This is a genomic window from Rhizobium sp. TAL182, from assembly GCF_002117725.1.
GTDB lineage: Bacteria > Pseudomonadota > Alphaproteobacteria > Rhizobiales > Rhizobiaceae > Rhizobium > Rhizobium esperanzae.
The window spans coordinates 2,309,063-2,366,733 of record NZ_CP021024.1; the positions used below are offsets into that span (position 1 = coordinate 2,309,063).

Here is a 57,671-nt window from a genome sequence, read left to right on the forward strand (position 1 = left end):
CCATGGCGGCGATCTGCCGGCGGCAGAAGGGGCAGTGCAGGCCGCGAAACAAGCCGACGAGCACCGGCTTCTGGCCGCGAAAATCATCGATGGCGATCTTGCCATGGCGGGTGATCGCATCCAGCACGACGTTGGGCGCGCGATCCCCAGGCTGTAATGGTTTATCGGCGTGGTTCTCCTGCATTGTTAGTTCCTCCCTTTATGTTCTTGAATCGTTTGGTCTAATTGATGCAGAGCGAGATACGAAGCCTTCAGTCGAGAAACGGCAAGACGACGAATGTGCCGGGGTCGAGCTTGTGGCGGATGCACACATCCTGCGCCAGCGCAAAATACCGTTCCGCTTCATCCATGTCGTCGTGTTCAAGGCTCAGTGTCGCCAAGCCATCATAACACGGAAAGAGCAGTTGCGGCTCGTCAATTTCCTTCGCAACCTCAAGGGCTTCCTCGTAATACTTACGAGCTAGCTTCGGCTGCCCATGACATTGATGTATCTGCCCGAGCACGATCAGCGGTACGGAGAGATGGTCGCGCTGATCGAGCGCCCGGTCGATTTCCACCGCCTTTTCGGCCGCCGGGACGCCTTCGGCTCCGCAGCGATCGGTGAAGGTGCAGCAGGAGACCGCGAGATTGGCGAGAAGACGCGCCTGGAAGCCGAGATCGCCGATACGGGTGGCGACCTCCAACCCGCGCCGGCAGATCCTGATGGCGTTGGCCGGATCGACGATCGTGTAGAGAACGCCGAGGTTGGAATAGGCGCGGCAGGCGGCGCTTTGCAGATCGGCCTTTTCGGCGACCGAAAGGCTGCGCTCCACTTCCTGCACGGCATCACGGCGGCGTCCGAGCCGCGCGAGCGCTGCACCCTTGGTGTTCAGTGCCTCTGCCATCGCCCGCGCTGCCTCCCGTCCAGCCTCCGTCGTTCCATCGATCGGCAGCGTTTGCAGGCATTGCAGCGCCTGTGTCGCCCATTCGGCAGCAGCAGCCTGGTCGCCGGTGCGGAAGGCGAGGTGGCCGCGTTCCTGCAGGAGATGGGCATGTTCGACCGGCGCATCGATCGGCGCGATCATCGCTTCGGCTTCGGCGCAATGGGCCTCCGCCTGATCGCGGCGCCCCGCATCGAGATGCAGGCGGCTGATCTTGCGCAAGATCCTCGCCACGGCGATCCGATCATCTTTCGCGCGATGGTTCGCAAGTGCTCGCTGATAATGGTTCAGGGCGGCCTCGCGCCGGCCGGCAGGACCACAGAGATCGCCAAGGCGCTCCAACAGTGCCGATTGCTCCGGCGTCGCCTCCGGCTCGTCGGCAAAGGCAGCAAGAGCCTGGCGGTAGAGACGCATGGCATCGTCATTGGCGTAAATCTTGCGCGCCATATCGCCCGCCGCCATAAGATAGCTGGCGCCCTTGGCCTTTTCGGTGGTCAGGCTGAAATGATGGCCGAGCTGAGCCAGATGCTCCGCCCGATCGGGCGCCACGCCATATTGACGTTCCAGCGCCCGGCCGATCCGTCGGTGAAGCTCCATGCGCCGTTGCAGCAGCAGATTGTGGTAGATGACATCGTGCATCAGCGTCTGGCTGAAGCGGTAGCCTGGCGCTATCTCGGCGTCCGGCCCGCGCAATTCCTCGATGATATTGGCATCGCAGAGATAATCCAGCGCCGCATCGATGCCGGCCGGGTCGGTCGCGACGGTGCGGAGCAGGGCGGTATCGAACTTCGGGCCGACGACCGCCGCCTCCTGCGCCAGACGCCTGATCTCCTGCGGCAGCCGGTCGACACGGGCAAGCAACAGGGCCTGTAGATTGACGGGTATATCGACATCCGTGTCTTCGGCCGCGACATGCCAGCGCTGGCCGTCATTGTGCAGCGTACCCATGTCGATCAGCCCGCGCAGGATTTCTTCGATGAACAGCGGATTGCCGCCGGCGCGATCGAGGATGCGCTTGCGCATCGGCGCCGGCAACTTGCCGTGACCCTCGCCAAAAAAGGCGGCAAGCAGCTTCTGCCCATCGGCAGCGAGGAGGGGACCGAGACGCTGGACGGTGACGCTGACGCGATTGGAGTCCAGCGGGTCCGTCTGCGACGTCGGCCGATAGATCGCAAGCAGCATCAGCCGGCTGCGCTCCAGTCGGTCCATCATGAAGCGCAGCACCTCCAGCGAGGCGGCATCCGCCCAGTGGAGATCCTCGATGACAAGAAGGAGAGGGCCTTGCGCCAGCCGGCGCTCGAAAACGGTGCGGACCGCATAGAAGATTTGCCGCCGCAATTGTTCCGGCTCGATGTGCCGGAGCGCGCCATCAGGATCGCCGAGGCCGAGAACATGCAGAAAGAGCGGCAAAAGCGCCTCGATGTCATCAGGCCTGAGATCGAGGGCACGGAACCCTGTTGTCAGCAGTTGCCGTGTCTTGTCGGGATCGTCGCGCTCGCCGATTCCGTAAGCGCTCCGCACGACCGCGGCGAGCGTGCCGTAGGATTGTTCGCCGAGGGGAGAGCAGCTGGCTTTGCGGATGGCAAGGCCGGGGAAACGGTCCGCATCGGCGGCGACGCCGACGAATTCGCTGGCCAGGCGCGATTTGCCGATGCCTGCTTCGCCGATCAGGCGGACGAGCTGCGCGGCCCCGCCACAGGCAAGATCGAGGCAGGTCAGCAGGCGCGACAATTCCGCGTCCCGTCCGACCATCGGCGCCTGAAGGCCGAAACTTTCGAGCCCGCGTGCCGTATGCGGCGCTTCCAGCAGCCCGCTCAGCCGATGCACGAGCACGTTTCCACTCTTGCCGCGCAATGCCTGCGCGCCGAGGCTGTCGAAGGCAAAGGCGTGGCGGGTTAGGCGATAGGTCAGCGGACCGACGAGAATATCGTTTTCGCCAGCCATGGATTGCAGCCGTTGCGCGGTGTTCACCGTGTCGCCGGTCACGGAATAGGATTTCGCACCGGCGGCGCCGAAACCGCCGGTGACGACAGGGCCGCTGTTGATGCCTATATGCAGACGCAGCGGCACGCCGGCGCGCGATTGCCAGCGTTTGCCGACTGTAGCGGCGCGGTCGATCATATCAAGTGCGGCGCCAAGCGCCCGCACCGGATCGTCCTCATGGGCGGCAGGCGCACCGAACAGTGCCAGAAGCGCATCGCCGACAAATTTGTCGACGAAGCCGCCATAGGCTTCCACCGCCCGGGTCATCTCTTCGAACAATTCGTTCTGCAGCGCCCGCATGACTTCAGGGTCGATCTGCTCGCTCAGCGTGGTGAAGCCGCAGAGATCGGCAAAGAGCACCGTCACCGGCCGCCGGTCGGCATCGCTGTCGGATTTCGTTGGCACCACCTCAATAATCGGCTTCGGCGCAGGCGAGGCTTTGCCTGAAATCGATGCGCCGCATTTGGGGCAGAAGGCAAAATCGGGCTGGCACGCATAACCGCAGGCGGCGCAAGAGAGAGGCTGCCTTGCGCCGCATCGCGGACAGAAAGCAAAACCGCTCTGAATATCGAAACCGCAGCCGGCGCAGTCCATCGCTGGCATCTCACGAACCCGGCATCCGACGGCTATATCAGCCGGAACCAACGGGCCTCAACAGAAGAGCAGCATGAACCTGTTGCCCCGTGCCCGCAAGCGTCAAACAGGCGGCAGAACAACGATCGCCGTTGAACGCCTGAGTTTCTTGAGATCCGCGTCGGAGGTCAAACGACGTCACCTCGTCCCTGCCAGAAACTGGCGGAACCGTTCCGATTTCGGATGGGTGAAAAGCTCGGTGGGCTCCCCTGTCTCTTCGACGACGCCCCGGTGAAGAAAAACCACTTTGCTCGACACGTCTCGCGCGAAGGCCATTTCATGGGTGACAACAAGCATGGTTCGACCTTCCTCAGCGAGCGAGCGCATCACTTTCAGCACTTCGCCGACGAGTTCGGGATCCAGCGCCGAGGTCGGTTCGTCAAACAGCATGACCCTCGGCCGCTGCGCGAGAGCGCGGGCGATCGCAGCCCGTTGCTGCTGCCCGCCAGACAAATGCGCCGGATAGAAATTTCGTTTTTCGGCGATGCCGACCCGTTCGAGCAGAGCTTCGGCCTCCGCGATACATTCCGCGCGGTTGCGCTTCTGCACGTGCACCGGTGCTTCGATCACATTTTCAAGAATGGTCATGTGCGACCAAAGATTGAAATTCTGAAACACCGTGCCGATGTGTTCGCGCATCCGATCGACTTGCCTGCGGTCAGCCGGCACCGTTCTGTGCCCCGATTTCTTTAGAGCGTACATCTCGCGGCCGATGCGAATTTCCCCGCTGTCGGGGATTTCGAGCATATTGAGGCATCTCAGCATCGTCGATTTGCCGGAGCCGGATGAGCCGAGGATGGAAATCACGTCCCCCTCATGCGCTTCAAGCGAAATTCCCTTCAGTACTTCCAGCGGGCCGAAGCATTTTCGGAGATCCTTGACCGAAACGGCAGCGCTTTTGTCCTTGTTGTCGCTGACCAAAACTGTTCCCCTGTCAGACATGCACACTCCCGTTTAAGATTGCAGCCGCATACGCATATGAGGCGAAAGCCAGAAATCGACCGCCATGAGCATCCGTGTGACGATGAAAATGATCGCGAGGTAGATCGCGCCGGCGACAATGAAGATCTCGAAAGCGCGGAAGCTGTCGGCGATCAGTTTTCCAGCCAGACCGGTGACTTCCATGATCGTGATGACAGACGCGAGCGCTGTTGCTTTGATCATCAGGATGATCTCATTGCCGTAAGCGGGCAGCGCATGCCTGATGGCGATCGGCAGGATGATCCGTCTGAACAAGAGAATGCCCGACATGCCGCAAGCGCGAGCCGCCTCGATCTCCTGAGCGGACACGGCCAGCAGTCCTCCGCGAAAAATTCCGCTGCAGTAGGCGGCAGTATTCAGAGTGAGGGCGAGCACCGCACACCAGTAGGGTTCGCGAAAGAACCCCCAGACGCCGAGGTCCTGCAGGCCGTGTCTGAATTGGCCGAGGCCATAATAGATCAGGAACATTTGGACGAGGAGCGGCGACCCTCTGAAGACAAAGACATAGGCGCGGGTTATGGTGCAGCCTATTTCACCGCCGGTCACGGCCAGGAGCGAGATCGCCAGCGCCAGCGCGCTGCCTGCCACGACGGACGTGACGGCAAGCTCAAGCGTCAGCGGCAAACCGGTCAGAAGCGTGAGAAACGTATCCCACATAAAGCCCAGATCCATCACAACGCTCTCCTTGTGCCCTGGATCGTTCGCGCTTCCATGCGTCTGAACAGGATTGATGAAAGCCAGGTGATGACGAGATAAAGAACGACCGCCGTCAGGTAGAACTCGAACGGCCGGCGCGTCGATCCGGCTGCGATCTGCGATTGGCGCAGCAGTTCGACGAGACCCGTGACGGAGATCAATGCCGATTCCTTCAGGACGAGCTGCCAGGTGTTTCCGAGGCCTGGAATAGCGTAGCGCAGGACGAGGGGGGCAACGATGCGCCTGAATTTGGGCCATGGCCGCATGCCGACGGCGCTGGCGGCTTCGATTTCGCCGCGTGCAACCGACCTGAAGGCGCCGCGAAATACCTCAGCCTGATAGGCCGCCGAAACCACGCCAAGCGCCAGGGTTCCGGTTAGAAATGCCGGCATTCCAATAAACCCTTGATAGCCGAACAGGCCGCCCAAGGATCCAAGGAATGCGCTGCCGCCGAAATAGAAAAGATAGATGACCAGAAGGTCGGGCACGCCGCGCAGAACGGTCGTGTAGCAATCCGCAAGCCACCGGATGGTCAGGTGGCGGGACAGCTGCATGAAGGTAATGACCGTCCCGATCAACGTTCCGGTCAGGAAGCCGCAGACGGACACACCGATGGTCATCGCGGCCGCAGTCAGTAGTAGCCAACCCCAACCCGTCTGCTCGAAGCCGACGAGAGCCAGGTAACTGTCGATAGGTGCCATGCGGGGACCCCTTGGTAAAAGATCGGGTTGCGCGTCAGTCGGCTGCGCGCCGATGCGCCCAGATGCGCTGGAGCTTCGACATGTTTTTGAGCGAGCTTTGCACATGCGCTCTTGCTGCTGCGGCCGCCGCCTCCCGGTCGCGTGCGCAGATGGCGTCTGCGACCGCCCGGTGTTCGTCGAGATCGGTGTGCTCCAGATCCACCCAGAGAACTTCGAGCCACAGGGCCAGGCGAAGCTGCTGATAAACTTGATCCGTCACCCTGACGAGGGCCTCGTTTCGGGTCGATTCCACGATGACGCGATGGATGTATAGTCCAAGGTCAAGGTTGCGGGCCGCGTCAGAGGGCGTCTTGTTCGTCGTATCCTTCAGTTCCACCATCTGGGCAATGACGTCACGCAGCCGATCGAGGTCTTCCTCGCTCGCTATCTCGCAGGCGAGTTGCGCGGCGCAAACGTCGAGCGCTTCGCGAACGACCAGCAGATTGCAGAACTTGGTGACGTCGAGGTCGGTCACCGTATAGCCGAAGTTCCGCTGACCGACGATAAGCCCTTCTTCTTCCAGCTTCATCAGCGCTTCGCGCAGCGGTGTTCGGCTGACGCCGAAGCGCTTGGCGAGCGTCACTTCCGACAGGCGCTCGGAGGGGCGAAGCTGGCCGGTGAGGATCAGATCCTTCAATTGCGAATAGGTGCTCTCACGCAACGATCCTCGCTGTTCTGTCTTGGTCGATGCCAATCGATTCCCCTTCCGTCTCTGGTCCATTCGCCCCTCGGTGAACGACACCATAACTTTTTCCCTCTTGCTCGATCAAGCGGAATACGATTATGTATACAATGTTGGCTACAACAAGCAATCGTCTTTTCGCCGGCGTTCAAAAGTCGCCCGCGATCTGGTCGCAACATCTGGAGGTCCGATGCCGGAGATTCTCAGTCTGGACGAACTGCGGGAGCGCTTTTCGAACGCTTCAGGCGGTGAGATGTTCGATCCGGAGTTTCGCAAGGTGGCCGACCTGGTCTTCGGCGAGGGCGATCGTCGCCAGGCGCCTTACTGCGGCGTCCCGACATTGCTGAAGGCCCCGTATCGTCCGGACGCCGCGCCCAGTTTTGCCGATATAGATATCGCGCTTTTCGGCATTCCGATGGATCTCGGGGTGACGAACCGGTCGGGCGCGCGGTTCGGGCCAAGAGCCGTACGCAACGTCGACCGCGTTGGCCCTTATGATCATGTCCTGCGGACCGTCCCGACTGCCCATGCCCGTGTTGCCGATGTCGGCGATGTCCCGTTCAAAAGCCGCTTCGATCTTCAGGCATCCCATGACGATATCGAGGAATTTGTCGGCGGCATGATAAAAGCGGGGGTCGTGCCGCTGGCCGTCGGCGGCGACCACTCGGTCGGCCTTCCCATCCTGAGGGCCGTTGGCAGGGATCGGCCTGTGGGGATGATCCACATCGACGCCCATTGCGATACGGGCGGTTCGTTCGAAGGATGCAAATTCCACCATGGCGGACCCTTTCGCCAGGCGGTTCTGGACGGTGTGCTTGATCCCAGGCGGACGATCCAGATCGGAATTCGTGGCAATTCCGAATATCTATGGGAATTCTCGTATGCGTCCGGCATGACCGTCATTCATGCGGAAGAGGTCGGTGATCTCGGCATCAGCGCCGTCATCGCCAAGGCGAGAGAGATCGTCGGGGCGGGGCCGACCTATGTCAGCTTCGACGTCGATTCTCTCGATCCCGCATTTGCGCCAGGCACGGGAACCCCCGAAGTCGGCGGCCTGACCTCGGCGCAGGCGCTTGGCATTCTGCGCGGTCTCATCGGCTTGAACATTGTCGGCGGCGACGTTGTCGAGATCGCTCCGCAATACGACCCGACGTCGAATACGGCGCAAATTGCCGCTCAGATTTTGTTCGAACTCCTCTGCCTTGCGGCCGAGGCAATCAAGGTTCGCGCGTCCTAGCAAACGGACGTCGCGGAGTCTGCAACCGCCTTGCTTGGGAAAAGGGCAGGGCGCACAAAAAAGGGGAATAAAAACATGCAAGTATCAAAGTTTTTGCTGACGTCCGCTCTGCTCGGCGTCATCTCGGCCGGCGCTGCCGCTGCGCAGACGAAACCAACCGAAATCACCATTGCGACCGAGGGCGCATACGAGCCCTGGAATTTTACCGGTCCCGACGGCAAGCTGGCAGGGTTCGAGATCGATCTCGCCAACGACCTTTGCGGGCGCATGAAGGTGAAATGCACCATCGTCGCGCAGGACTGGGATGGGCTCATTCCATCGCTCAATGCCAAGAAGTTCGACGCCATCATGGCCTCGATGATCGTGACCGAAAAGCGCCTTGCCGTCATCTCCTTCAGCAAGCCCTATGCTCCGACCGCGGCCGCTTTCATGGTCGAGAAAACCGGTCCTCTTGCAGATCTGCCGGGGACCGGGACGACGGTCGACCTCGCTGCGGACAAGGCGAAGGTCGAGCAGGAATTGCAGCCGCTTCGGGACGCTCTCAAAGGCAAGGCCGTGGGCGCCCAGGTGTCGACGGCGAACGCAGTCTTTCTCGACACCTATTTCAAGGGCGTTGTCGATCCAAGAGAATACAAGACCGTCGAGCAGCATGATCTCGACCTCCAGGCCGGTCGCATCGACGCCGTCGTCGCGCAGAAAACGTCGTTGACCGCAACGCTCGGCAAGGACGACTTCAAGGACTACAAGATCGCCGGCCCGACCTTCAAAGGCGGGGTCTCTGGACAGGGGATCGCGGCAGGTCTTCGCAAGGACGACACGGTGTTGAAGTCGATGTTCGACGCGGCCATCGAAGCGGCGGAAGCCGACGGCACGATCAACAAACTTGCTCAGAAATGGATCAAGACATCCCTTGATTGATTAAGCGGCAAAGCTCCCACGGCAGCAATTGGCAGCCGGCGCACCGAGTAGGTCGCGCCGGCTGACCGGCGCAGCTTTACCGCGCGTCGCCAATGAAATAGACCCACATTTGGAGAACCTCTGTGACCATCCTTCTCAACTCCGTCGAATCCCGCGACGCTGCGTTTGTTCTTCATCCCTATACGAACGCTTCGCAGCATCTGAAGGACGGCCCGCTGGTGATCACCAGGGGCGAGGGGATCCATATCGTCGACAGCGAAGGCAACAAATACATCGAAGGTCTTGGCGGGCTGTTCTGCGCGTCGCTGGGCTTCAGCGAACAACGTCTGGTAGACGCCGCGACTCGCCAGATGAAGGAATTGCCGTTCTATCACAGCTTCGGCGGCAAAACGCATGAGACGGCGGTCGAGCTTTCCGAACGGCTCATTCAGCTTTCACCGGTTCCCATGTCGAAAGTGTTCTTCGCCAATTCGGGTTCCGAGGCCAACGACACGGCCATGAAGCTTGTCTGGTACTATCACAATGCCATCGGCATGCCGGAAAAGAAGAAGATTATCTCGCGCATGCGGGCTTACCACGGCGTGACCATTGCTTCGGCCAGCCTCACCGGGTTGCCGAACAATCACCGCGATTTCGATCTGCCGATTGATCGGGTGCTGCATACCGATTGCCCGGAGTTTTATCGCTATGGCCGCCCGGGTGAAACGGAGGAAGAATTCGCGACGCGATGTGCCAACTCGCTTGAGCAGATGATCCTCGCCGAGGGACCGGAAACCATCGGCGCATTCTTCGCCGAGCCATTGATGGCATCCGGCGGCTGCATCGTTCCGCCGCCAACCTATTACGAGAAGATCCAGGCGATTCTCAAGAAATACGACGTGCTGCTGATCGCCGACGAAGTCATCTGCGGCTTTGGCAGGCTCGGCACGATGTTCGGTTCGGAAAGCTTCGGGATTAAGCCGGATATGATCGTCATGGCAAAGCAGCTTTCGGCAGCTTACCAGCCGATCTCCGCGCTGATGATCAATGAAAAGATCCATTCCGCTGTCGTTGCCGAGAGCGAGAAAATCGGAACATTCGGACATGGTTTCACCTATAGCGGCCATCCGGTCGCGACGGCCGTAGCCCTGGAAACCCTGAAAATCTACGAGGAACGTGACATCATTGGCCACGTCCGCACCATCGCCCCGGTGTTCCAGCGGCGGTTGAACGAGCTTGGCGACCATCCGCTCGTCGGCAACGCCCGCGGTCGTGGGCTCATCGGCACCCTTGAACTGGTTCGCAACAAGGAAACGAAAGAGCCGTTCAAGCCGACGGACGGCATTGCCATTCACGCAGGCAAGCAGGCCCAGGTCCATGGCGTCATCACGCGCGCCCTTGGCGACAACTTCTCGCTTTGCCCGCCGCTTATCATCACCGAGGCTGAGATCCACGAATTGTTCGATCGCTCCACGCGCGCATTGGATGATACCTATACATGGGCGAGGGCAACCGGCCTCTATTGAGCGAAGGAAGCGACGATATGCGAAATTTCGAATTGCCGGGAAGATCGATGGCCGTCGGCCGCAATGGCATGGCCGCGACATCACACCCGATGGCGACTTTGACCGCGATCGAGATCCTGAAAGCCGGCGGCAAGGCCATCGACGCCGCCGTCGGCGCCTGCGCCGTCCAATGTGTCGTGGAGGCTGGATCCACCGGCATAGGCGGCGATTGCTTTGCGCTGCTGGCGTCGAATGGAAATGATGATGTCGTTGCCTATAACGGCTCGGGACGCACGCCGGCGGCGGCACATTTTGCCTGGTTTCGGGAAAACGGCATCTCTTCGATCGAGCGGTCATCGCCGCATGCGGTGACCGTTCCTGGGGCGGTGGACGCCTGGACCCGCCTCGTTGCCGATCACGGCAGGATGCCGCTGTCGGAAATTCTTGCGCCGGCAATTGCACTGGCGCGCGACGGCTATGCGATCACGCCACGGGTTGCCGCCGACATTTCGAATCAACGTGACTTGCTGCTGCGCGATCCATCGACCCGTCGCCTTTTCCTGATCGATGATCAGGCTCCGCCGGTCGGATCGGTTCAATCTCAGCCGGAACTGGCGCAGACGCTGGAAACGATCGCAACGTCGGGCCGTGACGGCTTCTATCGCGGTCCAGTGGCAGCCGACATGGTGACCCGGCTGAATTCCCTTGGCGGCCTCCATACAGTTGAGGATTTTGCCTCAGCTGCCGGCGAATATGTGAAGCCGGTCAGCGCGAGATACCGCGGATGGACGGTGCATGAATGTCCGCCGAACGGGCAGGGCATTGTCGCTCTGATGATCCTGAAGATCCTGGAGCGGTTCGAACGCAAAGGCGACCCGCTTGGTGTGGACAATCTGCACATCGAAGTCGAGGCCACGCGGCTGGCTTATGCGGCTCGTGATCGATGGGTCGCCGACATGGCCGCCTCAAACGCTCCGGTCGACTTCCTGTTGTCCGATGAACTCGCCGACAGCCTTGCCGCCAGGATCGACCTGAACACCATCGCCGATGCCGGGGCCGTTATCGACGGCGTCGAGCATGCCGACACCGTCTACATTTCCGTTGTCGACAAGGATCGAAATGTCGCCAGCTTCATCAACTCGATCTTCCATTCCTACGGAAGCGGAGTGATGGCACCGAATTCCGGCGTCTTGTTCCACAATCGCGGCCAGAGCTTCAGTATGAAGCAGGGGCATCCGAACGCGATGGGGCCGCGCAAGAGGCCCATGCACACGATTATCCCGGGTCTGGTCACCCGCAATGGTAAAAGCGTTTTGTCCTTCGGCGTGATGGGTGGGCACTATCAGGCGATGGGCCATGCCCACTTCCTCTCCAAGCTGTTCGATTTCAATCTGGACATACAAAGTGCGATTGATCTGCCTCGGCTCTTTCCGCTGCCCGGCACCACATCAATCGAAACCGAAGCGCTTCTGCGAACCTCGATCGGGCGTGATCTTGAAGCTCGCGGCTTCAAGGTCGTCGCACCGAATTGGGCGATCGGCGGCGCCCAGGCGATCTGGATAGACGATCAAAACAACACGCTGCTGGGCGCCTCCGATCATCGAAAAGATGGTTGCGCGCTCGGTTACTAGAGGCGGTGGAGAGCTGAATGTCGGCATATCCGAATACCCAACTTTATATCAATGGCCGCTGGAGGCAGGGTTCAAACGACGATCTGACCGTCGTCAATCCGGCTTCGGGCGACGTCATCGGCCGTGTTTCCAATGCCGGCGCTGGTGATCTCGACGAAGCGCTTTCGGCCGCCGCCGCCGGGTTTGAGCAGTGGCGGCGCATAAGTGCGTTCGAGCGGGCAAAGCTGATGCATGCGGCGGCGGAGATCCTGCGGCAGCGCTCTGCGGCGATCTCTCGAATAATGACATTGGAACAAGGCAAACCGCTCGCCGAGTCCAAGGCAGAGGCAGCCGCGGCTGCCGACATCATAGACTGGTTTGCCGAGGAAGCCCGCCGTGCCTACGGCCGGCTGATCCCACCGCGAGCGGCCAATGTCAGGCAGATGGTGATCAAGGAGCCTATTGGCCCGGTGGCGGCCTTCAGCCCCTGGAATTTTCCGCTGAACCAGGCCGTGCGCAAAGTTTCGGCCGCCCTTGCGGCCGGCTGCTCGATCATATTGAAGGGGCCGGAGGAAACTCCGGCAAGCTGTGCTGAACTGGTTCGCGCCTTTGCCGAGGCGGGTCTGCCGGCGGGCGTTCTCAATCTCGTTTTCGGGATGCCGGCCGATATTTCAAATCACCTGATCCCGCACCCGATTATCCGGAAAATTTCCTTCACCGGATCGACCGTCGTCGGCAAGCAGCTTGCCTCCCTGGCCGGCGCCCACATGAAGCGGGTGACCATGGAACTCGGAGGCCATGCGCCGGCGATCGTGTTCGACGACGCCGATATCGATCTTGCGGTCAGACTGTTGGCCACTGCGAAGTTTCGAAATGCCGGGCAAATCTGCGTGGCGCCGACCCGGTTTCTCATACAGGAACCCGTCTTCGATAAATTCCTCGATGGCCTGGTAAAGGCGACCGAAGCGATTAAGGTCGGCGATGGATTGAGCGACGGCGTGACCATGGGACCGCTTGCCAACGCGAGGCGGGTAGGGGCCATGGAGGCGCTGACAGCCGACGCGGTGATGCACGGTGCGAAGATTGCGACCGGCGGCAAAAGGATCGGCAATCTCGGCAACTTCTTCCAGCCGACGGTTCTCACCGACGTTCCACAACATGCCCGCGTGCTCAGCGAAGAACCATTCGGCCCCTTGGCGATAGTGAGTGCATTTTCGGACTACAATTCTGCCATCGCGGAAGCCAACCGCCTGCCATACGGCCTGGCGGCCTATGCCTATACAACTTCGGCAAAGACCAGCGCAGCCCTTGCCCGCGATATCGAGAGCGGCATGCTGTCGATCAATCATCATGGGCTGGCGCTGCCGGAATTGCCTTTCGGAGGCATAAAAGACTCCGGCTACGGTTCGGAAGGCGGCTCTGAAGCAATGGAGAGTTACCTCAATACGAAGCTCGTCACCGAGGCGGCTTGAGCAGTCTATCGGCTTGCCTTTGCCGTTCCCGTGCCCTTCATCCGGCAAAATTCGATCAACTGATCCGAGGTCATGGGTCGGGCCAGGGCGTAACCCTGGAGCAAATGGCAACCGAGATCTTTCAGGATCTTCGCGTGCTCCATTGTCTCCACGCCCTCGGCAACGATGTCGATGTTCTGCGACCGGCCGATTTCGATGATGGAGGAGACCAGACGGCGTTGCGAGGGGGAGGCGATGATGGGCTTGATGATCTCTCGGTCGATCTTGAGCCGTCGCGGTTCAAATCGAAGCAGGCTGACGATACTGGCATGTTCCGTGCCGAAATCGTCGATCTCGATTTCAATGCCGAGCGCTTTGATTGCCGGAATGACCTCGTTGAGAGCAGGCTGAAGCTCGTCGAAGGAGATTGTCTCGAGCAGCTCGAAACATAGGCGACCCTTCGCTGCGGGAAGCGCGGACAGCTCCGCGAGCAGATTTGCCTGCGCCAGCCGGCGCGCTGAAATATTGACGGAGACCCGTGGAATTTGCATCCCCAAGCCGTCCCAGCGCGTCAGCTCGAACAGCGCCTTTTGCAGGATCAGCCTGTCCATGTCGCCGCTGCGCCCCAGTTTTTCCGCGGCATCCAGAAACGCGTTCGGGCCGAGCAGACCTTTTCGCGGATGATCCCAGCGGGCAAGCGCCTCGACACCTGCGATATCAAGCGTGTTTGCATTGAACTGCGGCTGGAAGAATGCAACGAGTTCATCGCGTTCGAGCGCTTGATTGAATTCATCCGCCAGTTCTTTTGCATGGATTGCCGCGCTGCGAAGCTCCTCGGTAAAAACGGCCGCGCGGCCGCGGCCGGCTTTCTTCGCCTCGTACAGCGCCAGATCGGCATTCAGAAGCAGCTGGCCGAGGTCGCGGTCGCGGGCGCTTTCAGTCTCCCAGGCGACACCGACGCTGGCGCCGACCACATAACCAGCTCCATCGATAAAAATGGTCTGCTGCAGCGCGTCGACAATCTGTCTGGCCAATTCGGCTGCTTTAGGCTCGGGATTGGTGCTCCAGCTGGCGACAACGAACTCGTCTCCGCCGATGCGCGCTGCGACATCGTTCGGGCCGGTCAAATCGGCAAGCCGCGAAGCGGTTGTCTGCAGGACCATGTCGCCGCCGGCGTGCCCCTTCGTGTCGTTGATCTCTTTAAACCGGTCAAGGTCGATATGGATGAGGATCAGACGGTCCTGCGGATCGGGCCTCGGCGGCTGCGAAATCATCTGGTCGACAAACCGCCGATTGGGTAACCCGGTGAGGGCGTCATGCAGCGACAGGTGCTCCAGCCTCTGTCGGGCTCGGACGAGCTTGCTCTTGTGAAGGCGAAGTTTTTCGATGGTCTTCTGGCGGGATTTGGTCAGAAAGCCCACCCAGATGATCGGTGCAACAACGCACAAGGCCAACAGACTGGCATAGAGCTCAAAAGTGCCGATGCCGTTATTCTGGCCCCAGCCATTCCTGGGAAGTGCGGCGAGGGACCATCGGCCGTAAGTCATATCGACGGAGGCGACGACCGGCTTCTTCCCAAAAGTTTCCAGGCTGCCGAGAAAGACCTGTTTGGGCGAATTCGGCTCCGGCGTCGTGCTGATGGCGATCTCAAGGTCGGTCGAACTAAGGCCGCTATCCCGGTATAGCCTCGGAATATCGACGATTCCAGAAAGCAGACCCCAAAAGATCTGGCTGTTTCCGTCGTCGACGTAAACCGGACACCTGACAACGAAAGCCGTTCCGCCTTGGACAAGTTCCACCGGGCCCGTGAGAACGATATTGTGGGTGTTGCGCGCCAGCATCGCAGCGGCCCGTTGCTTCTCATTTTTTCGGTAGTCGAGTCCGATGGCTTTTTCGTTTCCTGTTTCCGGATAAACCCACTGGACCACCATGTCGGGCGCTGCAGCGAAGCTTCGCAATTGTGAATCAGGCTGCAGAATCTGCGCGGCAAGTTTGGAAAATTTGTTCTGGCCCATCGCCGGATCGACCGCGATACCCGCCGCCAAACCTTGCAACAGCTTCACATTGCTGTTGAGGTTTGTCTGAAGTCGAGATGATATCGTCGCAAGCTCGCCGGCAACAACCGAGCGTTCGTCGGCCAACGACCGCTCAAGCCGCCAGTTCGTTGCCACCCAGACGACGATGGCTGCGATAATGGCCGCAAATAGTGCCGGAGCGAAGGCGCTCGCATGGCTCATCAGGGAGCCCGCGAGGCTGCGAATTGCCTTTGTATGTCTTCGAAACTTCATCAGGTCGCCAGTGTGAATGACAGGCTTGCATCCTTGCACAGTTTCTTTAAGGCAACGCTAAACCGTCGATCTGGTTGCAGGAAAGACAATCCAGTGGGGAATATCGTCAGTCGGCACGCACAGGTGCGTCCATCTTTGTGGAGCCGGGCGGGTAAGCGAGGAGGCGAGACTGTCGCATCTCTGACTGGCCCAACTGTCGCATTACTAAATAGCTCCTACACATGTGGCGGGGAAGTTGGAATGTCCGCCGTTGTGCAAAGTAGAAATGTCCGCGAGGTTGCTACGCGGCACACCGATCAGCCCCGATCTGAGCGGCTGATACCGGTTGCAAGAGCAGATCGGGGCGGGTGAGAGACACCCCTTCGGCTTTAGCTTTGAGACTATCCGATCGACGGTTCACTCGGCAGCCTGCTGCCTCAACAGCGCTTTCTCTCGCCGCGCAATCACCGCCGGATCATTCATGTAGTCCGTGCGCCTTCCGGGCTTGCGACCTCTCGGCTTATAGCCATTTTTGTCGCTGTTGCTCTTCACGACCGGCTTTTCCTGCTGGTCCTGACGCTCCTTGATATAGGCCAGAACATCACCGAGCCGCTTGTTCTCGGTAATTGCCGCATGCGTCACCCGCTGGTCCTTGTCGAACACCGTGTAGGGCAGGGAATGTCCCTTCCAGCGCACATCCAGGCGGCCGTCAGCATAGGCATAGGTCTCGACATAGCGGCCCACCAGACCGCGCGTCACCTCGGTCTCCTCCAGCATGATCCGCTTGCGTTCAAACGAAAACGTCAACTGCGCCCCGACGTAACGCTGCTCGCGCTTGCAAAGGATCTCAGTTAACCGACTCGGGGCCAGATTCAGCGGCCGGTGCAAATCCTCGGACCGGGCAGGGATGATCGCAAACCGCGCATTGTAGTGCTCCATGAAGCCAGGCAAAAATGCATTGCCAGTCTCCATGTCGCAGATCCCCGCCAGCCGTAATTCCTTGACCAGCCGATCCTGCAGCGTCCGGTTCATGCGCTCGACGCGACCTTTGGCCTGGCTCGAATTTGCGCAAAGAATCTCGATGTTTAGCTCGCAAAGCGCCCGCCCGAACTGGGTCATCCCCTGGCCACCCTTGGCGTCCTTCTTCGCCACCCGGAATACCGAATGCTTGTCGGAGTAGAAGGCCACAGGCGCGCCGTGACGCCTGAGGTATAGCGCCAGTGCCTCGAAATAGCTGAAGGCGCTTTCCGAGCGCACAAACCGCAACTGCATCAATCTGCCAGTCGCATCGTCGACAAACACCAGCAGCGAGCACGGCGGCCCGCGATCCTCGAACCAGCGGTGTTCCGACCCGTCGATCTGCACCAGCTCGCCACAGGCCTCGCGCCGCAGCCGCGGCTGATGAAACGTCCGCCGCTGCTTGGCAGATAGCCACAGGCCAGCCTCCACCATCCAGCTGCGCAACGTCTCGCGCGACACACGCAATCCATCGCGTTCGGCCAGCTTCTCGGCCGCCAGCGTCGGACCGAAATCCGCATAGCGTTCGCCAACCAACGTCATCGCATAATCGCGAACGCCGTCGCTGATCCGGTTGTTCGATGGCCGACCGATCGCCTTGTGCCTTATCGATGCCGCGCCGTCAGTGCGGATCCGATCCAGCAGCCGACGCACCTGGCGCTCGCTCAGATCAAGCACATGTGCCGCCGACACCAACGTCATGCGGCCGTCGACCACCTTCGACAAAATCTCGATCCGCTGCAGATCGCGCTCGCTCATCGCTATCAATCCCATCCGCAATCTCCACCGTCATCAAAAACGGGAAGAGAGTGACATTCTAACTTTGCAGAAACAGGACACTTTAACTTTGCGTGTGACTTCTAATGTAAATGCAACAAGGGCTTAAGGCTGCTACAGGGCAGGGAGATCAGCCCCCGATCCGACCGGCTGGGCCGGGTTGCAAGGGAGGAACGGGGGCGGGTGATGACGCTCCCCTTTGGCTTTAGCTTTCTCAGTAGCAATTGTTCCGTCGCCGGTTGATACTCGCTTGCACCTGCATGGGACGGGGTAGGGATCAAAGCCGCACGATGCTTCCGGAAATCAATCTGCACGGGGACGTCGATGTCGCCGCTCTGTCACCACTTGTTCGTGGCATGCTTCTTTCGATTGCCTATGCTGACGGTGAGGGTGGCATAGGATTGACGGCGACCGGCGCCATGAACCGCAAGTTCGTGCATTGGGCCGCTGTGCACTTCCTCTGGCCGGGCTTCACAGCCGAAGACCTCTACAGCATGAACAAGGTGCTCAATGAAAGCGACATGCCGCCGCTTTGGGTCGTGCGTGACATGACCCATCATCTGAAGCTTCTTCGCCGGAAAAAGGATGTGCTGCTGCCAACCAGACGCGGCCGGGAGTTTCTGGTGAACCCGCAAGCCTTCTTCGATCTGGTCGCCACGGATTATCTCTATTCGTATGTCCACGCCACCGAGCGGGAAGAGGAGGTCCGAGCGCGTTTACGCTGGTGGCGCATGTTCCTCAATCTTCTCAATATCAAGGCCAGAGAAGGTTGCACGCCAATGGAAGTTGTGAAGGTCCTCTATCCAGACCTGGCGCCTCTGTCGGACACCGAAATGACCATAGAAGCCTGGGAGTTGAAATCCGATCTTCGGTATGGCGTCTTCCAACGCTTATGCTGGCTCGGCTTGCTCTATGAGGCACGAGAGGGGCTCTCTCTTCTGCAGGATGGATCCTTCCACAAGACGCCACTTTGGGCAGCTTGCCTGCAGTTAGAGTCGGATACGCAAAGCGATATCGGCGTGCATTGACGATCTCTATCCTGCCGCTGGCTGCCTAATAACGCTTTCTCTCGCCGCGCAATCACCGCAGGATCATTCATAAAATCCGTCCTCCGCCCCGGCTTGCCGTCATTTGTTCACTTCACGCCTGAACACTTCAGCTGGGGTGTGGAAACCAAGGCATTTTCTGGGCGTACTGTTCAACCGATCGATCAGTAATCCTATCAATTCATCAGGAACTGACAGGACAGCAGTATCCCTCGGCAGGTAACGCCGAATCCGCCGATTCATGTTCTCGACGGAGCCTTTTTGCCAGGGCGCAGACGGATCGCAGAACCATGCATCGGTTCCCATTCCTTGCTTCAGTCGCCGCCAGGAGACGAATTCAAATCCGCGATCAAACGTCAAACTTTGCCGGGCATGCCTGGGCAGGGGGCTGAGCACGTTGATGAGCCGCTCCATGATCGGCTTGGACTGCCGGTCGTTGTTCTTGAACAGCATGGTGAACCGGCTCGTCCGCTCGACAATCGTTGCCACATTGGCATTGCCCTGAACCCTTTCGAAGATCATGAGATCGGCTTCCCAGTGACCGAATTCCTTGCGATCGTTGATGGCTTCCGGCCGATGTTTGATCGAACGCTCATCTGGAAAGACTGGATTCTGCGGCTTGCGAGCATATCGCGGCCGGCGCTTTCTCCGCCGTTCCGGTAGAAGCCGCGCGAGTTGCTGCCTTTGTCCTTCTGGTGAATAGACATATCGGTAGATCGTCTCGTGACAGACGCTTGCCTTGGCCGCTGGTTCGATCTTCAGTCGTCCAGCAATCTGTTCCGGTGACCAGCCGGATTCCAACTTTCCGATCACTTCGTTCCGCAGATCCTCGCGACGAAAGAGCTTGCCGATCCGCCGGCGCCTTTCGCGCGCCATGTCGTTGGCGGTCATCGCCCAGTAGCCCTCGGCATCGGGGAATTCCTGATCGTGCCAGTAGTTGCGTTTGATCTCCCGGGAGATGGTCGCACGGTCCCGGCCGAGGCGTCTGGCGATCTCAGACTGGCTAAACTTCTGATCCAACATCCTGGAAATCGATCGGCGTTCGTCAAAGCTCAAATGCGAAAAGGTACGGCTCAAACCATGGCTCCCGAAAGCAGGCAGCTTAGCGCCTTTGTTGCAGTTCGAGATAGAATGTGCCGCGGCTACAACACAAAATCGCATAAGGTAGATTATGGAACACGAGAGCGGATTTCCGACGCTTTGCTTTTGACCACAAACCGTCTCTCCGCAATGGTCAGCAGGATTTATCGCTGAATGAGATTATCGGATAAAAGGCCGACATGCCTAGTTCGGTCGGTCGAATGAAAGTAGCAGACTTTCCACTCCGCCCTCGATGACGTCTCGATACGGCAGAAACCCTGCGGACAGCGAACCCCGAATAGCTATTTTGTTCTCTTTAGCGTGACAAATGAAACATTTGCAGTCTTGGGGAAAAAGCGAAGGAACCACGTTCAGCACATATGAGCGAAGCATAGCTTTCCCCAAGCCTCTCCCTATGAACTGCACATCTCCGATAAATAAGTCGACCGCTACGCCGTCGTGCTCGCCCATCTCAGACGCGAATTCGGGATAGTCGCGAAGCAAATAGCACTGCAATTTTCCGAAAGGCTCACCATTATAACAAGCTATATGGCAATGGGTAGGATGGCTTGGGCTCAGGCGCTCAGAATACTTCCTCTGAACTTCCTCGATCGTTATCGGCGTCTTCTGGTAGTGAGCACGCATATGAGGGCTATTTAGCCACTCACATAACATCGGAAAATCTGCTTCGGTGAGTGACCTGAAATCAATCATCTGGCTGAATCGTTAGGTCGATTGCTCGACAAGTTCTACTCGCACATCGCCCGCGGGCATTCAAACAAGGGGCATGGAAACCCTGCGGTTTGTCACTCCTCAATCGGCAAGATGGGTTTTGTTGGTCTCTGGAGCTCCGACGCGGCGGCTGATGACGCTGCATCGGCCGTTCCGCCGGAGACATGCACCGTCGGTGTTGCAAACTGAATGCCTTTTTCGGCGAAGGTCTTCTTCAGCATGGCAAGCGCCTTTCGGCGGACGCCAAACTGTTCGCCCGGTTTGGCCATGAATTTCAGCCTGATCTGCACGCCATAATCCGCCATCTGCTCAATGCCCTGCATTTTCAAGGGCTCGATGATATTGGGCCCCAGCTCGGCATCGTCCAGAAGCTCGACGCCAATGCGCTTGATGGTCTTGCGGACCTCCTCGAGGTCGCTGTCATAGTTCAGCGTAAGCGTGATGATGTCGATGACCCAGTCGCGGCTCAGATTTTGCACCGCGCCGAGTTCGCCGAATGGAACGATGGTGACAGGACCGCGGTGGTGTCGCAAGCGGATCGATCGCAGCGAAAATCCTTCGACAGTACCTTTGTATTTTGCCGCCTGGATATATTCTCCAATGCGGAAGGCATCGTCGAACAGATAAAAGACCCCGGAGATAATGTCCTTGACGAGCGTTTGCGCACCGAAGCCGACAGCTATGCCGACGACACCGGCGCCCGCAAGCAGCGGTCCGATCTGAATGCCGACGGCATCCAGGATCATCAGGAAGCCGACGGCGCCGATCGCGAGGAACAGCACGTTGCGAAGAATGGGAAGAAGCGTATTCAACCGCTGACGGCGGCGCGCCTCTGGCCCCTCCTGATGGCCTGCATTCACGCTTCGCGACGCCACTTCCATCTGCGTGTCGATCAGAGTGCTGACGAGCTTCCAGATGACGTCGGTCACCAGCAATACGATCACGATCCGGATTCCCGCCCGGATCAGACGTGTGGTCACCGTTTCGGCTGCGGCAAGATCGCCGAGATTGACATCCCACGAGCGGGCGATGAGCAGCGCGGCAACCACGATAAGGCCGTTGCGCAACGTCTGCATGATAACGACCGACCATCCCAAGATGGCCGGATCCTCCACGGCACGCTCATCCTGCGAATTTATGATGATGCGCCGAGTGATATCGCGCGCTACCGATACCGTCAGCGGCAGCAGCGCAATGACGATCACCGTCCAGAATGCAGCCCGCAGTCCCGACACCCATAACAGCCACGAGAGAATGATGCCTGCGCTGAATCCGACGCTGATCAGCCGGTTCGCCGGCGGCCCGTCGGAACGGAACTGCCGCAGCCAGATCATCGCGATCAGCGCGATCGAGACGGCCGCGAGCCATGCCGCGGTAAAAAGATCGATCAATATGGCCGGAGCCCTTATCGTCCGCATCACTTCGATCGTGGCCCAGCCGGCTGCTAACAGCGCGGCCGTTGCAAGGAGCCAATAGTACCAGAACCACGCAAGCGACGTCACAAGGGTCACAAGCCGCATATGCGGCAGGCGGGCGCCCGGCGCGATCACGATGCGGCCCACCAGCACGCCGAGGCGCACCATGAGCGCAGCTGACAGCAGAATGAGCGCAACATCGCGAAACACAGCGGGCCACGGAAACAGGATGAAGGCGCCGAGGCTTCCGATGAGGTAGCCGATCAATGCGAGAAGTCCCATCGACAGCCGCCCGGCGTGCAGTTTGATCCGCTGCCGGACCGTGTCGGCAGGTGCGGTCAGTATAAAATGAAGAAGCCCTCGCCCCGACCACCAGGCGATGCGCTGCGCGAGAAATCCGCCTGCTACGAAGAGTGTGACCGCCAGGATCAGATCGACAGGGTCGATACGATTGTCTGTCTGGAAGAGTCGGATCGCCGCCTGGATCTGCCCCGGAAGGGTCGGAACTGCGTTGACGAGCGAGAGCAAGCGCTGGCGCAACTCCTGCAGTGAGGTCGCGATCGACGGCGACGCTGGCTCTGGTGAGACGGCGGCTGGCGGCGTGGGCTCCTGACTGCCGGGAACGATCCGATCGACCAGAGCGCGACCGGAATCGTCGTTCGGCAATTCGATAATGACCCGGATCGGCGCCGAGGACCCGGATGATTCGGCCGAGGAAGCAGGATTGATGCCGATTGGCTGCAGCGTCGAAAACACGACCGTCAGGATTGTGAATATTTTCCGCAAGGGATGGCGGTCGTCGTTGCTGCGCATGTGTGGTCCCCGAGACGGTGCCGCTTCTACTGTAGAGGCTTGGCACTTTGTGAAGCGTCACGCCATCAACGTCAATCGACGAACCTGGCCGAGGCAGCTGATCGTTGCCCCAGCTGCGATCATTGCCGATCCTTGTCTCGGTGACACATCATCGGGGCGCCTCCCCCGGCCTGCAGGCTCCCTGCGGCACAGTGCCGGTTGGTAATGTCAGAAATGAATCTGGGACAACAGCTGCGAAAGTGCGGCCCGCAGTCAGACTACGGGCCGCACATCGGGCTCTCCCCGAGTTGTCGGAGGACCGAGCGTATCAGATGGTCAGCCCTTCAGCACCCGTCTCGTCTGAGAGAGGTGGCCGGCAAATCCGGCCAGCAAAACGCCGAACGGAAGGCTGCGAACGATTCTGGCGGCGATGAAAGCCGCGCCCGTGGCCAAGGCGAGCTTTGCCCAAGGATAGTTGCCGAGCTGGACATGGGCGCTTGCATCCATCAGGTTTGCCTGGGCTTTCAGCGCCAATTCCGCATCCTCGCGCAAAATGCCGATCCGGGCGCGCAAAAGCCTTACTTCGTGCCGAAGGATATCGAGATCGTAGTCGGCCTTCTCACGCGCAGTCGCGCTGGCGGCATCGGCAAAGGGCGGCTCACCTTCTGCGACCAGCTCATCGGGATCCGGCGGAAAGAAACCGTCGCGATTGATGGATGATTGCATGGACGTCTCCTCGATTATCAGCAAGAGCGAACGAGGCCTGCTCTCATGCCAGGCCTCTGGACATCAGTGATCACGTCGGAATCCCTGATTCTGGTTCGATCCGCTTTGCGATTGCGTCTGCGTTTGCCGGCCAGGATCGGTCGATGGCGAGCCGCCTCCGGGATAGGTATAGGCGCGCACCTTGGCGCTTCCATGCGTGGTGTCGCGCATCGCCACCGGTCGGGTTTCATCCTCGGATGATGTTTCGAACGCGCTTTCGGACACAGCCAGGTCGTCCGCGGCTCTGCCGCCATGCGCCAAGCCGGCAAAACCGGTATTTGACCCGCCTTGACGGCCGCTTTCCGATAACCAGAGATCCGCCCGCTCATCGATGTCGATGCTGCCCTCGTCGTCCAGAATATCGTGAACGGTCTCATAGAGCGCGTCGTCGATATCATTGACCTGAACGAGGAAGCCGCCTCGCCGCAGCCCTTCCGCGTACATCGCGCGGTCTTCGTCCGGGAAGAAGAAGTCGGCCAGCGCGTCGAAGAAGCCGCTGCGGTCGTCGCTGACGACGCCGGCATTCTTCCCATCCGCCTCATATCCCGGCATCAATCTTATTCTCGCGACCGGCACGCCGGCGTCCTCGAGACGGGAGATCGCAGATTCGGCTTCGGACCGGCTGTCGAAGAATGCGGTAAGGCTGCCGCCGCCCACCGGGCCTGAAGAACCCGGGTTGGTATCGTGGTGAATGTTGCTCACGGAACGCTCCTCTCGATGTCTCCTTCCAGCCGTCGACCCGACGCTGGTTTCTGACTTGAAGAACCGGCAGCCGAGATGAATGTTCCACGGCAGTGGGACGGATCGGCCGCATTCCGTGGCAGTTCCATAACGTTGCCGCCTGTCCTTTTTCAGATACACCAGGCAGTGAATCGCACCGTCTGTTGCCGCCTTCGGCGGTTGACGTCAAACCATCGAGACGCTAGCACGGCTTTCGACGCATTGGGGACATTTCATATGGACATCTTCACGGCAGCCGGTCTGACGGCTTTGCTGCAGGTCATTGCTATCGACCTTGTTCTCGCCGGCGACAACGCTGTGGTTATCGGTCTTGCCGCTGCCGGCCTCGAGGCCACGCAACGGCGCAAGGCGATCATCGTCGGCATTCTTGCCGCAACGGTTCTGCGTATTCTGTTCGCCAGTGTCGCCGTCTATCTGTTGGCGATCGTCGGCCTGCTGCTGGCCGGCGGCCTGCTGCTGCTCTGGGTCTGCTGGAAGATGTGGCGCGAGCTTCGCGACGGCCACAACGAGGATCGCGTAGCGGAAAGCGGCGAAGGCGCGCCGAAAAAGACCTTCTTCCAGGCGGCAACCCAGATCGTCATTGCCGACGTTTCGATGTCGCTCGACAACGTGCTCGCCGTTGCCGGTGCTGCGCGCGAACATCCGAGCGTCTTGGTCATCGGCCTCGCACTGTCAATCGCGCTGATGGGTATTGCCGCGAACCTGATCGCCCGGCTGCTCGGCCGCCATCGCTGGATCGCTTATATCGGTCTGCTGATCATCCTCTACGTCTCGCTCGACATGATCTATCGCGGCGCCGTCGAGGTTCTTCCCTATATGCAGTGACCTGTGCCAGGATCGGGGCTCAGTCCCCGATCCTTCTGCGCCGCGCGTCTTTTTGGATGTAAAAGCACGCTGCAGCGCCGGGCTAGGCGCGAAACTCCGTCTCGAAGCTCATCTGATCAAACGCCGGCACCACGTGGTCCGGCGTCTGCGCCATCACTGCGTCGTAATCCAGCGGCGTATGCATGTGGGTGAGAATCGCCCGTTTCGGCTTCAGCCTGCCGATCCAGTCGAGCGACTGTTCCAGCGACAGATGGCTTGGGTGATAGGTGTACTGCAGGGCGTCGATGATTAGCACGTCGAGATTTTGCAGTTTCTCGACGGTCTGGGGCGGGAAATCGCTGATATCGCTGCAATAGGCTACATCACCGATGCGGAAGCCGAGCGAATTGATATCACCATGCTGCTGGATATGGGGGAAAAAGCCGATCTTGCCGCCGGGGCCGCGGATCTCGACGGGTTCGTCAAGATTTTCAATGACGACAGGCAGCACGATCGGCGGATAATTGCTGCCCGGCGGCGTCTCCAGGCAATAGCCGAAGGCTTCACGCAGTCTGTCCATCGTAAATTGGTCGGCGTAGATCGGCACGCGCCGGCGCGTATTGTGAAAATAGCCGCGCAGATCGTCGATGCCATGAATATGGTCGGCATGCGGATGGCTGTAGAGCACCGCATCGACATGGTCGGCCCCTGCCCTGATCATCTGCTCGCGAAAATCCGGCCCGGTGTCGATGACGACAGTCGTCACACCGCCATCAGGAGCGAATTGCTGCACCATGAACGAGGCGCGCGTGCGCCGGTTCTTTGGGTTGTCGGGATTGCAGGCGCCCCAGTCGCCGGTGATACGCGGCACGCCCGGTGACGACGAACAGCCGAGAATGGTGAAGCGCCGCCGATAGAGCACCTGCTAAATCCTTGGCATTTTCGAGAACAGGCGCAACGCGTTCTCCGTCGTGATCCGTGCGACGTCCGCATAGGAAAGGCCGATCGTCTCGGCGAGCACTTCGGCCGTGTTGACGACATAGGACGGCTCATTGCGCTTGCCGCGCCAGCGCTTCGGCGCCAGATAGGGCGCGTCCGTTTCCACCAGCAGCCGTTCATGCGGGATGGTCTTGGCGATCTCACGCAGCTCTTCCGATTTCGGGAAGGTCAGAATGCCCGAGAAAGAGATGTAGCCGCCGAGTTCGACACCGGTCCGCGCCAGATCCGGTCCTGCCGAGAAGCAATGCAGGATGAAAGGGAAGGCCCCCTTCCCCGTTTCCTCGGTCAGGATGTCAGCCATATCGGCATCAGCGCTGCGGCTGTGGATGACGAGCGGAAGCTGCGTTTCCCGAGCCGCGGCAATATGGCGGCGAAAGCCGGTCTGCTGGTCCTCAGGTGTCTGCGTATCGTAGAAATAATCGAGGCCGGCTTCGCCGATCGCCACCACTTTCTCATGCGCGTTCGCCAGGCGCACCAGCTCTTCGGTTTGAATGTCCAGCTCGTCACCGGCATTGTTCGGATGAGTGCCGACGGAGCAGAACACCGACGGATATTTCTCGGTGATGGCGAGCAGCCCGTCGAGCTTGCGCACGCGCGTCGAGATCGTCACCATCTGTTTGACGCCGGCTTGGTGGGCGCGCGTGACGATCTCGTCGCGCTCCGCCTCGAAGTCGGCAAAATCGAGATGGCAATGGGTATCGATCAGCACGGCCTCAGGCCTCCGGAGCCACATAGCGCGGGAAGACCGGCGCCGGCGCTTCGAGCGCCGTCCCGATAACAAGACGGCCAGCCTCGCCAAGCGCGGCAAAATCCCGCTTGTCGGCAGGCGCGGCCACGAGATCGAGCAGCTTGCCGGATGATTCCGGCATGAAGGGCTGCAACAGGATGGCGATCTGCCGCACCACCTCGGCCGTGACGTACAGCACCGTGCCCATCCGCGCCGGATCCGTCTTCTTCAGCGCCCAGGGCGCCTGGCCGGCGAAATAGCGATCGGCCTCCGAAACGACTGAAATGATCGAGGCGAGAGCGCGATGGATGAGCTGCTTGCCCATGTCCTCGCGCGTCGATGCATGCAGCGCGTCAGCCTGGGCCAGCATCGCCTTGTCCTCGTCGGTCAGCGGCCCGCATTCCGGGATCTTGCCGTCGCAATTCTTGACGATCATCGACAGCGACCTGCTGGCGAGATTGCCGATGCCGTTGGCGAGGTCGGAATTGATGCGCGTGCCGATCGCTTCTTCGCTATAGCTGCCGTCCTGACCGAAGGAGACTTCGCGCAGGAAGAAGTAGCGCACCTGGTCGAGTCCGAAATGGTTCACCAGATTGACCGGATCGACAACATTGCCGAGCGACTTCGACATCTTCTCGCCCTTGTTGAGCAGGAAGCCGTGGGCGAAAACGCGCTTCGGCAGCGGCAGCTTCGCCGACATCAGGAAGGCCGGCCAATAGACCGCGTGGAAGCGGATGATGTCCTTGCCGATGATGTGCACATCCGCCGGCCAGTACTTCGCCCTCGGACCATTCTTGTCCTCGATATAGCCCGTCGCCGTGATGTAGTTGGTCAGCGCGTCCACCCAGACATACATGACATGCGACGGGTCGTTCGGCACCTTGATGCCCCAGTCGAAGGTCGTGCGCGACACCGACAGGTCCTTGAGGCCCGACTTGACGAAGGAGATCACCTCGTTGCGGCGTTCGGCCGGACCGATGAAATCGGGATTGGCCTCGTAATGGGCAAGCAGCCTGTCCTGGTATTCGGAGAGCTTGAAGAAATAGCTTGCCTCTTCCACCCACTCGACGGGCGTGCCTTGCGGGCCGTAGCGCACGCCGTCGGCGCGCTGCTCCGTCTCATTTTCCTGATAATAGGCCTCGTCGCGCACAGAATACCAGCCGGCATAGCTGTCCTTGTAGATGTCGCCATTGTCGGCCATCAGTTTCCAGATATTCCGCGACGTCTCGTGATGACGCTCCTGCGTGGTGCGGATGAAATCATCGTTCGAAGCGTTGAGCAGCTTCGCCATCGCCTGGAATTCTCCGGAGTTGCGGTCGGCGAGCGCCTGCGCGGTAATCCCCTCGGCGCGCGCTGTCTGCTGCATCTTCTGGCCGTGTTCGTCGGTGCCCGTCAGGAAGAAAACATCCCTGCCATCCAGGCGCTGGTAGCGCGCCATCGCATCCGTCGCGATCAGCTCATAGGCGTGGCCGATATGCGGCTTGCCGTTGGGATAGGAAATCGCGGTGGTGATGTAGAAGGGTGTCTTGTCTGTCATGGCGGCCAATGTCCGGCTTATTCTATCAATGGTCAGCCGCTCTTAGCGCATGTCACCGTCAAGCGAAACATCAAGTTTCGCCGCCGTCCATGATTTCCAGGACACGGGGTCGTGAGCTTGACTCCGTCTCGCACGCAATTTACCGGTCGTCAGAAAGAGAGGCGGGACCGAACGAAGTGCCAGTTTTCACCTACCACAATCCCCGTGGCCGGGCGCCGTTGGAGGCGCTTGCTTGACATTCGAGCCTCTCTATTCAATTTCGGGACTGTTTGTAGGCGCCCTTGTCGGCATTACCGGCGTTGGCGGCGGTTCGCTGATGACACCCCTGCTGGTGCTGCTCTTCGGCGTCCATCCGGCAACTGCCGTCGGCACCGATCTTCTCTATGCGGCGATCACCAAGACGGCGGGCACCGCTGTTCACGGCGTGCATGGGCGCATCAACTGGAAGATCGTCGGCGGTCTCGCCGCAGGCAGCGTCCCGGCCGCCTTGCTGATGCTCTGGCTGTTGGCAGGCGTCGATCGCAAGAGCATCGGCGTGACCAACACCATTACGTCAGCGCTCGGTTGGCTTCTCGTCATGACCGCGATCATGCTGATCTTTCGCGGCCCAATCCTTCAATTGGCGCGCCGCGCCATCGGCGAACGCAACCCGCTGCGGCCGACAACCATCCTTGCCCTCACCGTCATTCTCGGATTCTGTCTCGGCGTGCTTGTCACCTTGACCTCGGTTGGCGCCGGTGCGCTGGGGGTGACGATCCTGCTCGTGCTCTATCCGAGGCTCGATGTGCGCGAAATCGTCGGCTCCGACATCGTCCACGCCGTACCCCTGACCCTGATCGGCGGCACCGGCTATTGGCTGATCGGCGAGATCGATTGGGCGATGCTCTTTGCCTTGCTCGTCGGCTCGATTCCCGGCATCATTCTGGGAAGCCTTCTGGCGCCGAAGCTGCATGAACGCATCATTCGCATTGTCCTGGCCATCACCCTTGCGCTCGTCGCATGGAAGCTGCTGGCCGGCTGATCCGCCCCAACCTTGGCTGAAACTTTGGCTAGAGTCTGGGCTGCTTGATGTCGGCGAGAATACTGATGATCGTCTGCTTGCGGTCGAGATTATAGGCGTCGGAAACGGTAAGCCGCTCGATAATCTCCGAGTAGAGCCGCGCCAGCCGTTCGGCCGTGGCGATCTGCCCCTCGCCTGCCGCCGCGCGAGCGCGGCTCATGATGTCGTCGCCGACGTGACTGACGAAGAAATCGAAAATCGTATCGCTTTCCTTGCCCGAGAGCGCCTCGGCCAGCCGGTGCATCGCCTTGCGGGCGGTTGGTCCCTCGGCGGAAAGCACCTCGTCATAACCGGCGATGATTTCGCTGCCGCCATAGTTCAAGAGCTTCAAGGCTTCGCCGACGCTGCCCTTGGCCGCCGAAAGCACGCTGCCCTCGCCTACTATGCCGAGATGGGCAAGGGCCGCAACGAGTGCCTCATCGGCAAGCGGCGCCAGTTTCAGCGGCAGGCAGCGCGAGCGGATCGTCGGCAGCAACCGCCCCGGCGCATGCGACAGCACCAGGAACAGCGCCCGCTTCGGCGGCTCCTCGAGGATCTTCAGAATGGCATTGGCCGCATTGCGGTTCATGTCGTCGGCCGGGTCGATAATGACGATTCGCCAGTTGCCGGTGCCCGAGGTCTGCGAGAAGAACTTGCCGGCGCGGCGAACCTCGTCGACGGTGATCGCCGATTTCACCCTGCCCGTCTTTTCGTCCACCGGCCGGGCGAGATGCAGGAGATTATGCGAAGCGCCGGAGGCGATCTGCCGACTGACGGCCGAGGCGGGATCCGGATCACCGATCTTTTCCGGCGCCGCGTCGGGATCGGGATGCGAGAGCACGTGGTTGGCGAAACGGAAGGCGAGCGTCGCCTTGCCGATGCCCTCCGGCCCTTCGATCAGAATGGCGTGATGGCCCTTGCCGGATCGGTAGGACTGGGCAAGGAAGGATTCCGCCTCCTCATGGCCAAACAGCCTGGTATTTTCGGCGGGCCAGATGGCGCCGTCCAGCAGTCCCGGCCGATCTTCACTCATAATGGACTTCACTCATAATGGGCGGCTTCCGGCATCCGAGCCCGGTCTGCGGGCGACATCAGCCGCTTGACGATCGCCAGAATTTCGGCGGCGATCGCCTCTTCCGTCCGCATGGCGTCGACCACGTGGCAGCGCTCCGGCTCGCGGGCGGCGATATCGAGAAAGGCTTCGCGCCGTTTTTCGTGCGTTTCGAGCCGCTCCTTTTCGAAGCGATCGGGACCTTCCGAAGCGCTGCGCTTCTGCGCCCGCTCCAGGCCGACCTTTGCGGGAATATCCAGTATCAAGGTGCAATCCGGCATGACGCCGTTGATGGCGACCCGCTGCAGCATCTCAATGAAATCGGGCTCGAGATTGCCGGTGATGCCCTGGTAGACACGCGAGGAATCCATGAAGCGGTCGCAGAGCACGATCTTGCCTGATGTCAGGGCCGGCCGGATCACCTCTTCGACGTGATCGTTGCGCGCCGCCGCAAAGAGGATCGCCTCCATCCGCGTGCCGAAGGCCTCGGCAGCGCCTGACAGAAGCACATGGCGCACGGCTTCCGCGCCCGGCGACCCGCCCGGTTCCCGCGTCACCAGCACGTCATGCCCTTCGCCTTTCAACGCCTCGGCGAGGCGGCGGATCTGCGTGGATTTCCCAGCGCCTTCCCCGCCTTCAAACGTAACGAATAGTCCCGTACCGGATGACAATGACAACTTCCCGCATTCCGGACGCCGCACGCCCGCGCGCCCCGCCTCTTCTATCTATCCGAAGACATCGGGAAGGAAAACCTTTCGCGGCGGCGACATAATCACCTTCCCCGCAAATTGTATCAGAAGGTCAGGCATTCAAGTCTGGAGCATGACTGTGCGGCAACAGCACGCGGGAAAAGAAGCGCTGTGCGCAAGAGCCTCATCCCGGCGTTCAGCCGGGGGCGGACTTGTCCCAGAGCCAGGAGAAGAACAGCGATTCGCCGAGTTCCAGCACTGCGTCGACCGCCCGGCTGCTGAGCGAGCCTTCCCCGACCGCCTGCGCGGTATAGAGCGGCACTTCCCTGAGCAGCCGGCTTCCAGCGAAAATCCTGAGCGTGCCGGCCTGATAATCCGGCTTCACCGGCGCCGTCAGCGGCCAGTGATAGACGATGCGCGCCGAAAGCCGGTCGGGGTTGCTGATCGGAATATAGACACTGACCGGCGCCTTGGCGACCAGATCGACGGTGCGCGCCGAGCCGCCATAGACGCTGGCTGCGCCGATCACTTCATGCTCGGTGAAGATCTGACGGCTCTCGAAGGCAGTCAGCCCCCATTCGAGCACGCGCTTGGCCTCCTCCGTCCGCTCCTTGTCGGAAGCGATGCCCGCAAGCGCCAGAAACAGCCGCCGGCCGTCGCGCTGGACCGACGCGACGATCGAATAACCTTCTCCATCGGCAAAGCCGGTCGCAAGCCCGTCGGCGCCGAGATCGAGCCCGAGCAGCGGATTGCGGTTGCGCTGGAAGATCTTGTTCCATTCGAAATCCAGCTGCGCGAAATAGGGATAGAGATTGGGATAGGATTGCTGGAGAGTGGTGGCAAGCGTCACCATCTCGCGTGCCGTCACTTTGCTCTTGCCGTCCGGAAGGCCGGTGGAATTGCCGAACACCGCTTTCTCCATGCCGAGTTCGCGGGCGCGGCGGGTCATCGACTGCGCGAATTGCTGCTCGCTACCGGCCATCCCCTCGGCGAGGATGATGCAGCTGTCATTGGCGCCCTGGATCGCGACGCCCTTGATCAGATCCTCGACGCGCACGCGCGATTTGAGGGCGGCGAACATTGTCGCCGTCCTCGACGGCGCGCCGCCGGTGCGCCAGGCATATTCGGAAACGGGATATTCGGTATCGAGCGTGATCTGGCCCTTGGTCACTGCCTCGAAGACCAGATCCATCGTCATCAGCTTGGCGAGCGAAGCCGGCGAAAAGCTCTGATCCTCATTCTTGGCGAGAAGCACCGTGCCGGTGGAGGCCTCGATCATATAGGCCTGCGCCGCCTTGGTGGCGAAACCGGCTGCGCCCCCGTCGGCGGCGTGTGCGCCGGCGGCGAGCGGCATCAGGCATGCAAGCAGACGAAGCACAGGCCTCAGCATCGCAATTCCCATCGGTCAACGGCGTTTTGAGAAAGTTAGAGCGCGGCGAAATTCGATGCAATCGCCATGCTCAACGCGCTGCCGATTTTGCCTGCTGGCGCTTGGCCGAGGCAAGGATGGAAGCCTGCGTCAGCCCGTCATTGCGCACCATCACCGCGTCGAAAGCGAGATCGACCGTTACCGTCTTCACCGCCTCGTTCTGGTAGCCGAGCGCGAGGGAGCCCTGCGAACCGCCATAGGGCCGCTCATAAGGCATGGGACCGATCTCCGGCAGCACGACCATCTGATCGAAGGCCGGCGCGGCACTGGAGGCAGAAGCCGAGGGAGCCACCAGAACATGGGCGGCCGGCGCAAGGCCGGGCGCCGCGTTGTAGCGTGCGCTCGGCGTCGAACCCGCATAGGAGGTTGCCGACATCGGCACCGGCACATTCGCCGGCTGCGTCTCGTAGTCTTCGGCACTCTGCAGCTGGTCACGGGTGATCTTGCGGCTGTTGGAAGCGACCATCACGCCGGTAGCGATCTGCCCTTCCGGATTGACGCCGGGGATGCGGCTGCCCTTCGGCACGTAAGAGGCCATCAGATAGGGCATGTCATGGCCGTCCATGCGGGCGCGGCCGACATATTGCACACGCACCTTGCCTGTGCCGCTATGCTGCAGATCCAGCATGTCGGCGGTCTTGTTGGAAAGGTCGATGATGCGGCCTTCGTGATAGGGACCGCGATCGTTGACGCGCACAATGATCGACGAGCCGTTCTCGACGTTGGTGACACGAGCATAGCTCGGCAGCGGGAAGGTCGGATGCGCGGCGGAAAGATGCATCTGGTCGTAGACTTCGCCATTGGCCGTCAGCCGCCCGTGAAAGGCCGAACCATACCAGGAAGCGATGCCGACCTTGTTATAGGAGAAGTCTTCCTTCGGATAATACCATTTACCCTTAACCACATAAGGATTGCCGACCATGTAGCGGCCGCCGCCCTTCGGGATGTTGTTGCCGGTGGCGACCCGCGGGCTGGCTTTCACGCCATATTCGGATTCAGAGAAATATTCCTTGCCGTGAGATCTCTTTTTCGGCACGGCCTGTGTGGTGCCGCACGCTGCAACCGTCGCACACATCGCCGATATCGCCAGCCACCGCCCTGCCGTTGCGAAAGACGCCCCGTATTCCAGTTTCATGTGCCCCACGCCGCTCAAAGATCGTTATGGTTAAGGAACCCTGCCCCATCCTGGGTCAACAACGCCTTATCCCCGCCCGCCTAACGAGACTTTAATCTTGCTGAGTTCGTGGCAAATTTACGAACGATTTCGCAGCGATAGCGACAATTCTAATGATTATGGTTTATAAACTGCTAACGCAAGGCCCGTTGCCCTGCCCTCTCGCTGTTGCAATGAGAGCCGAAATCGGCGTGCCGATGCAGGGCACATGGTAAACGTTGGCTGGATTTCTGAGGCCGAGAAGTACCGGATCGAGACACCGACGACAGCAGCAGCTGTTCTCCGGACGCCGGCTGCAACTGGAGCCTTTGTCCCAAGGTAGTAGATCGGCTTTTGCTCTCTTGTTTACGTGTCCTTCACGGCAATGGCATCGGCCGCCACTCCCCTAGCGCGTGTAGTTTACTGCTTGACTCAAAGTGGAGTAGAAAGTTTATTTGCAGCGTTCGGGTCGCGCCCGGCGTCCTTTTCACGCTCATCTTTAGGAGACGAGCCATGGCAAATCACAAACCAATAGTGCCTGACGTGTCGGTCCACGACTACGCACCAGCGGAGGCCATCGAAGGAAACCTTCTCGACAACGCCTCGGATTCCGACGGCGATCTGCTTCAGGTTCAGTTCGTCAACGGGATGAGAATTCCTAATAAGGCGGGCGAGCCGGGATATCTTACCATCGAGGGTGAGCACGGAACGCTGACGATTTGGAGCAACGGCAGCTATAGTTACACGGTCAATGATCCGAGCGCGCTTGAGCCCGGCGGGATCTTCGGCGAGAATTTTTCATTCAAGATCTCGGATGGAAAAGGCGGCACGGATGTCGGCAGTCTCAACATCGGAGTCCACACTCCTCCGCAAGGACAGTATTCCATCGATTTCGAGAATGCTCCCACGGAATATCCCGGGCTGCCTGACATTGCCTCCGGCTATGCAGGATTCAAATTTGGCGACAAACTCGATGGCAACCTTTGGGCGGTCGCCGAATCCGCCGGCAACGAGTACGTCGTCACCAATCCCTACAATCCGTTTTTCGAACGCGTTGACGGCAAGCTCTTCACGATAGAGGGCGTCGATGTCGCAACCAATTTCGACCCCGCCTATGAAGGTGTCGATGCCCTCGTAACCTTCGAGGGTTATATCGGTGGCAACAAGGTGAGTGAGATGTCGCTGACGGTCTATGGTGACACCATTGCCGACGGCCAGCACATTTCGTTGGCAGCCCTGGGAGCGGTCGATTTTGTCCGCTTCGATATTCAGCCCGACGTCGAGCCAACCGGCTTTCCGCAGCTCGCATTCGACAACTTCACCGTCCTGGTCTGACGGCGGCAGAGAGAAGCGGCTGTCAAAGCCGCTCCAGCTGCCGACAAACCATTGCAAACCCGCGACGTCATCCTCGGCCTCGTGCCGAGGATCTGCGCACATCAACTAAGCATCTGAAGATAAACGTTTTCCTGTCAAGCAATTGCGGTGCTCAGATGCTCGGCACAAGGCCGAGCATGACGGAGGAGACTTTGTCAACAAACTGAAGCGGCTGTCAAAGCCGCTTCTCTGCAGAACAAGTTGACGCTGCCATCAAAGCTGCTAAAAAGCCGGCCTGTGAGTGAATGGGCAGCAAATCGGCAGAAACCACCGATCCACCGGAAAGACCGAAACGGACTTTCTTCTAGCTTCCCAAATACTTGGAAGAGTGTCCGAGTGGTTTAAGGAACCGGTCTTGAAAACCGGCGTGCGGGAAACCGTACCGTGGGTTCGAATCCCACCTCTTCCGCCACTTGCAATTTCTCGCCCAACCAGCCGACAGTTCAGCCGTCGCGATAAGCGGTATTATGCCGAATGCACGCGGCGGCTGAAAACGGCGGAGCCGCCGTTTTCTGCGGCCGGATCAGTCGCAGCCACTATTCAAGCACGACGACGGCTTCGACCTCGAAGAGCATCGGATCAATTGCGAGTTTGGGAACGGGGACGAGGGTCTGCGCCGGCAGCGCCTCGCCGAACATGTCTTTGACATTTCTGGTCAGCACCTCGAGCTTGGACATATCGTGATTAACCACGAAGATCGTCAGTTTGGCGACCTGGTCCGGCCTTGCGCCGAGGCCGTCGAGGGCGCTGCGCAAATTCGCGTAGGCCTGCTTCACCTGGACGGCGAAGTCCGCCGACAAGGCTCCCGTGCTGTCCTGGCCACCCTGTCCGGAGATGTAGGCCAACCGTGCGCCGCGGGGGACGATCACTGCCGTGCTGTAGCCATTCGGCGTGGGGTCATAGAGGTTTTTTGGATTGACGATAGTCAGCTTGAGGTCACCCTCATTCGCCGTCGTCGCGCTGGGATTTCCTGTGGTCATGATGATCAGCCCTCCGATAAGCAGATGTTTGATTGCATGTGACATGATGTTCTTTCGGCCGTGAGGACTGCGAGGAACGATCCTCGCCGCCTGCTGGATTGCGCTTTTAACTCTTCGGCAACAGAGTGAATCGTACAATGTACGACTCTATCGCATCGTACATTGTACGAGTCAACTGCGAGGATCGACATCCGTCGCTGCGCCGGCTTAAATCGATGTCCCGATCTTTTTAGGAAAGACACATGGCAGCCAAACGCGACGGCACTCAGGATAAACGGCCTCACCGGAAAGCTGCCCCGGCCTCCTCCGTAGAGGAACCGCCTCTTTCGCTCGAACGGATCGTAGCGACCGCGGTTGAACTGCTGGACGCCGAAGGCGTCGAGGGATTGAAGATGCGTCGGCTGGCCGATCGCCTCGGCTCGGGCGCGATGAGCCTCTATTGGCACGTCGCCAACAAAGAGGAGGTTTTTGATCTCGCGCTCGACTCGGTGCTCGAATATCGCGGACTGTCGCAAATGATCGAATCGCCGGATTGGCGTCAGGCACTCTTTCATATGCTTGAAGACTGGCGCGCCAGCATGCTGCGCCATCCCTGGTCGGCATCGCTGCTGCCGCGCCGCGCGCTCGGCCCCAACGTCCTCGGTCGTCTGGAGTTGCTGGGCAGGGTCTTATCCAGAGCCGGTGTCGAGGAGGCGGATTTGAACGGCGCGATATGGTCCCTCTGGAACTATGTGATGGGCGCGACCATCACTCGTGCGAACTTCGACCTTTCGGACGAAGACATGTTCGCCGGGCAGCAGCGCCTTGCTCATCTCAGCGCAGAATACCCGACGATCGAGCGTGCCCGTCTGCTGTTGGACAATGACTGGGACGGCGTTTTCAGGAAAGGCCTGGACTTCCTGCTTGACGGGCTTGTTCCGAGCCGATGAACAAGGGCTCAGCTCCCGAGTTGATCAGCAAGCTCGGTCAGTAAACATCCGTTCACGACAACATCGAATATATCAGCGCGCCGATGGAACCCCAGAAAATAACCGGCGTCAGTATCATCCCCACAACGAAGATTTTGGTCACCGCTAAACTCCGCAAATTCGTTCCACCGCGAAAACCTATTGCAGCGACCGAGGGTTTGGTATCGGCATGAAGTCCGGGTCGGATCGGACCTTGGTCTCAGTCTCGACCGCGCTCTGCTTCAGCGGCCGCGGCGGTAAGTCACGGCGGCGATGGCGAGTGCCGCAGCAATCAACATGGCTGCGACAGCAAAGGTGATCTGCATCCCCGAGTGAATGGCCTCGGGGCCCGCCACGGCGACATCCGACGCTCCCGACGCTCCCGACGCTCGCGCGAATACCGCACCCATGATGGAGGCGCCGGTAATCAGGCCGAGATTGCGCGACAGGTTCAGCGCTCCCGAGATGACGCCGCGCTGGTCGGGACCGACATCCGCCATGACGGCGGTGTTGTTGGCCGCCTGGAACAGCTGATAGCCTGGCGTCAGGATGGCGATTGCGGCGATGTAGCCGGCCATTCCGGGAAGTACGGCAAGAGCGATGGCGCCGGCCGCCATGGCGACGAGGCCTGCGGCGATCACGAATGGCGTGTCCAGACGATCGACGAGGCGGCCGGCCGGGACTCCAGCAAGGATGGAGATGACGGGGCCAATCGACATGACGGCGCCAACGGTGGCCTCGGTGAGCGCGAGTGCACGGGAGAGATAAAACGGGCCGACCACCAGCGTCGCCATCATCACCGTCGAGATGAGCGCGTTCATGACCAGGCTTGCGCTCAGCACCGGATTGCAGAACACCGCCAGCCGGATCAGCGGTGAAGCGGCTTTCGTCTCGGCGAAGACGAAGAGGCCGGCCCCGAAAAAAGCAGCCGCCAGCAGGGAGAGATTCAGCAATCCAAAGCTGCCCCGCCCGGTCGTCATCGCCAGCGCATAGGCCGAAAGGGCCAGGGCAAGCAGCAACGTGCCTGCCATGTCGAAACCGGCGCGCTCCGTCTTCCCCATGTTGACGTCGGCAGGCAGAAAACAATAGGCGAGAGTGAAGGCAACGATGCCGAGCGGCACGTTGATGAGAAAGATCGCCGGCCAGCCGAACCCGGCAATCAGAACCCCGCCGAGCGACGGGCCGAGAGCGGTGCCGATCGCCGACATGGTTGCGAGCAGCCCCATGGCGCTGCCCGTCCTCGCCTTCGGCACCGTTTCGCCGACAAAAGCCATGGTGAGGGCCATCATGATGGCGGCGCCGAGACCCTGCAGCGCCCGCGCGGCGATCATCAGCCAGAGCGCGGGCGCAAACCCGCAGAGAACGGAGGCCAGCGTAAAGAGCAGGATGCCGATGAGCAGAAGCCGTCTGCGGCCGGTCATGTCGCCAAGTCGCCCGACGCTGACGATCAAGGTGGTGATGGCAAGAAGATAAGCCAGCACGATCCACTGCACCTCCTGGAAGGAGCCGCCGAATGCCTGCGCCAGGGCCGGCAGACCAATATTGGCGATGCTGGTGCCGAGCGATGGCAGCAGCATCGAGAGGCAAAGGCTGGCGAGCGCCCAGCGGACGGAATAGGGGCGTTCGACGACTGCCTCGCCCTGTTCTGCGATGATCGGGTTCAACAGGACCTCCATGTTCACGCTCCTGGAAAGGGAGCCATCGAACTCTAGTCCCGCAACTGGCATGGCGGAACGCGCAGCATTTGCACTTCATTCATGCGTCTGGCGCCACATCACTGCGAAACTGTGTTATACCGCATGCATGTCGACTCCTGACCTCAACCTGCTTGTCACCCTTGATGTCTTGCTCGCCGAAGGCAGCGTCGCCCGTGCGGCCGAGAGGCTGCGGCTCAGCCCGTCGGCCATGAGCCGAGCGCTGGCGCGATTGCGCGAGGCCACGGGCGATCCGCTGCTGGTGCGCGCTGGCCGCGGCCTGGTTCCGACACCCCGGGCGCTCGAGCTGCGCGAGCGGGTCGGCCGCATCGTCGAGGATGCTCGGGCGGTTCTGCGTCCTGGCGAAGCGCTTGATCTCGGCAAGCTCGTCCGAACATTCACGCTGCGCGCCAGCGAAGGTTTTGCCGAGAGCTTCGGCCCCGGTCTCATCGCTCGCCTCGGCAAGCAAGCCCCTGGCGTGCGGCTGCGCTTCATGCAGAAACCGGACAAGGACAGCGCGCCGTTGCGTGACGGAAGCGTCGATCTGGAAACCGGTGTCGTCGGCGAGACGATGGGACCGGAGGTGCGGGCGCAGGCCTTGTTTCGCGACCGTTTTATCGGCGTCGTGCGCACCGGCCACCCGCTTTGCCGCGATGAGATCACGCCCTCCCGTTATGCGGCCGGCGGCCATATCGCCGTCTCGCGGCGCGGGTTCGACAAAGGAGCGATCGATGACGCTCTGAATGCGCTCGGGCTGGAACGGCAGGTCGCCACCGTCGTCAGCGGCTTTTCCACAGCGCTGGCGCTCGCCCGCGCCTCGGACCTGGTCGCCAGCGTTCCTGAACGGCACACCGCAGCCTTGCGGTCGGGAATGCACAGTTTCCCCCTTCCCGTTCCGACGCCGGAGCTCACGGTTTCTTTGCTTTGGCACCCGAGGATGGATGCCGATCCCGCGCATCGCTGGCTGCGCAGCTGTGTTCGTGAGGTCTGTTCAGCCGCGGATCGGGGGCAGGAGAACGAGAATCGGACGGGACGGGCTGGTGATTGACTCTCCCCTGTTGTCGTGATTTCCCCTCTCGGATCATCAAGCGAGGACATCATGGCCGAAGACATTATTGTAAAGGACAGCAACGGAGCTCAGCTTCACGACGGCGATTCCGTGACGTTGATCAAAGACCTCAAGGTCAAGGGCACCTCGGAGACGCTGAAGCGTGGGACCTTGGTCAAAGGCATTCGTCTGACCGACAATCCCGGCGAGATCGAGTGCAACACCAAGCAGGTCAAAGGCCTAGTCCTGAAAACGGAGTTCCTGAAGAAGGCATAGGATCTGCCTGCGGCGGCCTATGGGTCCGTGGCTGCAACTTACGGCACTTCCTCGGTGATCACTTCGAAGCGGGAAAGCGTCGCCGGGCCGAAAGCCGTCGACATCGCGACGTCGGTGGCATCTCGCCCTGTTGCCATCAGAATTCTGCCGATACGCGGGGTGTTGTGGCGGGCATCGACCGTATGCCAGTGCCCGCCGAGAAAGACCTCGAACCAGGCACTGAAATCCATTGGATTCGGATCGGCCGAAACGCCGATATCGCCGAGATAACCGGTGCAGTATCTGGCAGGAATATTCATGCATCGACAAAGCGCGATGGCGAGATGGGCGAAGTCGCGGCAGACGCCGCTCTTATCGGTGAAGCCGCCGTGTGCGGTTCTGAGAACGTCGGCCTTCTGATAATCGAAGGTGATGTGGTCATGCACGAAATCGCAGATCGCCTGCACGCGCGCCCAGCCGAGCGGCGTTGATGAGAAGGTCGCCCAGGCGAAATCCGAAAGCCTGTCTGTGTCGCAGTAACGGCTGCCGAGCAGGAAGACGAGCACCTCGTCGGGCAGATCCTTGATTGCGTGCTGCACCGCCTGGACGGGAACGATGTCGGCCTGCCCGGTGTCATAGATCTCGAACTCGGTGGAAATCGTCGTCAGCCCCGGCGGAGCGACGATCCGGCTGCAGGCATTGCCGAAGCCGTCGGTATATTCCCACGCTTCGATCCGCCGGTCGAATGTCAGGACCTGCTCGCTGAGAAGATCGGCGCGACGGGAGGGATGAACATTGAGGACCAGCAGCATCGGCGTCGGCTGGATGCATTCATAGCCAAGATGAAATCCGGCGCGTATCTTCATTGCGGTTTCCTCGCCCTCTCCCAACATGGGTGGAGGTGAGTATGGAACGTCGGTCGGGCTGCCCGGTTCCGCCGACCGTGGCTGTCGTTCGGCGCCGATCCGGCATCCCCGGCTGGCAATCGACCGCTACCCCTCTTTGATCCATGGCTGCCGCGTGGTCACGTTGACCTGCACCGTCATGCTGTCGAAATCCGAGCCATCGCCGTCATAGCTGCCGCTCAGGGGAATTGCCTGGCGCGGGTCGCGGGCAACGGCCACGCGGATGAGATCGCGATTGCCGACGATGCCGTTGGTCGGATCGAACTCAGCCCAGCCCGCACCGGGAAGATAGACCTGGCACCAGGCATGTGTTGAGCCGCCGCCGAGCACGGTGGAGCCGTCCCGGTCGGGGACATAGACATAACCGCTGACGAACCGGGCGGCCAGACCGAGCGTGCGGGCCGCCTCCATCATCAGAAGTGCGAAATCCCGGCAGGTGCCGGAGCGAAGCTGCAAGGTTTCGATCGGCAACTGCGTCCCGTGTTCCTGGCGCCGCGCATAAACGAAGCTTTCGCGAATGGCATAACACATCGTCATCAGCAGGTGCCCGGTCTCAGTCGGGTGGCCCACACGCACGAACCGCCGCGCCCAGCGGCCGACCTCATCGCCTGGATCGGGATAGTGGCGCTGCATCGCCGGCGCGAGATCGGCGACTTCGTCCTTGTCGTAAGAGAAGGGATAGGACAGCGCCGCCTCGTCGATGCGGATATCGGGAGCGAGTTGAGGTGTGTGATCGAGCGTGATCCAGGTTTCGAAACGAAGCTCCGCCGACGGCCGCAAAAAATCGACCAGCGCCACGCAATTGCCGAAAACATCGTGGATCCAGCGCACATGGCTTTGCTCCGGATAGGTCGTCAGCGACGCCTCGATCAGCCGCTGGTCGAAACTGTCGCGCGGTCGGAACATCAGGCGATGCTCGCCGAAATCGACATCTCGGCGGTAACGATAGGAGGTAATGTGTCGGACGGAGAAAATCGTCATGGGCTGACGCCGGCTGATTTGTTCACGTTGCTGCTCCTACAGCGCCGCGCGTCTTATCAGACGCCGCAAGCGCCCTGCCCCTTTCCCGGCTCATCCCGATTTCTTGTCATATAAGCAGGTTCGAAAGATTGCTATTGTACCTTCACCGATCGACGGCAGAGCCGTCCAACCTAAGAGGATAACATGCATATCATCTGGGACGTACTGACGCTTCTGCTGACCATCGGTTCGCTCTATGGCGGTCGCGAATACCGGATTATTCGCGCCCGTGCCCGCGCTCAGAATTGGGGCAACTTCTGACCCGATTCTGACGCCGCTGCCGGAACCTTTCGGTCGCGGTTACGTCGAATGACGTACGGCGACGCCTTTAAGGAAATGCTGTATCAGTCGGGACGGTTTTCGTCCGTCCATTCTCTCTGTTGTGCTAAACCCGCCTCACCCCAGGCGGGCTTTTTTTTTTGCAAGATTTGCCGCGTGTCGCCGGCAGTCGCCATTACTTCTTGGCGCCGGCCGAAAGCACCCGATGGGTCGCATTATCCATTGCGTGGCTCGCCTCCTGTCCATCCTTCTTCAGCCCGTATGCGGTATTGCCGCAGCCGGAGAGCGTAAGCAGGCAGAGGCAGCAGGCGATGGCGATTGCAGCTTTTGGCATCGAGGTTTTCCCTGATTGAACGAACCCCCGGAAAAATGACGCAGTCCGAGCCAAAATCAATCCGCCGGCGGCCGAACATAATTCAGCACTTGCGCCGAATTGGTGCATCCGGCCGCTCCCTGTTCGTCAAGAAACGAATTACTCCAGTTAAAACTCTCCGAATTGTAGAATTGTTGGCGGGAAGTGAGGTGGATGCCAGTCATCCGTGTATTTAGTCCTCATATCTCCGGGATTGTCGCGACTGCACCCCTGAAATTTATCATTTTACTTAAATATCGCACTTAACCAATTATTAGTAATAACCTTGCGTAACACGCACTTCGGCTTATGCTTTACTTAAAATGGGAGAGGAAAGAATGTTTAGCAAAAGCCTGATCATGCCTTTCGGCTTCGCAATTCTTGCCATTGCCGGCCTGCTGTTCCAGCTCATCGCTTACTTGCTCGAGACGCCGGTCACCCTGCTGCATCCGTGAGCGCTTAAGTTCCTCCAGGAGTGGAACTTTCTTTGGTTTCGTGCATTCTTGCGAGTCGTTGCACCAAGAGGGATCACCATGGAAAACGCAGGCGTGGGTTGGATTGCGGCCATCATCATCGGCGGCATCGCCGGATGGCTGGCAGAAAAGGTCATGAGCAGCAATATGGGCGTGCTCATGAACATATTGCTCGGCATCGTCGGCGCTATCGTCGCCAACTGGATTTTGGGTCTGTTGCACATCCAGCCGTTGGCGGGGTGGCTTGGTTACCTGATCACAGGCTTCATCGGTGCCTGCATTCTGATCTTCATCGGCCGCGCCATCCGCCGCTGATTGTCCGGGCATAACTGGCTGACATGACTAGAAGCCGGGCGCGCCTTGCGTCCGGCTTTTTCTGTCCCGAATTCCATGTTCAGCGGCGGCTCAGCAGGCCGAAAAGATAGGCTATGCCTGCCGTTACCGCGAGCGCCATGATCGGTTCATCGCGAACCTTGTCGCGCAGCCGTTCCGTCATCAGCGAAGCTTCGTCCGTAACCACCGACTTTGCCCCCTGCCCCAGCGCCCGCACACTGTCCGTCAATCTGGAGAGATCTTCACGGAGTGCTGTAACCTGCGCCGACAGATCGTCTGCTGCAATATCCGCCTTGACGCGCGCAGCGGTGGATTCGGCGGAAGCGGTTTTCATTTCTGCCATGGTCTGCTCCTGTTTCATGGGATGCCGCTTCAACGAAATGGCGGCCTGAAAGGTTCCGCCGCGAGCCGATCTTTTGTTCACCATCAACGCCTTGCGTCGCCCTCGCGGCCATGCGCAGCTTTTCGCGTGACAAACCCTTCATTTCCTGTCGGCTTTGTTTTAAGGAACGTCGAATGTCTGCCCGTGCGCGGGTCAATAAATACTGCGAGGTTTGCGTTTCCATGTTCCATCTTCTGAGAAGAGCTGCTCAGACCTGGGTTGCCAAGCTGCTCCTGCTTCTCCTGGTGGCCTCCTTCGGCATCTGGGGCATATCGCGTGAGCTGATATCGGGCGGCAGCAGCACCACGGTCGTGACCGTCGGTGATCAGAAGGTAGGGGTCAACGAATTCCACCTTGCCTATCAGCGTCAGGTGGCAAGTATCGGCCAGCAGTTCGGCATGCGCCTCACGCCCGAGCAGGCCCGCGCCTTCGGAGTCGAGCAGCAGGTGCTGTCGCAGCTTGTTGCCGGCGCCTCACTCGACCAGCTCGCCGAAGATATGAACCTCGGACTGTCCGAGGATCGTCTCGCCCAGCTCATTGGCGACGATCCGGCTTTCAAGGCTGTCAATGGCCAGTTCGATCGCGAGCTGTTCGTTTCGCGCCTGCGCAATGCCGGCATCCGCCAGGACGATTACATCAAGGAGCGCAGCAAGGTCGCCGTTCGCAGCCAGATCGTCGATGCCGTTTCCAACGGCTTTACCGCGCCGAAGACGCTGATCGATGCACTGAAGCTCTATGGCGATGAAAGCCGCAGCATCGACTACCTCTTGCTGACCAACGCCAATATCGAGCCGATCAAGGCCCCCGCCGACGACGTGCTGGCGAGCTGGTTCGAAGGCGTCAAGCAGCGCTACCGCGCACCGGAATACCGCAAGCTCATCTATCTCAAGCTGCAGCCGGCCGATATCGCCGATGCCGCGACCGTTACCGACGACCAGATCCGCGAAGCTTTCGAAAAGGGCAAGGATAGCTATCGCACGCCGGAAAGCCGGACGATCGAACAGCTGACCTTCACCAGCAAGGATCTCGCCACCGCCGCCGAAACGGCGCTGAAGGGCGGCACCAGCTTCGACCAGCTGGTCACCGACCAGGGCAAGACGGCAAGCGACGTGCTGCTCGGCGAGTTCACCAAGGACAAGGTTCCCGACCAGGCCGTCGCCGATGCCGCCTTTGCGGTGTCGAAGGATGGCGGCACGACGCCTGTCGTCGACGGCTCGTTCGGCCCGGTCATCCTGCGCATCACCAACATCAAGCCGGAAACGGTCAAGAATTTCGACGAGGTGAAGGAAGACATCCGCAAGCAGCTGGCGCTTTCCAACGCTTCTCAGGAAGTGATCAACGTTCATGACCGTATCGAGGATATGCGTGCCGGCGGCTCCACGCTCGAGGATATCGCCGGTCAGCTGAAGCTCAAGGCGGTGACCGTCGACGCCGTCGATGCGACTGGCGCCGACAAGGACGGCAAAGAGGTCAAGGATCTTCCCGCCAAGCAGCAGCTGCTCGGCGAAGCCTTCAAGACCGAGGTCGGCGTCGATGCCTCGCCGCTTCCGATCGGCAATGACGGCTATGTCTGGTTCAACGTCCGCGAAATCACGCCGGACCGGGACCGCCCGATCGCGGAGGTGCGCGAGAAAGCCGTCGAGGACTGGACAGCAGAGCAGCAGAAGGCCGAACTCGCCAAGAAGGCCGAGGAATTGAAGGCTGAGGCGCAAAAGGGCACTGCCCTTGCGGACATTGCAGCGCCGCTCGGCATTGCCGTCGAAAGCAAGAGCGGTATCACCCGCTCCACCGATGATCCGGTTCTCGGACGCGCCGCCGTCAAGGCCGCCTTCTCCGGCCCGGTCGATACGGTTGCGAGCGCGGTCGGTGCCGATCCCTCGACGCAGATCCTGATGAAGGTCACCGAGGTCAACAGCCAGCCGACCGGCGACGTGCTGAACAACCGCGACGCCCAGCTCACCGCCATGGCCAATGCCGCCGGCGATGATATCCTCGACCAGATGGTCAACCTGCTGCAGACGCAGTATGGGGCTTCGATCAACCAGACGCTCGCCGAACAGGCAACGACCCGCTAGGAGGTTTTATGACCGATCTGAAGCCGTTCCTGGCCAAGGCCGCAAGCCGCGAGCCGCTGACGCGTGACGAGGCCCGCGATGCCTTCGACATCCTGATGTCGGGCCAGGCAACGCCCTCGCAGATCGGTGGCTTCCTGATGGCGCTGCGCGTGCGCGGCGAAACCGTCGACGAGATCGTCGGTGCCGTCACCACCATGCGGTCGAAAATGCTGACCGTCGAGGCGCCGGCCGATGCGATCGACATCGTCGGCACCGGCGGCGACGCCAGCGGCACCTATAATATTTCGACGCTGGCAGCGCTGATCGTCGCCGGCGCCGGTGTTCCCGTCGCCAAACACGGCAACCGGGCGCTGAGCTCGAAATCGGGTGCTGCGGACAATCTGGCGGCTCTCGGAGTCAATATCGATGTCGGTCCCGAGGTCATCACGCGCTGCATCGCCGAAGCCGGGGTTGGCTTCATGTTCGCGCAGCTGCATCATTCCGCCATGCGCCATGTCGGCCCCTCCCGGGTCGAACTCGGCACACGCACCATCTTCAACCTGCTCGGGCCGCTCTCCAATCCGGCCGGCGTCCGTCGCCAGTTGCTCGGCGTCTTCTCGCCGCAATGGCTGGTGCCGCTTGCCGAAGTCATGCGCGATCTCGGTTCCGAATGCGTCTGGGTCGTCCATGGTGATGGCCTCGACGAAATCACCACGACCGGCATCACCAAGGTGGCCGCGCTCGAAGACGGCAAGATCCGTACTTTCGAGCTGTCGCCCGCCGATTTCGGCGTCAGCCCCTGCATGCTCGCTAATATTAAGGGCGGTGACGGCGTCGCCAATGCCGCAGCGCTTCGCGAAGTGCTCGGCGGCGCCAGGAATGCCTATCGCGACGTCTCGCTCGCCAACGCGGCCGCCTCGCTCGTCATCGCAGGCAAGGCGGAAACGATCCGCGACGGCATGGCGCTGGCCGCGCATTCGCTGGATAGCGGCGCCACGGCCCTCGCCCTCGACAAACTCGTCGCCGTTTCCAACGATATCGATTAGGATTGGCCGATGACCGATATCCTGAAGAAGATCGAACGCTATAAGCGCGAGGAAATCGCCGCCGCCAAGGCGACGGTATCGCTTGCCGATTTGAAGGCGATGCAGGCCGGCCAGTCCGCCCCGCGCGGCTTTTACAAGGCGCTCGTTTCCAAGCTGGAGGCTGGCCATTTCGGTCTGATCGCCGAGATCAAAAAGGCAAGCCCGTCCAAGGGGCTGATCCGTCCGGATTTCGATCCGCCGGCGCTGGCAAAGGCCTATGAAGCCGGTGGCGCGGCATGCCTTTCCGTGCTGACCGACACGCCGAGTTTTCAGGGCGCGCCGGAATTTCTGACAGCGGCGCGGGCCGTCTGCGCCCTGCCCGCCCTGCGCAAGGATTTCATGTTCGAGACCTATCAGGTCCACGAGGCGCGCGCCTGGGGTGCCGATTGCGTTCTGCTGATCATGGCGTCGCTGAGCGATGACGATGCGGAGCGTCTGCAGGACGAAGCTTTTTCGCTCGGCATGGATGTGCTGGTCGAGGTTCACGACGCGCCGGAAATGGAGCGGGCGTTGAAACTCTCCTCGCCGCTTATCGGCATCAACAACCGCAACCTTCGGACCTTCGAGGTCAGCCTGACGGTCAGCGAGACACTTGCCTCCATGGTTCCGGCGGGCCGGCTCCTCGTCGGCGAAAGCGGCATCTTCACCCATGCCGATTGCCAGCGCCTGCAGGCCGTCGGCATCAATACCTTCCTTGTCGGCGAGAGCCTGATGCGCAAGGACGACGTGGCCGCCGCCACCCGCGCGCTGCTCTTTGGCGAAGCCGCCATCGCGGCCGAATGACATGAGCGGCGCAAAGCCCGGCCTCACCCATATCGATGCCTCCGGCGAGGCGCATATGGTCGATGTCTCCGACAAAGCCGAGACGGTGCGCATTGCCACCGCCGAGGGTCATGTGAAGATGGCGCCGGAGACCCTTGCGCTCATCCGTCAGGGCAATGCCAAGAAGGGCGATGTCATCGGCACGGCGCGCTTGGCCGGGATCATGGCGGCAAAACGCACCGCCGATCTCATCCCGCTCTGCCATCCGCTGATGCTGACCAAGGTCACCGTCGAGATTGAGGAAGATGCCGCCCTGCCCGGCCTGCGCGTCACCGCCACCGCCAAGCTGACCGGCAAGACCGGTGTCGAGATGGAGGCGCTGACCGCCGTCTCGGTCGCCTGCCTGACGATCTATGACATGGCCAAGGCCGCCGATAAGGCGATGGAGATTAGCGCCATCAGGCTGCTCGAAAAGTCCGGCGGCAAGTCAGGCGACTTCCGTCATCCGGAGGCAAGATGAACCTTCTGCCGGTCGCCGACGCCTTGGACCGCCTGCTCTCCCGCGCAAAGCCCGTCGCGGCGTCCGACACGCTGCCGCTTGCCGAGGCTGAAGGCCGCGTTCTGGCGGTTGATCTCACGGCGCGCCTGACCCAGCCGCCCTTCAATGCCTCGGCCATGGACGGCTACGCATTGCGCAGGGAAGACGCGCCGGAGCCGGGCGCCGTGTTGAAGGTCATCGGCACGTCATCCGCCGGCCACGGCTTCGAAGGAAGCGTCGGCCAGGGAGAGGCCGTGCGTATCTTCACCGGCGCGCCTGTTCCGCCAGGCGCCGACAGCGTCCTGCTGCAGGAGGATGCGGAAAAGATCGATGGCGGCATCAGAACCAGGTTCCCGGTGCGGCAGAGCCAGCATGTGCGCCCCCGCGGCCAAGATTTCGCCGAAGGCGAAGCGGTGCTGCCTGCCGGCACCGTGCTCGATTTCTCCCGGCTGACGGTCGCCGCCGGCATGAACCGGCCCGATATCGAGGTTCTCAAGCGCCCGCTGATTGCCATCCTCGCAACCGGCGACGAGTTGCTGCCGCCCGGAAGCCAACCCGGCCCTTCGCAGATCATCGCCTCCAATACGTTCGGTATCGCAGCCCTTGCCCGCAGAGCCGGCGCCGATGTCATTGATCTCGGCATCGTGCCGGACGACAAGACGAAAATCATCGCGGCGGTCGACAAGGCACGGGATGCGAAGGCCGACGTCATCGTGACGCTCGGTGGCGCGTCCGTCGGCGACCATGATCTGGTGCAGGCCACCTTGATCGAGGCCCGCATGCAGCTCGATTTCTGGCGCATCGCCATGCGCCCCGGCAAACCGCTGATGGTCGGCAGCTTCGGCCAAACCCATGTGCTCGGCCTGCCCGGCAATCCGGTCTCGAGCCTCGTCTGTTCGCTGCTGTTCCTCGAGCCCCTGATCCGCAAGCTCGCCTCCCTGCCCCCAGTGCAACGCGAGACAGTAGTCGAGGCGGCCGTCACGTTGCGCGCCAATGATCACCGGCAGGACTATATCAGGGCGAGGCTTGCGAAATCCACGACCAGAAACTGGCTGGCCGAACCCTTCGGCAAGCAGGATTCCTCGATGATGAAGGTGTTTGCGCAAGCCGACTGCCTCATTATCCGCCCGCCGCATGCCCCGGAGCTGCCGGCCGGAGCGCCCTGCCCGGTCATGCTGCTGCGGCCGGATCTTCTCGTATAGTCTCGCCCCTTCTCGATCAGGAGAGCGAAAAAACGCCCGCTTGCACCGCGCCACCGCTGGCAGCCTCGCCGAAGTCCGCAACATCCTGTGTCAAAATTCGTTTGAGTTCTCGATCCGGCAAATAGGCCCGCTCGGGATCGCCGACCAGCACCTCGATGCGGCTTGCCCGGCAAAGCCGCAAGAAAGCCATCACCCGCAGGGCAAGCGAGGGATCATAGAAAAGATCTCCGACCCCAATGAGATCAGTCGCTTCCGGCGGCGGCGTATCGAGGATATCGGCGGCGACTGCCGAGATGGTCACGTCGTTGATCGCCGCGTTGAGACCGATCGCTGCAATCGCATTGGCATCGACATCGACCGCTGTTACCATTGCTGCTCCGGCCTTCGCTGCTGCGATGGCGACCAGCCCGGAGCCGGCGCCGAGATCGAGGACGCGTCGGCCGGCAACGATTTCCGGCCGGTCAAGCAGATGGCGGGCAAGCACCACGCCGCCGGCCCAGGGATAGGCCCAGTAAGGAGGCGCGTCGGCTTCTCGACGGCCGGCAAGCCGCCAGAGCCCGCTCGCAGGCCCGGCGGTGTGGAGCAGGATCTCGGGGATTGAGGGGACCGGTGAGATCGGCAGATTGGCCGTGATGAAGGCGGCCGGATCGGGACGCGGCGTTCCGGAGCGTTTCATCGTCGTCTGATCCTGTCGGTCAAGAAGTCACGCGGCGATCAAAAATCAGCCGGACTTCTTCTTCGAGAATTTGCCTTTCGGCCCAGCGCCGCCTTTGCCCTCATGCTTGCCGCCTTCAGATTTCGGCTTTTCATATCTGGGCTTGTCGGATTTCGCGCCATCGTAGCCGGGCTTGGTCGTCTTCTTGCTCCAGGGCTTGGCGTCGCGCCGTTCCCCGCCGCCATTGTCGGCTGCGGCATAACCGCCGCTCGAACCCTTGCCGAACTTTTTCTTCGGCCGCTCGTCGCGGAATGCCTCGCCCGGCCGTTCGTCACGGGACGCCTTGCCGGCATAGGGTTTCGGCGACGGTGCGCGGCTGAACTCCGGCGTGCCGGCAAGCCTCGTCACGCGGATGCCGCGTTCGAGCGCCTTGTTCGGTCCGATCGCATTCAGGAAGCTCTCGGCGCTCGCTGCCGCGATCTCCACATATGTTTCCTCGGGCTGCATCTTGATCGCGCCGATCTCGCGCTTCGTCACGTTGCCGTTGCGGCAGAGCATCGGGATCAGCCAGCGCGGCTCGGCGTTCTGTTTGCGCCCGACCGAGACGGAGAACCAAACGCTGGGGCCGAAATCTTCGCGCGGTCCCTTTTGCGCCGGCTCGAAAGGGGCGGCATTGTCGCGGCGCTTACGGCCGCGATCGTCCTGAACGGTAACCTCGATCAGATCTTCCGGCGCTGAATGATTGGTGCGGTAGAGACGCAGGAAAGCGGCTGCGAGCTTGTCGGCGCCGTGGCTCGCGAGAAGCTGCTGCACCAGCTTCTGTTCTTCCTCCTGAGGCGCGTCGTGGAAGATCGGGTCGGCGAGCAGCCGCTCGTCGTCGCGCTCGTTCACCTCCTCGGCCGACGGCGGCCGCGCCCAGGCTGCCGAAATGCCGGCATTCTCCAGCAAACGCTCGGCCTTGCGCCGTGCACTCAGCGGCACGATCATGGCGCTGATGCCCTTGCGGCCGGCCCGGCCGGTGCGGCCGCTGCGATGCAGCAGCGTTTCCGGATTGGTCGGCAGATCGGCGTGGATGACGAGATCAAGGCCCGGCAGATCGATGCCGCGGGCAGCGACGTCGGTTGCGATGCAGACGCGGGCGCGGCCGTCTCGCATCGCCTGCAGCGCGTGGCTGCGCTCGTTCTGCGTCAGCTCACCGGACAGCGCCACCACGGAGAAATTGCGGTTGTTGAAGCGTGCGGTCAGGTGATTGACGGCGGCGCGCGTCGAGCAGAAGACAATGGCGTTGGTCGCTTCGTAATAACGCAACACGTTGATGATCGCGTTCTCGCGGTCGCTCGGGGCGACGACAAGCGCGCGATATTCGATATCGACATGCTGTTTTTCCTCGGCCGCGGTGCTGATGCGCACGGCGTCGCGCTGATAGCTCTTGGCAAGCTTGGCGATTGCCGCCGGCACGGTCGCCGAAAACATCAGCGTCCGCCGCTCGTCCGGCGCCGAATCGAGGATGAATTCCAGGTCCTCGCGGAAGCCGAGGTCGAGCATCTCGTCGGCCTCGTCGAGCACCGCGGCCTTCAGCTCCGACATGTCGAGTGCGTGGCGGCGGATATGGTCGCAGAGCCGTCCGGGCGTGCCGACGACGATATGGGCGCCGCGCTCAAGCGACCGGCGCTCGCTCCGGATGTCCATGCCGCCGACGCAGCTGGCGATCACCGCGCCGGTCATCTCATAGAGCCATTCGAGTTCACGCTTTACCTGCAGGGCAAGCTCCCGCGTCGGCGCGATGACGAGGGCAAGCGGGGCGCCGGCAGCACCGAAGCGCTCGCTGCCTTCGAGCAGTGTCGGCGCCAGCGCCAGGCCGAAGGCGACAGTCTTGCCGGACCCGGTCTGGGCCGAGACCAGCGCGTCCGAAGCGGCAAGCGCCGGATCGAGCATCGCCTGCTGCACCGGGGTAAGTTCGGCGTAACCGCGCTTCTGCAACGCCTTGGCGATCGCCGGAACGACGCCGTTGAATTCTGTCATGAGTTCGATCTTTCGGAGCTGTCAGGCGCGAAATGCGCCATGGCCGGAGCCAGCCGGCGGGATATTTGCGCCGTTCCTAGCCGCTCCCGCAGCGATTGTCAAAGCGTGCGGCTGCGCCACAGCCAGGCGTCGATGTGGCTGGCCCGGCCGCGCAGTTCCGTTTCCAGTGGCCCTTCGATCCGGCCTGATTTGAGGAGCACGCTGTCCGGGCCTGCGGCGCCGACGATTTCGGCGCTGAGCGCCAGCTCGACGCCATGGCGGGCGGCGACCTCCATCAGGCGGCTCCCGACGTTCACCGTATCGCCCGCTGCCGTGATCTGCTGCCTGTCCCCGGTGCCGAGCCGCGAGGCTACGATCGGCCCGCAATGGGCGCCAACCTTGAAGCCGATTTTTTTCCCGGCAAAGCTCCCCTGCGTTCGAAGCCAGGCGCGGGTGCGCTCGCAGAGCCTGACCGCGCAGGCGATGGCCTGGGCGGCATCGTCGTTGGTCGGCTCCGGCAGGCCAAACAGGATCATCGCCCCGTCGCCCATGAAGCTGGTGATGGCGCCGCCGTGGGCGTGCGCCTCCTCATCGATGATTTCGAAGAAACCGCTTAGCACCTCGCTCACCTTAACCGGCCCGAGGGTTTCGCTGAGGCCGGTGAAGCCCGAGAGATCGATGAAGACGACGGCAGCGTTCTGGCGAACCGGGGCGGCAAGGAAATTCGGATGGCGCGCCAGCCATTCTCCAAGGCCGGGCGCCTCGATACGCTGCAGCAGCGCGCTTTGTTCGGCGAAATGGCGGGCGCGGCCACGGTCGAGCCAGAGCTCGGCTGCGCCGAAAATCAGCGCCGGCGGCAATGCTGCGGCGATCGGCAGGGCGGCACTCAGCCAATAGCCATGCGCAAACGCCGCCAGATTGAGCATTGCCCAGACGACCAGCGCCAGCACGATGATGGCATAGCCCGCAGCACTTCGCCGCCAGGCGGTCAGCGAAACCAGCATGATCGCCAGCCCGACGGCGATGGCGGCATCGATCAGCCTGATCCTGTGGTCGCGCACCATGCCGTCGCCGGTGACGAGATGCGTAATCGCGGTCGACATCACCTCGACGCCCGGCATGACGGGATCGAACGGCGTCGGGAAGACGTCGCCGCCGCCGGTGACGGTCGAGCCGATGACGACGATGCGGCCGGTGATCGCGTCCGCCGCCAACTTGCCGTCAAGCGCGTCGGCGGCGCTTGACGTGGCGATGCTGCCGCGCCGGCCATAAAAGGTCACCGGCAGGCGCTGGCCGATATCCGTCGGAATGCGCAATGCTCCGAGCATGATCGCATCGCGTTCGATGCTGGGATCGACACCGAGCGCCACCGAGGCGGCGCGCAGCGGAAAAGCCGGATCCAGCCGGTCTGCGGCGCGCGAAATCAGTGGAATGAAACGCGGCGTGCCGGTCTGGTCGGTAGCGACATTGACGACACCGACCGCGGCCGCGCCGGCAAAGCGGGGAAGCGGCAAGAGAAGCTGATCTGCCTCAGGGATGGCGGCAAGCGGATCGTCCGCCAACTCGGTAACCCGCTGCCGGCTCTGCGCAAAGGTAGCCGCCGCAGCAATCACGCTCGGTCCCGCTCCAAGGGCAGCGGTCACCGCCGCATCGCCCTCCTCCGGTCCCGGATCGACGAGCAGGATGTCGAGAGCCAGAGCCTTCGGCTTCAAAGCGTTGATCGCATTGATGAGGCGCGCCAGTGTCGCCCGGTCAAGGGGATAGCCGTGGGCCGCCGCCGTACGGTCGTCGATCGCGACGATCGAGACGACGGGAGGCGGCGCCTTCGCTCCGACGACGATGCTGCGAATGTCGGCGAGCGAGGCCTCCATCCGATCGAGAAGGCCTATCCCGCCATTGAGATTGAGATAGCCGAGCGTCGCGCCCCAAAGACCGGCGAGCAGTAGCGCGATCACGGTCAGCAGGCGATGATTCATGGCATTTATTGGCCGAGCCGGGCGAGAAGGGCGGCGACACGCGGTGCGGGCCAGCGGCGCACGACCAGCGGCTCGGTTCCGCTGCTAACATCGACGCCCTCGCCTGGTGACAGCACCACCGGCTCGCCGGCTGGCCGGCGGACGGCCACGCTGCCTCTGACGACGAAGACCGAGGTCTTGCCGCCTGCGACGTCGACAGCCCATTGTGTGCCGCGCACGGCAGCGATCGCCTGCGGTGTCACCACCTGGAAACCACCGGCATGCTGACTGCCGTCGACATCGACGAGAATGGCCTTGCGCCGCACCGAGGCCGAATCGGGACTGCCGTCACGGTTGCGGTCGGAGAGTTGGAAAGACGCGCCGGCCTCCGCCGTCACCTTGACGCCACCAGGGCAACTGAGCGTCTGGCGGGCGCCGGCATCGCGCGAGATCGCGCAGCCCGCAGGTTGCGCGAGCGCCGCGTCATGCGGAATGAGGCCGGCAACGAGCGCGGCGGCAAACAGCTTGAGAAACGTCATATTCATGGAAAGCCCCCGTGACCGTGCGGAACTGCTTCTGCGAAAGCACCCGCCAACCGTCTTCTTCCATGCGAGGCATGATAGCCGAATTCGGACATTTCCATAGGCGAAAATAGCAGGCCGCGCATCCTCAAGTGCTGCTCTTCATATCGGGCACCGGTCCGGTATACCGTGCCCGTGGCCGGATCAATTCGCCGCTTTCAATCTGCTCCATCGCATGCGCAAGCCAGCCGGTGCAGCGTGCAAGCGAAAAAATGACGATCGGCGCCTCTCTCGGCAGATCGAAGGCCGCCGTCATCGCGGCAAGTGCGAAATCGATATTGACCTTTTCTCCGACGATCCCCTCGCCCCTGTCCCTGACCTCGGCGAACTCAGGCGGCAGTGAAAATTGCGAAAGCAGCGCCAGCGCCCGGATATCGCCGTCCGGATAGAGCGGGTGACCGAAGGCGGATAAGCGATTGCCCTGTGCAAGGGTGCGGCGGATCGCCTGCGCCGGGCCGAGGGCGCAAGCCGCCTCGATCAACGCATCGACGCTCTGCCAGGCGGCGCCATGCAGCGGTCCCGTCAGCGTCGCCAGACCGGAAAGCACGGCGGCCGATAGCGCCGCACCCGATGACGCGGTGACTCGTGCCGCAAAGGCCGAGGCGTTGAGTTCATGATCGGCAAGCAGCACCAGCGCGCGACGCAGGCAATCGCCGGCCTCCGGCCGCTGCCAGCTTGCCGCGAGCCTGAGATGCAGCGGCCGCTCCGAAGCGCCGGGCGCCAGCGCATCCGCGATCGTTGCAAGAATCCCATGCGCCTCGCGCCGGAGTGCCGCTGGCGAGCGGCCAAGCGACGGCAGGTCCGATGTCACCCGCCCGGCAAGCGCCAGGAACGCGGCCTGAAGCGATGGAAGGCCATGCGCGGTCGCGGTCGAGAAGGCAGGCGTCTCCACTCCATTCCAAAGCAATGCCGCCGTCTGCTCCAGCGTCGCCGTCTCGGCAAGATTGGCCGCGTCCTGGCCGCGATAGAAAAGGCATCCGCTCGAAACGGTGGAGATTGTCGAGGAGAGAACGGGATCGCCCCAGCGGATCGTCTCGGCCGCGACCGTTTCCGCCTTGCGGCGGCCGGCATGGCGATCGGCAAGCCGCCGCACGTCTCCAGCGTGATAGAGGCTGCGGCGCGGATCGGCGGGATCGGGCTTCGCGCGGATGCGCCCTCGGCTGACATTGGCGTAGAGCGTCTGCGGTTTGGTCTTCAGCGTCTGCAACGCCTCCTCGGCGGTCAGCCACGGCATCACGGCCTCACATTGATCAATTGCGTCAAGATTGACGTCAATGAAACTAGGTCGGATCATCCTCGCGGTAAAGGAGAAAACATCATGCAGAACGGCTTGGAAGATGTCATTGCCGCCGAAACGCAGCTTTCGGATGTCGATGGCGAAGCGGGGCGACTGATCATTCGCGGCGTATCGCTGGATCACCTGGTCGCCGGCGGAACTTATGAGGGCGTGGCAGCCCTGCTGCTTGACGGATTGATGGAACGGAGCTTCGATGAAGCGCAGGTGCGCAACTGGCTGGCGGAAGCCCGAACAAGGACCTTTTTCCATGTCCAGGCCGCCGACGCCGCCTTGCTCGCCCTGCCGCCGGTCGATGCGATGCGGGCGCTGATCGCCAGGCAGCCGGACGGTGAGGATTTCGACACCGCCCTCGCCCTGCTGGCAGCGCCGGCAGTCTTCCTGCCGGCGATTCTCAGGCTGCAGCGCGGTCAAAAGCCGATCGCGCCCGATGCCTCGCTGCCGCACGCGGCCGATATCCTGCGCATGCTGACCGGACGATTGCCGACCCAGGAGCAGACGGCGGCGCTCGACACCTATCTCGTGACGATATCAGACCATGGCCTCAACGCCTCGACCTTCGCATCGCGCGTCATCGCCTCGACGCAGGCCGGCCTCACCTCTTCGGTTCTGGCGGCGTTGAGCGCGCTGAAGGGGCCGCTGCATGGCGGCGCGCCCGGTCCGGTCCTCGATATGCTGGATGCGGTGGGAACGCCTGATAATGCTGGCACATGGCTTGCCGATGCACTCGATCGCGGCGAAAGGCTGATGGGCTTCGGCCACCGCATCTACCGCGTCCGCGACCCGCGCGCCGATGCGCTTAAAGGCGCGCTGAAGCCTTTGATCGCGTCAGGCCAGGTCGACAGCGCCCGCGGCGAACTCGCCGAGGCGGTGGAAGCCGCCGCATTGGCGATCCTGAAAGCGCGCAAGCCGAACCGGCCGCTCGACGTCAATGTCGAATTCTATACCGCGCTACTGCTCGAAGCGCTCGGCTTTCCGCGGCAGGCCTTCACCGGCGTCTTTGCGATCGGCCGCACGGTCGGATGGCTGGCGCATGCCCGCGAACAGGCGCTCGACGGCCGGCTGATCCGCCCTCGTTCGGTCTATATCGGGCCGTTGCCAGCCGCTGCCTGAAATTGGAATGGCCGATTAGCCAGATCGCGCATAATCGCGCGATCTGGCGCCGCATGCGTCAGACGAGACGGCTCTGTTCGGTCGCCGCTTCGATGAAGCTTGCAAACAGCGGATGCGGGTCGAGCGGCCGGCTCTTCAGTTCCGGGTGATATTGCACGCCGATGAACCACGGATGATCGGGGTATTCGATCGTCTCCGGCAGCACGCCATCCGGCGACATGCCGGAGAAAACGAGGCCGCAGCTCTCGAGCCGATCCTTGTAGTCGATATTGACCTCGTAGCGGTGGCGATGACGCTCGGAAATATCCGTCGAGCCGTAGATATCCGAGATCTTCGTGCCCTTCTTCAGCGCCGCCTTGTATGCGCCGAGACGCATGGTGCCACCGAGATCGCCGGCTGCCGTCCGCTTCTGCAGTTCGTTGCCCTTGACCCATTCAGTCATAAGACCGACCACCGGCTCCTTCGCCGGGCCGAACTCGGTCGACGACGCGTCCGGCACATCGGCGAGATTGCGCGCCGCCTCGATGACGGCCATTTGCATGCCGAAGCAGATGCCGAAATAAGGCACCTTGCGCTCGCGGGCGAAGCGCGCCGCATGGATCTTGCCCTCGGAGCCGCGCTCGCCGAAGCCACCGGGCACCAGGATGCCATGCACCTTTTCGAGATAGGGCGCCGGATCTTCCTTTTCGAAGACCTCCGACTCGATCCACTCGAGCTTGACCTTGACGCGATTGGCGATACCGCCATGATGCAGCGCCTCGATCAGCGATTTATAGGCATCCTTGAGGCCGGTATATTTGCCGACGATCGCGATCGTCACTTCGCCTTCCGGTGTGCGGATGCGATTGCAGACCTCTTCCCACTGGTCAAGGCGCGGCTTCGGCGCCGGCTCGATCCCGAAGGCGGCGAGCACTTCGTCGTCGAGGCCTTCCTTGTGGTAAGCCATCGGCACGTCATAGATATTGGCGACATCGAGCGCCTGGATGACGGCCGA

At 61.4% G+C, this 57,671-nt stretch carries 51 protein-coding genes and 1 tRNA gene (2 of these 52 running past the window's edge); 20 read left to right on the forward strand and 32 right to left on the reverse strand.

The genetic code is table 11. The features are described from left to right. From Tal182_RS11605 to Tal182_RS11630, 6 genes are all read right to left on the reverse strand, one after another. On the reverse strand, nt 1–184 hold the start of the coding sequence (locus Tal182_RS11605; protein WP_064802623.1) for a peroxiredoxin-like family protein. It extends 497 nt beyond the left edge of the window; 184 of the gene's 681 nt are visible here — the first part of the coding sequence; the start codon lies at nt 182–184; its stop codon lies beyond the left edge, outside the window. 67 nt (nt 185–251) lie between these two features. Continuing rightward, nucleotides 252–3,497 carry an adenylate/guanylate cyclase domain-containing protein gene (locus Tal182_RS11610; RefSeq protein WP_064802625.1) on the reverse strand — a complete coding sequence of 1,082 codons (3,246 nt, stop codon included), beginning with the start codon at nt 3,495–3,497 and terminating at the stop codon, nt 252–254. 177 nt (nt 3,498–3,674) lie between these two features. After that, nucleotides 3,675–4,478, reverse strand: a complete 804-nt coding sequence (locus tag Tal182_RS11615) for an ATP-binding cassette domain-containing protein (protein WP_085859515.1) — start codon at nt 4,476–4,478, stop codon at nt 3,675–3,677. A 12-nt stretch (nt 4,479–4,490) separates the two neighbouring features. Continuing rightward, on the reverse strand, nt 4,491–5,189 hold the full coding sequence (locus tag Tal182_RS11620) for an ABC transporter permease subunit (protein ID WP_085859516.1): 699 nt from the start codon (nt 5,187–5,189) through the stop codon (nt 4,491–4,493). Then, nucleotides 5,189–5,914: an ABC transporter permease subunit gene (locus Tal182_RS11625; RefSeq protein ID WP_085859517.1), complete on the reverse strand. Its 726-nt coding sequence runs from the start codon at nt 5,912–5,914 to the stop codon at nt 5,189–5,191. Before Tal182_RS11625 ends, Tal182_RS11620 begins: the two co-directional genes overlap by 1 nt. Nucleotides 5,915–5,948: 34 nt before the next feature. Continuing rightward, the gene (locus Tal182_RS11630) at nt 5,949–6,698 is read right to left on the reverse strand and encodes a GntR family transcriptional regulator (RefSeq protein WP_085859518.1); all 750 of its coding nucleotides are present in this window, start codon (nt 6,696–6,698) and stop codon (nt 5,949–5,951) included. A 127-nt stretch (nt 6,699–6,825) separates the two neighbouring features. Between Tal182_RS11630 and speB the strand changes: the two genes are divergently transcribed. The 5 genes from speB (at nt 6,826) to Tal182_RS11655 (ending at nt 13,356) form a co-directional block, all read left to right on the forward strand. Further along, nucleotides 6,826–7,872: an agmatinase gene (speB, locus tag Tal182_RS11635; RefSeq protein ID WP_085859519.1), complete on the forward strand. Its 1,047-nt coding sequence runs from the start codon at nt 6,826–6,828 to the stop codon at nt 7,870–7,872. Between the two features lie 75 nt (nt 7,873–7,947). Beyond that, nucleotides 7,948–8,790, forward strand: a complete 843-nt coding sequence (locus Tal182_RS11640) for a transporter substrate-binding domain-containing protein (protein WP_085859520.1) — start codon at nt 7,948–7,950, stop codon at nt 8,788–8,790. A gap of 122 nt (nt 8,791–8,912) precedes the next feature. Then, entirely contained in the window at nt 8,913–10,295 is a 1,383-nt protein-coding gene (locus Tal182_RS11645; RefSeq protein WP_085859521.1) for an aspartate aminotransferase family protein, read from the forward strand. 17 nt (nt 10,296–10,312) lie between these two features. Further along, nucleotides 10,313–11,905, forward strand: coding sequence for a gamma-glutamyltransferase (gene ggt / locus Tal182_RS11650; protein WP_085860913.1), 1,593 nt, complete (start codon nt 10,313–10,315; stop codon nt 11,903–11,905). A gap of 17 nt (nt 11,906–11,922) precedes the next feature. Beyond that, complete coding sequence (locus Tal182_RS11655; RefSeq protein ID WP_085859522.1) at nt 11,923–13,356, forward strand: NAD-dependent succinate-semialdehyde dehydrogenase; 1,434 nt, start codon at nt 11,923–11,925, stop codon at nt 13,354–13,356. Between the two features lie 5 nt (nt 13,357–13,361). Here the strand turns inward: Tal182_RS11655 and Tal182_RS11660 are convergent, their stop codons facing one another. Both Tal182_RS11660 and Tal182_RS11665 read right to left on the reverse strand, forming a co-directional pair. Next, entirely contained in the window at nt 13,362–15,623 is a 2,262-nt protein-coding gene (locus Tal182_RS11660; protein ID WP_085859523.1) for an EAL domain-containing protein, read from the reverse strand. A 396-nt stretch (nt 15,624–16,019) separates the two neighbouring features. Further along, on the reverse strand, nt 16,020–17,393 hold the full coding sequence (locus Tal182_RS11665; protein ID WP_085859524.1) for an ISNCY-like element ISRel26 family transposase: 1,374 nt from the start codon (nt 17,391–17,393) through the stop codon (nt 16,020–16,022). 293 nt (nt 17,394–17,686) lie between these two features. Between Tal182_RS11665 and Tal182_RS11670 the strand changes: the two genes are divergently transcribed. Then, nucleotides 17,687–18,424 carry a hypothetical protein gene (locus Tal182_RS11670; protein ID WP_085859525.1) on the forward strand — a complete coding sequence of 246 codons (738 nt, stop codon included), beginning with the start codon at nt 17,687–17,689 and terminating at the stop codon, nt 18,422–18,424. Nucleotides 18,425–18,523: 99 nt separating this feature from the next. Here Tal182_RS11670 and Tal182_RS11675 read toward each other — a convergent pair whose 3' ends face one another. The 5 genes from Tal182_RS11675 to Tal182_RS11695 form a co-directional block, all read right to left on the reverse strand. After that, the gene (locus Tal182_RS11675) at nt 18,524–19,519 is read right to left on the reverse strand and encodes an IS30 family transposase (protein ID WP_085859526.1); all 996 of its coding nucleotides are present in this window, start codon (nt 19,517–19,519) and stop codon (nt 18,524–18,526) included. Between the two features lie 207 nt (nt 19,520–19,726). Beyond that, the gene (locus tag Tal182_RS11680) at nt 19,727–20,236 is read right to left on the reverse strand and encodes a GNAT family N-acetyltransferase (protein WP_085859527.1); all 510 of its coding nucleotides are present in this window, start codon (nt 20,234–20,236) and stop codon (nt 19,727–19,729) included. 92 nt (nt 20,237–20,328) lie between these two features. Beyond that, complete coding sequence (locus tag Tal182_RS11685) at nt 20,329–22,482, reverse strand: mechanosensitive ion channel family protein (protein ID WP_085859528.1); 2,154 nt, start codon at nt 22,480–22,482, stop codon at nt 20,329–20,331. A gap of 315 nt (nt 22,483–22,797) precedes the next feature. Then, nucleotides 22,798–23,187 (reverse strand): hypothetical protein, encoded by a 390-nt coding sequence (locus tag Tal182_RS11690; RefSeq protein ID WP_085859529.1) that lies wholly within the window; start codon nt 23,185–23,187, stop codon nt 22,798–22,800. Nucleotides 23,188–23,250: 63 nt separating this feature from the next. Beyond that, the gene (locus Tal182_RS11695) at nt 23,251–23,928 is read right to left on the reverse strand and encodes a hypothetical protein (protein WP_085859530.1); all 678 of its coding nucleotides are present in this window, start codon (nt 23,926–23,928) and stop codon (nt 23,251–23,253) included. 255 nt (nt 23,929–24,183) lie between these two features. Here Tal182_RS11695 and Tal182_RS11700 point away from each other — a divergent pair, with 255 nt between their 5' ends. Then, nucleotides 24,184–24,792 (forward strand): TerC family protein, encoded by a 609-nt coding sequence (locus Tal182_RS11700; protein ID WP_064802665.1) that lies wholly within the window; start codon nt 24,184–24,186, stop codon nt 24,790–24,792. Between the two features lie 82 nt (nt 24,793–24,874). Here the strand turns inward: Tal182_RS11700 and Tal182_RS11705 are convergent, their stop codons facing one another. The 3 genes from Tal182_RS11705 to metG are packed head-to-tail and all read right to left on the reverse strand — an operon-like array spanning nt 24,875 to nt 28,034. Next, nucleotides 24,875–25,693: an MBL fold metallo-hydrolase gene (locus tag Tal182_RS11705; RefSeq protein WP_064802667.1), complete on the reverse strand. Its 819-nt coding sequence runs from the start codon at nt 25,691–25,693 to the stop codon at nt 24,875–24,877. Nucleotides 25,694–25,696: 3 nt separating this feature from the next. Next, nucleotides 25,697–26,479, reverse strand: coding sequence for a TatD family hydrolase (locus Tal182_RS11710; protein WP_064806140.1), 783 nt, complete (start codon nt 26,477–26,479; stop codon nt 25,697–25,699). 4 nt (nt 26,480–26,483) lie between these two features. Beyond that, entirely contained in the window at nt 26,484–28,034 is a 1,551-nt protein-coding gene (gene metG, locus Tal182_RS11715; RefSeq protein ID WP_085859531.1) for a methionine--tRNA ligase, read from the reverse strand. A gap of 232 nt (nt 28,035–28,266) precedes the next feature. On the opposite strand from metG, the gene Tal182_RS11720 reads away from it, so the two are divergent. Next, entirely contained in the window at nt 28,267–29,055 is a 789-nt protein-coding gene (locus tag Tal182_RS11720; RefSeq protein ID WP_085859532.1) for a sulfite exporter TauE/SafE family protein, read from the forward strand. Between the two features lie 28 nt (nt 29,056–29,083). On the opposite strand, the gene Tal182_RS11725 is transcribed toward Tal182_RS11720, so the two are convergent. From Tal182_RS11725 to Tal182_RS11740, 4 genes are all read right to left on the reverse strand, one after another. Further along, on the reverse strand, nt 29,084–30,106 hold the full coding sequence (locus tag Tal182_RS11725; protein ID WP_085859533.1) for a DNA polymerase III subunit delta': 1,023 nt from the start codon (nt 30,104–30,106) through the stop codon (nt 29,084–29,086). An 8-nt stretch (nt 30,107–30,114) separates the two neighbouring features. Beyond that, complete coding sequence (gene tmk / locus Tal182_RS11730) at nt 30,115–30,795, reverse strand: dTMP kinase (RefSeq protein WP_064802675.1); 681 nt, start codon at nt 30,793–30,795, stop codon at nt 30,115–30,117. A 214-nt stretch (nt 30,796–31,009) separates the two neighbouring features. Next, nucleotides 31,010–32,203, reverse strand: coding sequence for a D-alanyl-D-alanine carboxypeptidase family protein (locus Tal182_RS11735; protein WP_085859534.1), 1,194 nt, complete (start codon nt 32,201–32,203; stop codon nt 31,010–31,012). Nucleotides 32,204–32,273: 70 nt separating this feature from the next. Next, a complete protein-coding gene (locus tag Tal182_RS11740) occupies nt 32,274–33,377 on the reverse strand; it encodes a septal ring lytic transglycosylase RlpA family protein (RefSeq protein ID WP_085859535.1) in 1,104 nt (367 codons plus the stop codon). 531 nt (nt 33,378–33,908) lie between these two features. Between Tal182_RS11740 and Tal182_RS11745 the strand changes: the two genes are divergently transcribed. After that, a complete protein-coding gene (locus Tal182_RS11745; protein WP_064802679.1) occupies nt 33,909–34,730 on the forward strand; it encodes an Ig-like domain-containing protein in 822 nt (273 codons plus the stop codon). Nucleotides 34,731–35,091: 361 nt separating this feature from the next. After that, a tRNA-Ser gene (locus Tal182_RS11750) sits at nt 35,092–35,181 on the forward strand. A 124-nt stretch (nt 35,182–35,305) separates the two neighbouring features. Here Tal182_RS11750 and Tal182_RS11755 read toward each other — a convergent pair. Beyond that, nucleotides 35,306–35,794 carry a RidA family protein gene (locus Tal182_RS11755; RefSeq protein ID WP_085859536.1) on the reverse strand — a complete coding sequence of 163 codons (489 nt, stop codon included), beginning with the start codon at nt 35,792–35,794 and terminating at the stop codon, nt 35,306–35,308. Between the two features lie 197 nt (nt 35,795–35,991). Between Tal182_RS11755 and Tal182_RS11760 the strand changes: the two genes are divergently transcribed. After that, nucleotides 35,992–36,678 carry a TetR/AcrR family transcriptional regulator C-terminal domain-containing protein gene (locus Tal182_RS11760; RefSeq protein WP_085859537.1) on the forward strand — a complete coding sequence of 229 codons (687 nt, stop codon included), beginning with the start codon at nt 35,992–35,994 and terminating at the stop codon, nt 36,676–36,678. Nucleotides 36,679–36,938: 260 nt separating this feature from the next. On the opposite strand, the gene Tal182_RS11765 is transcribed toward Tal182_RS11760, so the two are convergent. Then, complete coding sequence (locus tag Tal182_RS11765; RefSeq protein ID WP_085859538.1) at nt 36,939–38,372, reverse strand: MFS transporter; 1,434 nt, start codon at nt 38,370–38,372, stop codon at nt 36,939–36,941. Nucleotides 38,373–38,499: 127 nt separating this feature from the next. Here Tal182_RS11765 and Tal182_RS11770 point away from each other — a divergent pair, with 127 nt between their 5' ends. Beyond that, on the forward strand, nt 38,500–39,438 hold the full coding sequence (locus tag Tal182_RS11770) for a LysR family transcriptional regulator (RefSeq protein ID WP_085860914.1): 939 nt from the start codon (nt 38,500–38,502) through the stop codon (nt 39,436–39,438). Nucleotides 39,439–39,489: 51 nt separating this feature from the next. Then, on the forward strand, nt 39,490–39,714 hold the full coding sequence (locus Tal182_RS11775; protein ID WP_064802683.1) for an alkylphosphonate utilization protein: 225 nt from the start codon (nt 39,490–39,492) through the stop codon (nt 39,712–39,714). A 38-nt stretch (nt 39,715–39,752) separates the two neighbouring features. Here the strand turns inward: Tal182_RS11775 and Tal182_RS11780 are convergent, their stop codons facing one another. The 3 genes from Tal182_RS11780 to Tal182_RS11790 all read right to left on the reverse strand — a co-directional run bounded on the left by Tal182_RS11780 (nt 39,753) and on the right by Tal182_RS11790 (nt 42,231). Continuing rightward, nucleotides 39,753–40,559 carry a transglutaminase family protein gene (locus tag Tal182_RS11780; RefSeq protein WP_085859539.1) on the reverse strand — a complete coding sequence of 269 codons (807 nt, stop codon included), beginning with the start codon at nt 40,557–40,559 and terminating at the stop codon, nt 39,753–39,755. Between the two features lie 126 nt (nt 40,560–40,685). Continuing rightward, complete coding sequence (locus Tal182_RS11785; protein ID WP_085859540.1) at nt 40,686–41,579, reverse strand: transglutaminase family protein; 894 nt, start codon at nt 41,577–41,579, stop codon at nt 40,686–40,688. A 493-nt stretch (nt 41,580–42,072) separates the two neighbouring features. Next, nucleotides 42,073–42,231, reverse strand: a complete 159-nt coding sequence (locus tag Tal182_RS11790) for a hypothetical protein (protein WP_064802689.1) — start codon at nt 42,229–42,231, stop codon at nt 42,073–42,075. A 551-nt stretch (nt 42,232–42,782) separates the two neighbouring features. Here Tal182_RS11790 and Tal182_RS11795 point away from each other — a divergent pair. Continuing rightward, nucleotides 42,783–43,037 (forward strand): GlsB/YeaQ/YmgE family stress response membrane protein, encoded by a 255-nt coding sequence (locus Tal182_RS11795; RefSeq protein ID WP_064802691.1) that lies wholly within the window; start codon nt 42,783–42,785, stop codon nt 43,035–43,037. 79 nt (nt 43,038–43,116) lie between these two features. Here the strand turns inward: Tal182_RS11795 and Tal182_RS11800 are convergent, their stop codons facing one another. After that, complete coding sequence (locus Tal182_RS11800) at nt 43,117–43,398, reverse strand: hypothetical protein (protein ID WP_085860915.1); 282 nt, start codon at nt 43,396–43,398, stop codon at nt 43,117–43,119. A gap of 221 nt (nt 43,399–43,619) precedes the next feature. Here Tal182_RS11800 and Tal182_RS11805 point away from each other — a divergent pair, with 221 nt between their 5' ends. Genes Tal182_RS11805 through glp form a run of 5 tightly spaced genes read left to right on the forward strand, consistent with a single transcriptional unit; the run spans nt 43,620 to nt 49,078 of the window. Beyond that, complete coding sequence (locus Tal182_RS11805) at nt 43,620–45,512, forward strand: peptidylprolyl isomerase (protein ID WP_085860916.1); 1,893 nt, start codon at nt 43,620–43,622, stop codon at nt 45,510–45,512. Nucleotides 45,513–45,520: 8 nt separating this feature from the next. Further along, a complete protein-coding gene (trpD, locus tag Tal182_RS11810; RefSeq protein ID WP_085859541.1) occupies nt 45,521–46,537 on the forward strand; it encodes an anthranilate phosphoribosyltransferase in 1,017 nt (338 codons plus the stop codon). Between the two features lie 9 nt (nt 46,538–46,546). Further along, complete coding sequence (gene trpC / locus Tal182_RS11815; protein ID WP_085859542.1) at nt 46,547–47,359, forward strand: indole-3-glycerol phosphate synthase TrpC; 813 nt, start codon at nt 46,547–46,549, stop codon at nt 47,357–47,359. A gap of 1 nt (nt 47,360) precedes the next feature. Then, the gene (gene moaC / locus Tal182_RS11820; RefSeq protein WP_064810423.1) at nt 47,361–47,858 is read left to right on the forward strand and encodes a cyclic pyranopterin monophosphate synthase MoaC; all 498 of its coding nucleotides are present in this window, start codon (nt 47,361–47,363) and stop codon (nt 47,856–47,858) included. Beyond that, on the forward strand, nt 47,855–49,078 hold the full coding sequence (gene glp / locus Tal182_RS11825; protein ID WP_085859543.1) for a gephyrin-like molybdotransferase Glp: 1,224 nt from the start codon (nt 47,855–47,857) through the stop codon (nt 49,076–49,078). Before moaC ends, glp begins: the two co-directional genes overlap by 4 nt. A gap of 16 nt (nt 49,079–49,094) precedes the next feature. On the opposite strand, the gene Tal182_RS11830 is transcribed toward glp, so the two are convergent. From Tal182_RS11830 to Tal182_RS11850, 5 genes are all read right to left on the reverse strand, one after another. Then, complete coding sequence (locus Tal182_RS11830; protein WP_085859544.1) at nt 49,095–49,754, reverse strand: 50S ribosomal protein L11 methyltransferase; 660 nt, start codon at nt 49,752–49,754, stop codon at nt 49,095–49,097. 45 nt (nt 49,755–49,799) lie between these two features. Then, a complete protein-coding gene (locus Tal182_RS11835) occupies nt 49,800–51,755 on the reverse strand; it encodes a DEAD/DEAH box helicase (protein ID WP_085859545.1) in 1,956 nt (651 codons plus the stop codon). Between the two features lie 98 nt (nt 51,756–51,853). Next, nucleotides 51,854–53,710, reverse strand: a complete 1,857-nt coding sequence (locus tag Tal182_RS11840) for an adenylate/guanylate cyclase domain-containing protein (RefSeq protein ID WP_085859546.1) — start codon at nt 53,708–53,710, stop codon at nt 51,854–51,856. Between the two features lie 5 nt (nt 53,711–53,715). Further along, nucleotides 53,716–54,234 (reverse strand): FecR domain-containing protein, encoded by a 519-nt coding sequence (locus Tal182_RS11845; RefSeq protein ID WP_085859547.1) that lies wholly within the window; start codon nt 54,232–54,234, stop codon nt 53,716–53,718. Nucleotides 54,235–54,358: 124 nt separating this feature from the next. After that, nucleotides 54,359–55,504: a citrate synthase gene (locus Tal182_RS11850; protein WP_085859548.1), complete on the reverse strand. Its 1,146-nt coding sequence runs from the start codon at nt 55,502–55,504 to the stop codon at nt 54,359–54,361. Between the two features lie 84 nt (nt 55,505–55,588). Here Tal182_RS11850 and Tal182_RS11855 point away from each other — a divergent pair, with 84 nt between their 5' ends. Then, nucleotides 55,589–56,677 carry a citrate synthase/methylcitrate synthase gene (locus tag Tal182_RS11855; protein ID WP_085859549.1) on the forward strand — a complete coding sequence of 363 codons (1,089 nt, stop codon included), beginning with the start codon at nt 55,589–55,591 and terminating at the stop codon, nt 56,675–56,677. A 58-nt stretch (nt 56,678–56,735) separates the two neighbouring features. Here the strand turns inward: Tal182_RS11855 and Tal182_RS11860 are convergent, their stop codons facing one another. Beyond that, a protein-coding gene (locus Tal182_RS11860; RefSeq protein ID WP_064806148.1) for a CTP synthase crosses the window boundary here: on the reverse strand, nt 56,736–57,671 show its 3' portion. The gene runs 693 nt beyond the window's last position; 936 of the gene's 1,629 nt are visible here — the last part of the coding sequence; its start codon lies off the right edge, out of view; the stop codon is at nt 56,736–56,738.

Coding starts and splice junctions, on each gene's coding strand:
- Tal182_RS11610 (WP_064802625.1), bottom strand. CDS start 3,497: ATGGACTGCGCCGGCTGCGGTTTCGATATTCAGAGCGGTTTTGCTTTC.
- Tal182_RS11615 (WP_085859515.1), bottom strand. CDS start 4,478: ATGTCTGACAGGGGAACAGTTTTGGTCAGCGACAACAAGGACAAAAGC.
- Tal182_RS11620 (WP_085859516.1), bottom strand. CDS start 5,189: ATGGATCTGGGCTTTATGTGGGATACGTTTCTCACGCTTCTGACCGGT.
- Tal182_RS11625 (WP_085859517.1), bottom strand. CDS start 5,914: ATGGCACCTATCGACAGTTACCTGGCTCTCGTCGGCTTCGAGCAGACG.
- Tal182_RS11630 (WP_085859518.1), bottom strand. CDS start 6,698: ATGGTGTCGTTCACCGAGGGGCGAATGGACCAGAGACGGAAGGGGAAT.
- speB (WP_085859519.1), top strand. CDS start 6,826: ATGCCGGAGATTCTCAGTCTGGACGAACTGCGGGAGCGCTTTTCGAAC.
- Tal182_RS11640 (WP_085859520.1), top strand. CDS start 7,948: ATGCAAGTATCAAAGTTTTTGCTGACGTCCGCTCTGCTCGGCGTCATC.
- ggt (WP_085860913.1), top strand. CDS start 10,313: ATGCGAAATTTCGAATTGCCGGGAAGATCGATGGCCGTCGGCCGCAAT.
- Tal182_RS11655 (WP_085859522.1), top strand. CDS start 11,923: ATGTCGGCATATCCGAATACCCAACTTTATATCAATGGCCGCTGGAGG.
- Tal182_RS11660 (WP_085859523.1), bottom strand. CDS start 15,623: ATGAAGTTTCGAAGACATACAAAGGCAATTCGCAGCCTCGCGGGCTCC.
- Tal182_RS11665 (WP_085859524.1), bottom strand. CDS start 17,393: ATGGGATTGATAGCGATGAGCGAGCGCGATCTGCAGCGGATCGAGATT.
- Tal182_RS11670 (WP_085859525.1), top strand. CDS start 17,687: ATGCTTCCGGAAATCAATCTGCACGGGGACGTCGATGTCGCCGCTCTG.
- Tal182_RS11680 (WP_085859527.1), bottom strand. CDS start 20,236: ATGATTGATTTCAGGTCACTCACCGAAGCAGATTTTCCGATGTTATGT.
- Tal182_RS11685 (WP_085859528.1), bottom strand. CDS start 22,482: ATGCGCAGCAACGACGACCGCCATCCCTTGCGGAAAATATTCACAATC.
- Tal182_RS11690 (WP_085859529.1), bottom strand. CDS start 23,187: ATGCAATCATCCATCAATCGCGACGGTTTCTTTCCGCCGGATCCCGAT.
- Tal182_RS11700 (WP_064802665.1), top strand. CDS start 24,184: ATGGACATCTTCACGGCAGCCGGTCTGACGGCTTTGCTGCAGGTCATT.
- metG (WP_085859531.1), bottom strand. CDS start 28,034: ATGACAGACAAGACACCCTTCTACATCACCACCGCGATTTCCTATCCC.
- Tal182_RS11725 (WP_085859533.1), bottom strand. CDS start 30,106: ATGAGTGAAGATCGGCCGGGACTGCTGGACGGCGCCATCTGGCCCGCC.
- Tal182_RS11735 (WP_085859534.1), bottom strand. CDS start 32,203: ATGCTGAGGCCTGTGCTTCGTCTGCTTGCATGCCTGATGCCGCTCGCC.
- Tal182_RS11740 (WP_085859535.1), bottom strand. CDS start 33,377: ATGAAACTGGAATACGGGGCGTCTTTCGCAACGGCAGGGCGGTGGCTG.
- Tal182_RS11745 (WP_064802679.1), top strand. CDS start 33,909: ATGGCAAATCACAAACCAATAGTGCCTGACGTGTCGGTCCACGACTAC.
- Tal182_RS11755 (WP_085859536.1), bottom strand. CDS start 35,794: ATGTCACATGCAATCAAACATCTGCTTATCGGAGGGCTGATCATCATG.
- Tal182_RS11760 (WP_085859537.1), top strand. CDS start 35,992: ATGGCAGCCAAACGCGACGGCACTCAGGATAAACGGCCTCACCGGAAA.
- Tal182_RS11765 (WP_085859538.1), bottom strand. CDS start 38,372: ATGGAGGTCCTGTTGAACCCGATCATCGCAGAACAGGGCGAGGCAGTC.
- Tal182_RS11770 (WP_085860914.1), top strand. CDS start 38,500: ATGTCGACTCCTGACCTCAACCTGCTTGTCACCCTTGATGTCTTGCTC.
- Tal182_RS11775 (WP_064802683.1), top strand. CDS start 39,490: ATGGCCGAAGACATTATTGTAAAGGACAGCAACGGAGCTCAGCTTCAC.
- Tal182_RS11780 (WP_085859539.1), bottom strand. CDS start 40,559: ATGAAGATACGCGCCGGATTTCATCTTGGCTATGAATGCATCCAGCCG.
- Tal182_RS11785 (WP_085859540.1), bottom strand. CDS start 41,579: ATGACGATTTTCTCCGTCCGACACATTACCTCCTATCGTTACCGCCGA.
- Tal182_RS11790 (WP_064802689.1), bottom strand. CDS start 42,231: ATGCCAAAAGCTGCAATCGCCATCGCCTGCTGCCTCTGCCTGCTTACG.
- Tal182_RS11795 (WP_064802691.1), top strand. CDS start 42,783: ATGGAAAACGCAGGCGTGGGTTGGATTGCGGCCATCATCATCGGCGGC.
- Tal182_RS11800 (WP_085860915.1), bottom strand. CDS start 43,398: ATGGCAGAAATGAAAACCGCTTCCGCCGAATCCACCGCTGCGCGCGTC.
- Tal182_RS11805 (WP_085860916.1), top strand. CDS start 43,620: ATGTTCCATCTTCTGAGAAGAGCTGCTCAGACCTGGGTTGCCAAGCTG.
- trpD (WP_085859541.1), top strand. CDS start 45,521: ATGACCGATCTGAAGCCGTTCCTGGCCAAGGCCGCAAGCCGCGAGCCG.
- trpC (WP_085859542.1), top strand. CDS start 46,547: ATGACCGATATCCTGAAGAAGATCGAACGCTATAAGCGCGAGGAAATC.
- moaC (WP_064810423.1), top strand. CDS start 47,361: ATGAGCGGCGCAAAGCCCGGCCTCACCCATATCGATGCCTCCGGCGAG.
- glp (WP_085859543.1), top strand. CDS start 47,855: ATGAACCTTCTGCCGGTCGCCGACGCCTTGGACCGCCTGCTCTCCCGC.
- Tal182_RS11830 (WP_085859544.1), bottom strand. CDS start 49,754: ATGAAACGCTCCGGAACGCCGCGTCCCGATCCGGCCGCCTTCATCACG.
- Tal182_RS11835 (WP_085859545.1), bottom strand. CDS start 51,755: ATGACAGAATTCAACGGCGTCGTTCCGGCGATCGCCAAGGCGTTGCAG.
- Tal182_RS11840 (WP_085859546.1), bottom strand. CDS start 53,710: ATGAATCATCGCCTGCTGACCGTGATCGCGCTACTGCTCGCCGGTCTT.
- Tal182_RS11845 (WP_085859547.1), bottom strand. CDS start 54,234: ATGAATATGACGTTTCTCAAGCTGTTTGCCGCCGCGCTCGTTGCCGGC.
- Tal182_RS11850 (WP_085859548.1), bottom strand. CDS start 55,504: ATGCCGTGGCTGACCGCCGAGGAGGCGTTGCAGACGCTGAAGACCAAA.
- Tal182_RS11855 (WP_085859549.1), top strand. CDS start 55,589: ATGCAGAACGGCTTGGAAGATGTCATTGCCGCCGAAACGCAGCTTTCG.